A 55,947-nucleotide genomic window follows, 5' to 3' on the forward strand; every position below is an offset into this window, starting at 1 on the left:
GAGCTCGATATCTACTTCTGCGATCCGCACTCGCCATGGCAACGCGGCAGTAACGAGAACACCAACGGGCTGCTGCGCCAATACTTTGCTAAAGGCACCGACCTATCAGTGTTCCCGGCCGACTACCTCGACTACGTTGCCGCCCAACTCAACACCCGACCCCGCAAAACCCTCGGCTGGAAGAAACCCGCTGAAGTCCTCGACGAGCTACTCTCAAACCCGCCAAAACCACCCGCTGTTGCATCCACTGCCTGAAATCGCCTGGGACTTTGCGGGCACTAGCGTCTGTTCGCGGTCAAGCAGGTACCGCCCGCAGCGCGGCGGGCAGGCTGGGCAGGAAGTGCTTGGTGGCGAAGGCGCGGATTTCGTCGGGGGTCTCCAGCGGCTGTGGGCCGGGCAGCAGCAGCGCCATCGCCGCATAGCGCAGGATCGTGTCGGCCAGCTCGTAGACGGCCACCTCGCCGATCTTCTCGGCGAATCCCTCGGGGAAGATCACCCGCAACGCGTCGGCCATCCGCTCGATCGCCGCGCCGTAGTGACGCTGCGCGAGCTCGAGCACCAGGGCGGGTTCGTCGGTCATCATCCGGTTGAGCACGCGGTGCCTGCGGAACCGCAGAATCGACAGCGTGAAGGCCTCGACGTAGTAATTCGATTGCGGGCCAGCCTGTTTCAGCTCGGCAGCGATGTCGGCGAACAGCGCGACGTTCTCGCGTTCAATCACAGCGGCGACCAGGTCGTCCTTGTTCGCGAACCGCCGGTAGATCGTCGTGCGGCTGACGCCGGCGCGGCGGGCGACGTCTTCGAGCGCGACCCGGCGCAGGCCGTGGCGTTCGAACTCGACGACGGCGGCGTCGAGGATGGCTTCGGTGCTGGGATCAGGCCCGGGCATAGCCGGCTCGGGCGTACTTGTTGTAGCGCACCCGCATCGGCAGATGGTCCCACAGCCAGTTGACGGGGCGCGACCGCCACAGCGCCGCGAACCGCTGATAGCGCCGCTCCTGGCGGTCGGTCCACGGCAGGCCGAGCAGTTCGCGGGTGCGTGGCGGCATCCCGCCGGTGGTGAGAAATGCTGCCACCGGGTTGAACACCTTCGAGACGACCCGCCACAGCGCGGGCGGCACCCCCTTCGGGCACGGATAGCCCTTGGTGACATAGCCGACGCCGTACTTCGCGGTGGGGTGGGCGATGACGATCTCGTCGATCATCCGCTCCCAGTAGCGTTCGAACTCGGCGTAATCGGCCGGCATCACGCGGTCGCTGACCCCGTAGCGGCGGTACCACGTCTTCGATTCGAGGTAGATCTGCTCCTTCTCCGCGCCGGTGAGCCGCTTGACGAACGTGTCGGCGAAGTACAGCACCTGGTCGACGAACGTGGCGTGCGCCCAGAAGTAGGTCTCCGGCTCGAGCGCGTGATAGCGGGCGCCGTCCGGCATGGTGCCCTTGATCTGGGTGTGGAAGTCGCGGACCTGCTGGCCGGGGTGGTCGTCGTCGCTGCCGTACACCGTCATGAAGATCGGCGGCAGTGACCGCTTCACCCGCGCCCTGGTGTCGGAGAAGAACACCGAATGGTCCAGCACGCCCTGGCCCAATTCGGCGAGCATGTTCTGCAGTACGGCGGGCCGCGGCCCGATCAGGTACATCCGGTTGTCGCCGAAATACCGCCAGACCAGCGACTGCGGCCCGAGCGGCAGGGCGTCCGGCCGCTGCGCGGTGTCCTGCTGGGGGGTCTCGGCCACATCCGTCATGTGAAACAGTGTTACAAATTCTGAACTTTGTACCAACCCGGTGTGAGCGGCCTCACGGTACCAAGCGCAAGCTAAAGCGGCAGGTGCTCAGCGCCGACGCAGCCGCGCGACGCCGTCGATGGCCAGCACGCCCGCCACGGTCGCCAGCAACAACATCAGCACCAACAACGGCGGGTAGTAGGCCACCGACGTCGTCTGCGGTTCGCCTTCGAGTACCGGGGCCACCGTGACCACCGACTGCGCGGCGAACCACGACCACACCGCACCCGCGGCGGCGACGACGGCCAGCACCAGCTCGACGGCGACGCGGCGGCGCTGGCTCACTGCGTGCGCTCCGGCGGTATGCGCTCGTCGACCAGATGCACCAGCGCCTGGCGCAGCTGCTGATGCTTGCGGGCCCAGGCCTGTGCGGTGCGGTCGTTGGTCAGCTTGAGACCGATTCCGGTACGGCCCTTGGGCACACCGGTCAGCTCGCCCAGCGCGCGGGCCGACTGCCACTTCGGCGCCTCGGAACCCGTCGGCTCCGGGTAGACGCGGACGATGTCGTCGATGCTGATCCGCTCGGTGCCCTCGCGCAGCGTCGTCGGGGTCAGCTCCACCGACGTGTGAATGCGGGCCGCCTTCACCTGCAGCGCGACGAAGCTGCTCACCAGGACGAAGAAGATCGTCGGGATCAGCAGCTGGATCCCGTAGCCGGCCGACATCTGGATCAGCAACATTGAGATCGCCGACGCCGGACCCGTCAGCACCCACAGCCAACTGGCGCCCTGCTCATAGAACAGAACATCGCCCTGTTCGCTGCTTTGCGTCACAACGTCTCCTGGTAGAAGCCTGCGGCCGCGGGCCGGGTGATCAACGCGACGGCCGCGATCAACGGGATCACCGCGATCAGCGTCAGGATATGCACCACGCCGGCCACCGCCACGAGGGCCACCACAACGATGGTGGCCAGCGACAGCGCCAGCGCGGCGCGGCGGAATCGGCCATCACCCGTTCGGCTGCGACCGGCCAGGAGGGCGAGCCCAGCGCCCGCCAATGCGAAAAGCACGCCCACCCCGCGGAAAACGGCAGGCAGGTTCACCGAGGCCGTGATCAACCCGCCGACGATCAACAGCACGGCCGCCACCACCCAGCACCAGAACGCGGCGTCGACGACGCGCGGCCGGGGCGAGGGTGCAGACATGGTCGGTGAGCCTAACGAACGAAGAACGCGTGGGCGTCCTTGCGGTGCAGCAGGAACACTCCCCCGGCGATCAGCACGGAACCCACGATCGCGCTGACCGCGTAGAGCACCGCGGGCAGGGGCTCGCGGTCGACCGAAAACAGGCTGCTCGCCGTGTACACCACCGACGCGACACCGCCGCCGGTGAGCACCGTGCGGGTCCACCGGTAGCCCTGACGCATCAAGAACAGGAACGTGACGACGACCGCGGCGAAAACGAACACGAAAACGCCCGACAGCACGTCGACGACGACGGGCGGGCGCGGACCGTCGGCGTTGAGGAGATCGACCACGTATCCGGTGACCATGAAGGGAACCGCCACCAGCCAGAGCCAGAAGCCGGTGTCGACGTCGGCCGGGCGTTCCTCGCTTACGTTGTCGCCTTGCCGGCTCGGCTCCCGCGCGCTGTGCTGATCGTCTGCTCGCAAGCTTCCCTCACGCCAGCCAATCGGCGACATCGGCCGCCCAGTACGTCAACACGATGTCTGCGCCCGCGCGGCGAATGCTCGTCAACGCCTCCAGCGCGGCGGCCCGTCCGTCGATCCAGCCGTTCGCGGCGGCCGCGCTGATCATCGCGTACTCCCCCGAAATCTGGTATGCCGCAACGGGCACCGGCGAGACCTCGGCCGCGGCGGCCACCACGTCGAGATAGCTCATCGCGGGCTTCACCATGATGATGTCGGCGCCCTCGGCGATGTCCAACTCGACCTCGTGCAACGCCTCGCGCGCGTTGGCCGGATTCTGTTGGTAGGTGCGACGATCGCCGGTCAGGCTGGACGACACCGCCTCGCGGAACGGGCCGTAGAAGGCCGACGCGAACTTCGCCGCGTACGCCAGGATCACCACGTCGGTGTGCCCGGCCGCGTCCAGCCCGTCGCGGATCGCGGCGACCTGACCGTCCATCATGCCGCTCGGGCCCACCACATGCGCCCCGGAATTCGCCTGCGCTACAGACATTTCCACGTAGCGGGTGTTGGTAGCGTCGTTGTCGACGCGGCCGGATGCGTCCAGCACGCCGCAGTGGCCGTGATCGGTGAACTCGTCCAGGCAGGTGTCGGCCATCAGCACGGTGTCGTCGCCGAGGTCCTTGGACAGATCCCGCAAGGCGACGTTGAGGATGCCGTCCTCGGATGTCCCCGCGGTGCCGACCGCGTCCTTGTCCTCTTCGCGCGGCACACCGAACAGCATCAGGCCGCCGACGCCGGCCTCCACCGCCTGAGCCGCGGCACGGCGCAGCGAGTCCCGGGTGTGCTGCACCACGCCGGGCATGGACGCGATCGGCTTCGGCTCGTCGATGCCGTCGGCGACGAACATCGGCAGCACCAAATGCCGTGGCTCCAACGACGTCTCGGCGACCAGCCGGCGCATCGCTGGAGTTGACCGGAGTCGGCGCGGACGGTGACGCGGGTAGGCCACTGTCGTTTCCTCCTCGGCAGGTCTAGCGGCGGCGGCTCTTCTTACGCGGCGGCGGCAGGGCGCCCTCGGCCCGCAGCCGCGCGGCGTGCTCGGCGAGCGCCTCGACCAGCGGACCGATCGCGGCGACCTCCGGCTGCACATCCACGCGCAGCCCGAATTCCGCTGCGGTTTCTGCAGTTTTCGGGCCGATGCACGCGACGATCGTGCGGGCGTGCGGCTTGCCGGCGATGCCGACGAGGTTGCGCACCGTCGAACTCGACGTGAAGCACACCGCGTCGAAGCCGCCCGTCTTGATCATCTCGCGGGTCTCCGCGGGCGGCGGGGCCGCGCGCACGGTCCGGTACGCGGTGACGTCCTCGATCTCCCAGCCGCGTTCGCGCAGCCCTTCGGCCAGCGTCTCGGTGGCGATGTCGGCGCGCGGCAGCAGCACCCGGTTCACCGGATCGAAAACGTCATCGTAGGGCGGGAATTCGTCGAGCAGGCCCAGCGAGGACTGCTCACCCGACGGCACCAGCTCCGGCTCGATGCCGAATGCGCGCACCCTGTCGGCGGTGGACTGGCCCACGCACGCGATCTTTACACCGGAGAACGCGCGGGCGTCGAGGCCGAACTCCTTGAACTTCTCCCACACCGCGCGCACCGCGTTGGTCGAGGTGAACACCACCCACTGGTAGCGGCCGTCCACCAGGCCCTTGACCGCGCGCTCCATCTGGGCGGGGCTGCGCGGCGGCTCGACCGCGATGGTCGGCACCTCAATCGGCAACGCGCCGTGTGTGATCAACCGCTCGCTCATCTCGCCGGCCTGGTCCTTGGTGCGCGGCACCAGCACGGTCCAGCCGTACAGAGCGCGGCTCTCCCACCAGTTCAACTTCGCCCGGTTGGCGACGGTCTTGCCGATCGTCACGACCAGCGGCCCGGTCAGCGGGCCCGCGGGCTCGTTCGCGCCCACGGCCGCCTTGTCGTTCAGGCCGCCCAGCGTCGTCTCCACCGAGCGCTGCTGGCAGGTCGTGCCGTGCGCGGTGACCACACACGGCGTGGTGTCGGCCAGGCCGTATTCGATCAGCGTGCTCGCCGCGTCGGGCAGGTGCGACGCCGTCGCCTGCAGGATCAGCGGGCCCGGCGCCGCGGCCAGCGCGGCCCAGTCGACATCGCCGCGCACGTCGGCGACGGTGTGCGACGAGCCCAGCGGAAGGCCCGCATACGTGGGCACCGCCGTGGTCGGCGGCAGGCCCGGCACGATCTCGAACGGCAGGTGTGAACGCGTCAGCGCACTGATTTCGGTGATCACCGCGTCCACCGACAGCGGATCGCCCGCCACCAGGCGCACCACGTCGACGCCGGTGCGGGCCTCGTTGGCCAGTATCTTGGCGACCTCGGCGGCGTCGCCGAGCGCAGGCCGGACGTCCGGTCCGCCCGCGATGGTGGCGGCCTCGCCGTTGCCCTCTGCGTCGGCGGGCTCGGGGCCCGACGGCGGCGGCAGCTCGGACCCGGCCAGGGTCAGCACCGCTTCGGGCACGTCGGGGTCGGTGAAGATCAGTGCGGCGTTGGCGAGCACGGTCCGCGCCCGCGTCGTCAGCAGGCCCGGATCGCCGGGCCCAGAGCCGACGTACGTGATGCGGCCGGGCTTCTGCTTACGCCCTCGGGTCGTCATCTGTCTCTCCCAGCTTCTACCAACAGATCGCGCGCCCCCAGCTCGAACAACTCCGCGGCGACCGAGAGACCAAGCTCTCGTGCCCGCCCGGGAGTGCCGATGCCGGACGCACGGATCACGTCGGATCCGTCCAGCGTCGCCACGCAGCCGCGCAGCGACAGCTCTTCGAAGACGTGGCCGTCCTCATCGATCGACTCGACCACCTCGGCGATCGCGCCCACCGGTGCGGAGCAACCCGCCTCCAGTTCGGCGAGCAGGACCCGCTCTGCGGTGACTGCGGCGCGCGTGTCGGCGTCGTCCAACTCCGCCAGCAGCGCGACAAGCTCGGTGTCGCCCGCGCGACACTCCACCGCGAGCGCACCTTGAGCCGGCGCTGGCAACATCTGCACCGGCTCGAGAGTCTCGGTGACTTCGCTCAACCGCCCGATGCGGGCCAGTCCCGCCCTGGCGACGACGATGCCGTCGAGATCACCGTTGCTTACCCTGTTCAACCTGGTATCAAGGTTGCCTCTTAGGGGGCGGATTTCCAAACCGAGACCCAATGCTCTAAGCTGTGCGGCCCGCCGCGGGCTCGACGTGCCGATCACCGAGCCCACCGGCAACTCCCCCAGCACCATGCCGTCGCGGGCCACCAACGCGTCGCGAGGGTCCTCGCGCGGGGGTATCGCCGGGATCTCGAAGCGGGGATCGGGCGCCGTCGGCAAATCTTTGTAGGAGTGCACGGCAAGATCGACCCGGCCGTCGTCGATGGCTTCGCGCAGCGCCGCGGTGAAGACGCCGACCCCGATGTTGGCAATGGGTTCACTGGACCGGTCGCCCTCGGTGCTGACGATCACCAACTCGGCGGCGTGGCCCTTGGCCACCAGGGCGTCTTTGATGACACTCGCTTGCGTTGTCGCCAACAGGCTGCCGCGGGTACCTATCCGGATGAAATCAGCCAAGCGTTACTCGGATTTGTCGAGATCGGTTGTCAGAATGGGGATTTCAGGCCCCGCCACCGCTTCGACGGCCTGCGGGTCCAACTCGAACAGCTCGCGCAGAGCCTCGGCGTAGCTGTCGCCGCCTGGCGAGCTGGCCAATTGCTTGACCCGCACGGTGGGTGCGTGCAGCAGTTTGTCGACGACGCGGCGCACGGTGCGGGCGACCTCGTCGCGCTGGGACGGATCGAGCCCGGGCAGCCTGTTCTCCAGCCGCAGCAACTCGGCTTCGACGACGTCGGCGGCGCGCTGGCGCAGCGCGGTGACGGTGGGCGTGACCTCGGCCATCCGCTGGCCGGCCAGGTAGTTGGCCACTTCGGCGGCGACGATCGCGCGGGCCGCCTCGGTGTCGGATGCGGCGGCGCGCGCCGACGGCTCGCGCTGGATGCGGTCCATGTCGACGACGTACACGTCGGGCAGGCCCGCGACGGCGGGGTCGACGTTGCGCGGCATGCCGAGGTCGCAGATGACCAGCTGTTTGGGCTCCTGCCCGTGGGCCAGGCCGCGGTGCACGTCGGCGAGCGACACCACCGGGCTGATCGCGCCGGTGCAGCTGACGACGACATCGGCGTCGGTCAGCACGGGGGTCAGGTGGTCGAAGGGGAACGCGTCCGCGGTGACGCCGAGGTCGCGGATTTTGTGCGCAAGCCGCTTGGCACGCGGCAGCGTGCGGTTGACGACGTGAACGCGTTCGACGCCGGCACGCACCAGATGCTTGGCCGAAAGAGCGCCCATCGCGCCCGCGCCGATGACCACCGCGCTGCGGCCGGCCAAACCGCCGAGCCTGGTGTCGGCCATGCCGAGCGCCACCGACACCACCGACGCGCCCGCGGCGTCGATTCCGGTTTCGGTGTGCACCCGCTTGCCGACGGCCAGCGCCCGCTGCGCGAGTTCGTGCAGGGTGCGCCCGACCGTCTGGTTCGCCTCGGCGGTGGCGTAGGCCCGCCGCACCTGGCCCAGCACCTGCTGCTCGCCGACGACGGCCGAATCCAGGCCGCTGGCGACGGCGAACAGGTGCTCGACGGCGGCTTCGGCGTATCGGACGTAGGCGTATTTGGTGAGATCGCCCAGCCCCATGCCGGAGTGCTCGCTGAGCACCTGCCCGATCACCGACAGGCCGCCGTGGAAGGCTTCGACGACCGCGTACACCTCGACGCGGTTGCAGGTCGACAGCACCATCGCCTCGGTGACGAGGGAGGATTGCAGGACCTGCTCGACGATTTTGGCTTGATCGGCCTCGTCGGTGCTCAACTGCTCGAGCACGGACACGGGCGCGCTGCGGTGCGAAACCCCGAATAGCAGCACGCTCATGGCCTCATCACCACGTCGACCACGGTAGTCGTTTCCCAGCTGAGCTACCAAATTTGCTCACGCACCGCGAAACGGCATCCCCGCAGGTGGTCACTCGATCTTTCGCTGCTGGAATGCCGTCTCGCGTGCGGTGAAGATCACTGTGCGAGATCGGCGCGCAGCCGGGGCTCGTCGAGCTCCCAGTAGCTGTGCTCGCGGCCGTCGAGCAGCACCACCGGCAGCCGATCACCGTATTCGGCGCGCAGCGAACTGTCCCCGGCGGCGGCCGCAGCGTCGACGTCAGTGGTCGTCAGCTCGAAGCCCAGCTCGCCGGACAGTTCGGCCAGCCGTGCCCCGGTCCTCTCGCACAGTGAGCAACCCTGCCTGGTCAGCAACACCACCTGCGCAGTCACGCAACCAGTATCCGCGCGCGGGTGTCTTAGGGTTGAGATGTGTTCGAGCGCGATGCTGACGAAGCCGCTGTGCAGGCGTTGGCCGGCGACGCCAGCGCGGAAGCCGCCGTCGCGCACCTCGACGAAGAGGCCACTCCGCCGAAGCCGCCGCCGGATCTGACCGCCGCCGCGTTCTTCGACGTCGACAACACGTTGGTGCAGGGCTCCTCGCTGGTGCATTTCGCCCGCGGGTTGGCCGCCCGCAAGTACTTCACCTACGGCGACCTGGCCCGGTTCGCCTACGCGCAGGCCAAGTTTCAGCTGACCGGCCGGGAGAACAGCGACGACGTGGCCGCGGGCAGGCGCAAGGCGCTGGCGTTCATCGAGGGCCGCTCGACGGCCGAACTGATCGCAGTCGGCGAGGAGATCTTCGACGAGATCATCGCCGACAAGATCTGGCCGGGCACCAGGGCGTTGGCGCAGATGCACCTCGACGCGGGCCAGCAGGTGTGGCTGGTCACCGCGACGCCCTACGAGCTGGCCGCCACCATCGCCAGGAAGCTGGGGCTGACCGGCGCGCTGGGCACCGTCGTCGAGTCTGTCGATGGCATCTTCACCGGTCGACTGGTCGGCGACATTTTGCACGGCACCGGCAAGGCGCACGCGGTGCGGTCGCTGGCGATCCGCGAGGGCCTGAACCTGCGCCGCTGCACGGCCTACTCCGACAGCATCAACGACGTCCCGATGCTGTCGATCGTCGGAACGGCGGTGGCGATCAACCCCGACGCCGACCTGCGCGACCTGGCGCGTCAACGCGGCTGGGAGATCCGCGATTTCCGCACCGCGCGCAAGGCCGCGCGCATCGGGGTGCCTTCGGCGCTGGCGCTGGGCGTCGCGGGCGGGGCGTTGGCCGCCCTCGCGTCACGCCGCAGATGACCCGGATGACTGGCAGATAAGCATTGGTAAGGACCTGCCCGAGTCGCTGATAGGCTTCGGCCAGCCATGGCCATCGCTGAAGACATCATCGGGACGCACTACCGGTATCCGGACTATTTCCACGTCGACCGGGAGAAGGTCCGCGAGTTCGCGCGTGCGGTGAAGAACGAGCACCCCGCGCACTTCTACGAGGACGCGGCCAGGGAGTGCGGCTACGAAACGCTGGTGGCGCCGCTGACCTTCCTCGCTGTCGCGGGCCGCAAGGTGCAGCTGGAGATCTTCAAGCAGTTCTCGGTGCCGATCAACATGGAGCGGGTGCTGCACCGCGACCAGAAGATCAAGTTCCATCGCCCGATCCTGGCCGGCGACAAGCTGTGGTTCGACTCCTACCTCGACTCGGTCATCGAGGCACACGGCACCGTGGTCTGCGAGATCCGCGGCGAGGTCACCGACGACAACGGCGAGCCCGTGCTGACGAGCGTCGTCACCGTCATCGGCGAGGCCGAGCACGACGACGAGGCCGACGAGGTCACCGCCGCGATCAAGGAGCGTCGCGACGCGGCGATCGCGAAAATGATTGCAGGGCAAAGTTCTAAACGCTGACTCGAATTCGACCGAGCCGTTTCGTTAATTGACCGGTCGTCAGCCGAGGAACGTATTGCGCCGCTGCGTCAGCAACTGATAAAGGGTCTGCTGAATGGTTTCGCGGACCTGGTCGGTCAACTCGAATGTGACCATCGGATCGTCGGCGGCCGAGTCGTCGTAGCCGGCCGTCTCGATCGCCTCGCCGAACTGGATGTGCCACTTCGACGGCAGCGGCACCAGCCCGACCGGTCCGGCGAGCGGGAACAGCGGCGTGATCGGGAAGTACGGCAGGCCGAACAGCCGGGCCAGCAGCTTCACGTCGGCGATCATCGGGTAGATCTCTTCGGACCCGACGATCGAGCACGGCACGATCGGCGCCTTGGCACGCAGTGCCGCCGCGACGAAGCCCCCGCGACCGAATCGCTGCAGCTTGTAGCGGTCCTTGAAGTGTTTGCCCAGCCCCTTGTAGCCCTCGGGGAACACCGCTGTCAGCTCGCCCGCGGCCAGCAGCCGGTGTGCGTCGGCGGTGCAGGCCATGGTGTGGCCTGCCTTGCGCGCGGCCTGGCCCATCGCCGGCATGGTGAACACCAGGTCGGCGGCCAGCAGCCGCAGATCGCGGTGCGCGGGATGGTGGTCGTGCACGGCGACCGACGCCATCAGCCCGTCGAACGGCAACACCCCGGCGTGGTTGGCCACCACGAGCGCCGCGCCGGTCTCCGGCAGGTTCTCGATGCCGCTGACCTCAACGCGGAACCACGAGTTGAAAAGCACTCGCAGCAAAGGCAGAAAAACCGCTTCGTTGAGGTGCGGGTCGAAGCCGAATTCGTCGACGGTGTAATCGCCCGTCATGCGCTTGCGAATGAACTCAGCAACCGCGGCGATTTTCTTCGCGAGTTCGTTCGGCGCTTCCTCAGCGGCCGTCGCGCCCGACGCTGCGAAACGTCGGTCGTCGATCTCGCGTACGACGGCAGCGATCTGCTCGGCCGAGGCGCGCCCAGCCGGATCGCTCAACAGGGAAGGATGTCTACGGGCGCTGTCCCCTCGAGCGGCGGAGCGCCGCTGGGCGGCTTGCCGGCCCGTATTGGCATGCAGCGGAATCACTTTCGCTTTGGATTCGCCCGCCACGTTGATACCTTCTCCCCACCCGATTTCGAGTCTTGACTAACGTCCGTAACGCTGCGCCGCCGCTACGGCGCGACTCTCCATTGAGCGTACCCACCGCGGGTCAATGATCGGAGTCAAACCACGACCACGTACGTAATCGTCAAAAGCCTCCGCTGTCGTCCACTTTGGGCTATAGCCTAATTCATCACGCATTCGCGTGGTGTCCATGACGCGGCCATAGCTCAGGTAGTCCAACTGCTCGCGATCCCACTCAGTGTAGCGAGTTGCGCGCCACAGCGAATCCACTGCACGCAGGGCAAACCGCGGCACCGGCATCGGAATCCGGCCCGCGCGCCGAATCGCTTGCGACATCATGATGATTCCCGAGGCGCCGATGTTGAAGGTGCCCGCTTTGCCCGCCATCGTCGCGTGCTCCAATGCGCCCAGCGCGTCCTGCTCGTGCAGCAGCTGCAGCCGCGCGTCGTGGCCGATGATCGTCGGCACCACCGGACCGGCCAGGTAACGCGACAGCGCGGTGTCCATCGCCGGGCCGATCATGTTGGCCAGCCGCAGGATCGTCACCGTGATGTCGGGCCGGCGGCGGGCCAGTCCGCGCGCGTAGCCCTCGATGTCGATGCTGTCGCGGGCGAAGCCCTCGCGCGGGGGACGCCTACTGCTGGAGTCCTCGGTGAACAGCACCGGGTCCAGCGCGCTCGACCCGTACACCTCAGACGTCGACTTGACGACGACGTGGCGCACCGACGGCGCCTTTTGGCAGGCCGCGAAAAGCTGGATCGCGCCCATCACATTGAGTTCCTTCAACGTCGCCTTGCCGCCGGAGCGCGGCACGTAGGACGCGGCCGCGGCGTGCACGACCGTGTCGACGTCGTTGTTGCGGATGACCTTCGCGATGAACGGGTTGCGGATGTCGGCGCGAACGAACTCGGCGCGACCCATGCGGCGCAGCAGATCCTTGCTGGGCGCGATCGCGTCGACGGCGATGACGTGTTCGATCGACGAGTTCTGCGCCAGCCGAGCGGTCAGATATCCACCCAGAAAACGGCACGCACCGGTCACCAGCACGACCTTGGGGTGCGCCAGGCACTCCGATGCGCCCTTGTCGTGCCCCTGGCGGCCTCCGGGACGGTCCTTCGAATCCATCCGGTTCAGCCTATCGACGGAGCCGAGACGCTACTTGCCGAGTTTCCTGCGCTGCACCCGGGTGCGACGAAGCAGCTTGCGGTGCTTCTTCTTCGACATGCGCTTACGCCGCTTCTTGATGACTGAACCCATAAACTCCGCTACCTAGATTTCCACGGCGCGCTCCCGCGCCAGTTGGCTCGACCCGCACACTTTACCCGGGCCGAGGTCGCGGAGCGAAAACGGCGCTGCCACGCCTGCGCAGCCCCATCCCTGGGCCCAGCGCGCAACCTTGTACAGTTTTGCGGCTCGCAACCGTACAAGAGTGAGCGCTCGCGGGAGGCCGGGCCGCTGGGCCCGGCTCAATCCTCAGTCCTCAGTCCGTCAGCCCGCGTCGAAATACGACGTTTCCAGCAAGTCGTGCACCGCTTTGGCGTGCACGCGGAACGACCGGCCGACCCGCACCGCAGGCAGTTCGCCGTTGTGCACCAAGCGGTAGACGGTCATCTTGCTGACCCGCATCAAGTTGGCCACTTCGGCGACGGTGAGAAATTGAGCCCGCGGCGGCTGGTCGGGAGCCGCGTCACCTCGTGCATGCTTCCCGCTTGCCGACTCCCGCCCCGATGGCCCGTTCATAGACGTCATCGCAACCCAATCCTTCAGGCACGAGCAGTCCCAGCGGCTTCCCCTCCGCTGGCACCAACAAGTGCATACACGAAGGAGAATAGCGTGGTTATTGGGGTTATTGCGACGGGTGTGGGCTATTCAATCGAAATCCATCGAATTACCCAGATGTAATTCCTAGCTGGGCAGATCGCTGTTTTGCGGCATCCACGGCATCCGCCAGAGCGGCCCGCACCGCGTGCTTTTCGAGTTCCCGCAGACCAGCGGCGGTTGTGCCGCCCGGCGACGTGACCGTGGCGCGCAGCTGCGCCGCAGTGGTGTCGATTGCCGAACCCAGGCCGGTGTCCTCGGCGGCCCGAACGGCGTCGATGCGCTCCAGCAACATCGCCGCCGACCCCGCCATCGTCTGCGCCACCAGATCGGTGGCCACCGACCGCGACAGGCCGGCCGCGACCCCGGCGTCGATGAGTGCCTCGACGACGTAGAAGAAGTACGCGGGCCCCGACCCCGACAGCGCCGTCACCGCGTCCAGCTGTGATTCCGCGACGGTCAGCACCCCACCGACCGCGTCGAAGATCGACGCGACCTCCTTGAGCTGCTCGGCGGTGGCGAACCGGCCAGGCGCCAGCGCGCTCACGCCGCCGCCGACGACCACCGGCGCATTGGGCATCACACGCACCACCGGGGCGCCCGCGGGCAGTTTGGCCTCGAAGTAGTCGGTGGTGACACCGGCGGCCACCGTCACGAAAACCTGTTCGGCGCTGTCACTTTCGGCATGCGCGGCGGCATCGGCGATCTCGTCGATGACGGGGCCGACATCACTGGGTTTGACGGCGACGATGACGAACGAGGCGTTCTCGGCGGCGTCGGCCACCGACGTCACCAACACGGAGTACTTCTCGGACAGGTACTTCGCGCGTTCCTGGTCCTTCTCCGAGACCACCAGGTCCTTGACCTGCCTGCCCGCGCGCAGCAACCCAGCCAGCAGCGCCTCGCCGATGCTGCCGCCGCCGATGATCGCGATCCTAGCCACGGTCAAAGCATTGCAGACGCCGTCTGCCTACTGCGGGGGCACCATCGCGAGTTGGCGACTCTGCACCACGATGTGGCCTTCGCAGTCGACGACGATGTGGTCCTCGTCGAACCAGTCCTGGCCGATCTGCACCGTCGTGCACATGACGCGCAGCCACCCGTCGGCGGGCAGGGTCCGCAGGAACGCCGTCAACTGCACCGTCGGCGCCCACCCGAACCGGTTGACGCCGAAGGTCACCGGCGCCGACACGTCGCCGCACAGCAGCGCGAACAGCGGATCGGGCGCCACGCCCTTGGGCCGGACCCAGTACTCGATGATCGGCGGACCGCCGTCGGTGCGGGGCTGCATCGTGGTCAGCGACGGCCGGATGTCGCAGCCGTGCGCCAGATGCACGATGTCGGCCATCGGATGACCGGGCCCGATCGGCTCCAGTCCGGGCGGCGGCTCCGGCGTCATCAGCGGCACCACCGGGTTGACCGAAAGCAGCGGCGGCACATGGTGTTCGGGCTCGCCCATCGTCACCGCGGCGCGCACAGCCGTGCGGTCGCCCTGCTTGAGTTCGACGTCGATCAAACCGACCCGACGGCCCCGCTTGCGCACCGTGGTCAGCGCATACATCGGACCGGGATCCGGCGCCCACAGGAAGTTCCCAGAAATCGCTATGGGCCAAGCGTTCTCGTCATCGAAGTTCAGGTATTCCAGGCGGGCCGCCTTCGCGCACAGCGCCAGCATCGCCCCGCCGTGCACCTTCGGGCCGATCGTCCAGTGCTCGTTGAGCTCACCGTCGTAGCGGCCGTCGCCGGCCGGGGTGAGCGCCATGGCGTCGGTGAACAGGGTGGAGCCGGGCATACCGTCCTCTGGAGTCCTTGCTCGCTCGGTCACCGCAGCAGGTGCTTGCGGGCGAACTGCAGCGATTCGGTGAGCAGTGCTTCGCGTTCGGCGGCGGTGCGCGCGCCGGAGGTCGTCACTTCCAGGATCACATGACCGGAAAAGTCGCTGGCGGCAAGGGATTCGCAGATCTCCACCGTCGGCTGGGTGCCGCGACCGGGCACCAGGTGCTCGTCGGTCGAGGCGCCGCTGCCGTCGCACAGATGCAGGTGCACCAGCCCGTCGCCCATCCGGCGCGCCATCTCGATCGCATCGGTTCCGGCCGTCGCCGTGTGCGACAGGTCGAGGGTGTAGTGCGCATGCCCGCCGTCGAGCGGGTCATAGGACGGCGCGAACGCCGAGATGCCCGGCCCCGGCTTGCCGCCGCGTTTGCGCATCCGCTCGATCGACGTCTGGCCCGCGCCGAAGAAGCGGTCGGCGCGGAAGGGGAACATGTTCTCCACCGCCACCATCACATCGCTCTTGTCTTCGAGTTCGGCGACCTGCTCGGAGAACCCCTCGGCATAGCGGCGCTGCCACCGAAACGGCGGATGCACCACGACGGTCTGTGCGCCGAGTTGCTCGGCGGCGCGCACGCTGCGTTCCAGTTTCGGGATCGGGTTGGCGCCCCAAACCCGCTGCGAGATGAGCAGACAGGGGGCGTGCACGGACAGCACCGGCACGTCGTAGCGCTTCGACATCTTCTCGATGGCGTCGACGTCCTGGCTGACGGCTTCGGCCCACACCATCAGCTCCACGCCGTCGTAGCCCAGTTTGGCCGCATACTCGAACGCGGCCTCGGTCCTCAACGGGTAGACCGAGGCCGTCGAAAGACCGACCTTGATGGCGGGGCGCACGAGCCGCTTGAGCGCTTATCCCGATTGCAGCAGCGCCAGCGGTCCCAACGTGACCAAGGCGCCCACCGCAACCGCGATCAGGGTGCTGCCGATGTCCTCGGTCTTGCGAACCACGCGTACACCGACCACCAAGCCGAGGATCACCAGAACCGACAGCACCAGTGCGACGATGTTGTTCCACTTCCACAGCTGGTCGAACGCGATGAACAGGCCCGCGCCGAACAGCACCGCGATGATGCACTGCCCGACGACCAGAGCGCCGCGCGCGAACGACGACATCGTCGACTCTTCGACGTACTCCTCGTCCTCCTCGGCCTCTTCTTCGTCGACGTGGGTGTCCGACGCGCCGAATTCGAGGTCGTCGAGGCGCGTGCTGCCGCGCCGAGCCAGATCGTCGGCGACGCTGTCCCCGCCGAACAGCGTTCCGCCCGACGAGCGCAGATACGACGGCAGCTCCTGGTCGTCGTCGGTGTCGGTGTCGGGCTTGGTCGCGGCCATCGCGGGCCTGGTCAGGCCGAGGTCGGCGGCGACGGCGTCGACCGCGTCTTCGTCATCGATGTCGACAGGATCGGGACTCATCTCCTCGGCATCGACGGCGGAGGAGAAACGCCGCTGCCCGAACTGCGGCCGGCGCCGCGGCGGCTCGAAGTACATCGGCTCGGCGTCGCGCTTCTCGAGGTGCTCGGCGTAGTCGGCTTCCTCGTCGGTGACCGCGGGCGCGTCGACGTCGGTCGTCTCGGTCGCGTTCTCCGTGTCCGCGTGGGCGATGTCCTCGTCCACGTGGGTAGTCCCATTGCGCGACGCGCCACAGTCCGCGCCATAGTCATTGCGCTCGTCGTGGTCATCGCGGTCGTCGCGGACCTCTTCGAGCGTGTCGGTGGACGCCTCGGCCGAATCGGTGTGATCTTCGTTACCCGAAACGACGGGGATTTCGCCGGTCAATTCGGCGACGGTGACGGCGTCGGAGTTGCCGCGCCTGCGCCGACGGCGCCCGCCAACCGGCGGCGCTCCGATCGTTCCGTTCCGTGCCAGCAACTCCGCGACCGAGATCGGCCTGGTACTGCTGTAGCCCTCTTCTGAAGATGTCATCGTGTGTTGCCTCTTGGCTTGGCGGGTTATCGGCCTGCGTCCCGTACAGACGTCTCGACCAGCGCGGTTCCGTCGGCCTCGCTATCGAGTCTCCGCAGAATAAGACCCTCTCGCAACGCCCACGGGCAAATGTCGACGGTGTCGATCGACAGAGCTCGCATGCTCGCCTCCGCAACCAACGCTCCGGCGACGATCTGTGGCGCGCGTTCGGCACTCACCCCTTCCAACTCTGCTCGGTCAGCCGCGGTCATCCTAGAGATGAAAGCTATGAGCTGCCTAAGGCCCGCAGCGGTGAGTGTCCGTTTCACCCGCGGTCCCGCGCCCGACGGCGCGGCCCCGGTCAGCCGGGCCAGCGAGCGGAACGTCTTCGAGGTCGCGACCGCGAGATCCGGAGGGCCGGGCTTGAGCATCTCGGCGCTCGCGTCGGCCAGCTCGGTGGCCAACCAGTCGCGCAGCATCGCCACGCGACGGCGGCCGGGCGGGTCGTCGGGCAGCCACTCGCGAGTCAGCCGACCCGCGCCGAGCGGCAGCGACAGCGCCACCTCGGGCTCCTCATCGACCCCGTTGGACATCTCCAGCGAGCCGCCGCCGATGTCGATGTTGATGATGCGGCCCGCGCTCCAGCCGTACCAGCGGCGCACCGCAAGGAAGGTGAGGCGGGATTCGTCGACGCCGCTGAGCACCTGAAGCGCCACCCCGGTCTCGGCCAGCACCCGGGCCAACACGTCTTCGGAGTTCTTCGCGTCGCGCACTGCAGATGTGGCGAACGCCATCAGATCAGCACAGCCCGAACTCGCGGCGATTTTGGCGAACTCGTCGATGGTGCTGATCAGTTTGTCGGCGCCCTTGCGGGTCAACTTGCCCGAAGAATCGATGGCCTCGGCCAGTCGCAGCGCCGCCTTCGTCGAACTCATCGGCGTCGGATGGCCGCCGCGACGCGCGTCCACCACCAACAGGTGGACGGTGTTGCTGCCGACGTCGAGCACACCTAGTCGCACGTAATCAACCTAACGGGTCTTGCCGTGATCATCGCGTGCGCACCGCCCAGAGATGTTTTGCCCTTTCCGTCGGCCGGGGTCCGTCGGCGGGTCGGCGGGTCGGCCGGTCGGCTAGTTGAGCTAGTCGGCGACGCGGAAATTGAAGATCGATTCGTCGAACCGGTTGTAGTCCTCGTAACCGACGAGGTCGTAGAGGTCGCGGCGGTGCTGCATCTCCTCCAGGTGCGACACCAGCGTGCCTTCGGTGCGCAGCGTTCTGAGTGCGCGCTCGGCGGCGCTCATCGCCATCCGCAGCAGTGACACCGGCCAGATCACGACATTCACCCCGACGTCGCGCAGCTGGTCGGTGGTGAACAGCTCGCTCTTCCCGAACTCGGTCATGTTGGCCAGCATCGGCACGTCGACGGCGGCGCGGACGGCTTCGAACTCGGCGAGCGATTCCAGCGCCTCGGGGAAAACCGCATCGGCGCCGGCATCGACCAGCCGCTTGGCGCGCGCAATGGTCACCTCAAGGCCTTCGACAGCGCGGATATCGGTGCGGGCGACGACGACGAGGTTCGGGTCACGCCGGGCGTCGACGGCGGCGCGGATGCGCTTGGTCGCCGTCGCGTCGTCGACCACCTGCTTGCCGTCGAGATGTCCGCAGCGCTTCGGGTTCACCTGGTCTTCGATGTGCAGCGCCGCGACGCCTGCTTCTTCCAACTCCTGCACCGTGCGGGCGACGTTGATCGGTTCACCGAAACCGGTGTCGGCGTCGGCCAATACGGGTAACTCGGTGACCCGTGCGATCTGGCGGTTGCGGGTGGCGACCTCGCTGAGCGTGGTCAGCCCGATGTCGGGAAGGCCGAGGTCGGCGCTGAGCACCGCACCGGATACGTAAACCCCGTCGAAGCCGCATTGCTCAATCAGCTTGGCGGACAGCGGATTGAACGCCCCGGGGAGTTGCACCAACTCGCCGGAGGCCAGCCGTTGCCGCAGCCGCTGGCGTTTCTCGGCCGCGGTCGTCGTCGCGTAGAGCACGTCTACTCCTCGTCAGAAGATTCCGGGCGGCCCAGGTGGTGGCAGCACGCCCGCGGGTGCGGCGAACGTCAACTCCCGCACCTCTTTCGGTCCCAATTCCGGCAGCCGCAGCGCCAAGGCGAGGAATCGCTCGGCTTCCTCTTCGCCCAGCACCGGCACCGCCAGGCTGCGGTATTTGTGCACGTACTCGTCGCGACCGAACGGCCGCGCACCGTTGGGATGCGCGTCGGCGACGCTGATTTCGTCCGCGACGGTGCGGCCGTCGGTCAGCGTGATCACCACGCGTCCGCCGTAGGACGCATCACCGCCCGTGCTGTGGTAACGCTGTGTCCATTCCGGGTCTTCGACGGTGGTGATCTTGTTCCACAGCGCGACGGTGTCGGGACGCGACGCGCGCTCGGGGGTGTAGGACGCCTCGTGGTGCCATGCCCTGTCCTGCAGCGCGACCGCGAAGATGTACGGCAGCGAGTGATCGAGGGTCTCCCGCGACGCGTGCGGGTCGTACTTCTGCGGGTCGCCCGCTCCCGATCCGATGACGTAGTGCGTGTGATGCGACGTATGGATGACGATGCTGTCCACCCGCTCCGGGTCGGCGACGTCCGGGTTGTCCCCGGACAGCTTGCGCGCCAGGTCGATCCACGCTTGCGCCTGGTACTCGGCGGAGTGCTCCTTCGTGTAGCTGGCGAGGATGGCGCGCTTGGGCTCACCCGGCTCCGGAAGCGGCACCTCGTAACTCGCGTCCGGCCCGTCGAGCAGCCAGGCGATGACACCGTCCTCACCCTCGTAGATCGGCGACGGGCTGGTCTGTCCCCGCATGGCCCGGTCAACGGCTTCGATCGCGATCTTGCCCGCGAAGGCCGGCGCATACGCCTTCCACGAGGAGATCTCCCCCTTGCGGGACTGGCGCGTGGTCGTCGTCGTGTGCAGCGCCTGCCCGATCGCCTGGTAGATCACTTCGGTGGGCAGTCCGAGCAGCGTCCCCACAGCCGCGGCCGCCGACGGCCCGAGGTGGGCGATGTGGTCAATCTTGTGCTTGTGCAGGCTGATTGCCCGCACCAGATCGATCTGCAGCTCGTAGCCGGTGGCAATCCCGCGCACGACCGAGGCGCCGTCGCTTCCGACATGCTGAGCCACCGCGACGACCGGCGGGATGTTGTCACCGGGATGCGAGTAGTCGGCGGCCAGGAAGGTGTCGTGAAAGTCCAACTCCCGCACCGCAACTCCATTCGCCCAGGCTGCCCACTCGGGGCTGGTGCGCACACTGGAATCGAGGCCGAAAACGGTGGCGCCGTCGCCTCCGCTGCTGGCCACGTGCGCGGTGGCCTGTTCTCGCGCCGCCGACGGCGCCGAGCGGGCGAGCGACGCCGCCGCAACCCCCGCGTTGTCGATGACGCGGTTGACGATCATCGCGACGACGTCGTCGTCCAGGTCGACGGGATCGGTCGCGACTTGAGCCATCGCCCAGGCCAATTGGTCCTCGCGGGCGAGGTTTTCCTCGCTGCGGTGGACTCGAACGCGGTGGTTGCGCATCAGCGATGCCCTTTCTGGTCGTTCGTTCCGAGACCGGTGTAGTCATGCCGGAAATGCTCAAGGCTGTTGTGCAAGTGGACGTGTGTCGCGTGTGCGGCGAGATCGGCGTCGTGGTTGGCGATGGCCGAAGCGATCAGCGCGTGTTCGAGCGCCGAGATGGCCAACCGCGTGGGTGAGGCGCCGGCCTTCCTGCGCACCCTGGCGAGATGGATGCGCAATGCATCAAGGGCGTCAACGAGATACACGTTGCTGGCCGCCGCGTCGACGGCCTCGTCGAATCGACGGATCAAGCTGTAGTACTCGTTGATCTGGCGCTCGGTCACCGCCGGGTCGGACAGCGGCCCGTGCCATTGCTGGAAGTCGCGGGCGAATTCGGCGAAGACCTCTCCGTCCGCGCGCCGGGCAGCGAGCCGGGCGGCCTGGGCTTCCAGGCAAATGCGCATCTCGAAGAGCGCGTCGATGTCGCGGTCGGAGACGTCGGTGACGACCAGTCCACGCCCTCGCCGGTCGTCGAGCAGACCCTCGGCCACCAGTCGCCCGAACGCCTCCCGGATAGGTGTGCGCGACACCCCGAGCCGTTCGGATTGCTCCACCTCGAACAGCGTCGTTCCGGGTTCGAGCAGGCCCTCGAGAATGTCGGACCGCAGCTGCTCATAGGCACGCGCGGCCGCACTCGTGGGCTTCGATGGCATCCGCCTAGTGTATACACGTGAGACCAAGCCGAGGATAGTCACCAGGCGTTCTTGGATCGCCCATTGCGATTGCTCGGCGTTATGTATACGTTCGGGTGATCGACATCGTCGTCACGCCGAAAGAGGCCTTCATGCGAATCTCACGAATCCTCACGGCGGTCACCGCCGCACTGCTCCTCGCCGCCTGCGGCAACAACACGCAATCAGCCGACAGCGGTAACGGCGGCGACTTCAAGGCATTGAACAGGGTCGAAATCATCGCGCCGGCGGCGCCGGGCAGCGGCTGGGACCAGACCGCCCGCGCCGTACAGGCCGCGCTCACGGCCGACGACCTGGCGCGCAGCGTCGACGTCAAGAACGTGCCCGGCGCGTCGGGCACGGTGGCGTTGGCTCAGGTGGCTCCGCAGAAGGGCAAGAGCGATCTGCTCATCGCGTCCGGGCTGGCCATGATGAGCGGCATCATCACCAACGGCACGGACGTCACCCTCGACGACCTCACCCCGATCGCCCGCCTGATCGGCGAGTACGAGGTGATCGTCGTGCCCAAGGACGTGCCATTCAACAACACCGACGAGCTTTTCGCCGCGATCAAGGCCGACCCGAAATCCGTTGCCATCGCGGGAGGTTCGGCCGGAAGCGCCGACCACATCTTCATCGGACTGCTCGCTCAGCACTACGGAGTCAAGCCGGCCGACGTCAACTACATCCCCTACAGCGGCGGCGGTGAGGCGACGACGGCGCTGCTGGGCGGCAAGGTGCAGGCGGGCGTCGCGGGCCTCAACGAGTTCGTCGAGCAGATGAAGAACGGCAACCTGAAGGGGCTGCTCGTCTCGTCGACCGAACCCATCGAAGGCGTGACGACAGCCCAGACGGCCGGCGATATCGACCCGAATCTGGAGTTCCAGAACTGGCGGTCGATCATGGCGCCCGGCGGCATCGACGACAGCCTGAAGTCGCAATACATCGACGCGATGACCCGCATGCACGAATCGTCGGCGTGGATGGACGCGATCGAGAAGAACGACTGGACCGACTACTTCCTGGCGGGTGACGAATTCGCCACCTGGCTCAAGGAAGAGAACGCACGCGTGCAGACCGTGTTGAACGACCTCGGCTTGGCCAAGCAGGCGGGTTGATGACGGCCGAGTCCTCGTCAGTCGGCGTGCCGCAACGCAAGTCGATCCCCTGGGGGGAGTACGCGATCTCGGCCGCCCTTCTGGGCATCGGAATCGTCGTGCTGCTCGACGGGCTGCGCCAGAGCGAGTCGAGGTCCGCCTCCGGGGTGGGCGCGGGCTTCATGCCGACGGTCGTCGGCGTGTTGCTCATCGCGCTGTCGGCGGCGCTGACGGTGCAGATCGTGCGGGGCCGCCTCGGCGAGGCCGACGAGGCCGAAGGCGAAGTCGACGTGCGGCGGACGCGTTGGGTGCCGATGGCGATCTGCGTCGGAGCCGTGCTGGTGTTCATCGTCGGTGTCGAACCACTGGGCTACGTCATCGTCAGCTCAATTGTGTTCTGGCTGACGGCCTGGGCCGTCGGCGCGCGACACATCGTGCGCAGCGCGATCATCGCCATCGCTCTGTCGTTGATCGTGTATCTGGCCTTCACGCGGCTGCTGGACATCTACCTTCCCCCTGGCGTGCTGGGCTTCTGATGACGGGCATCGAAGGACTGCTGGACGGTCTTGCGGTGGCGATCACGCCGCAGGCGCTGCTGTTCGCACTGCTGGGCACGATCGTCGGAACGTTGATCGGGGTGCTGCCGGGGATCGGTCCGGCGCTGACCATCGCGCTGTTGCTGCCGATGACGTACGGCCTGGCGCCCGAGTCGGCGTTCATCATGTTCGCCGGCATCTATTACGGCGCAATGTATGGCGGCTCGACCACCTCCATCCTGCTCAAAACGCCAGGCGAATCCGGTTCGGTGGTCACCGCCATCGACGGCAACAAGATGGCCCGCCAGGGCCGGGGCGCGGCCGCGTTGGCCACCGCGGCGATCGGCTCGTTCATCGCAGGGACCATCGCGACGGTGCTGCTGGCGTTGTTCGCGCCGTGGATGGTCAACGTCGCGGTGAAGCTGGGAGCACCTGACTACTTCGCCCTGATGGTGGTCGCGTTCCTCACGGTCAGCGCGCTGGTCGGGTCGTCGCCGTTGCGCGGGCTCATCTCGATGTGCCTCGGCCTGGTCGTCGGCCTGATCGGCATCGACTTCCAAAGCGGCCAGCAGCGCCTGGTGTTCGGACAGGTCGCGCTGATGGACGGCATCGACACCGTGGTGCTGATCGTGGCGCTGTTCGCGGTCGGCGAGGTGCTCTACGTTTCGGCACACCAGGTTTCGAGCCGCTTCGATCTGCTGCGGCTGGGCAAGGGTGCAAAGTGGATGACGCGCGAAGACTGGGCGCGCTCGTGGCGACCGTGGCTGCGCGGCACCGGCGTGGGCTTCCCGCTCGGCGTCATACCGGCGGGTGGTTCGGAGATTCCGACGTTCTTGTCCTACGCGTTGGAACGGCGGCTGTCCAAGCACAAGGAGGAGTTCGGCAAGGGCGCGATCGAAGGCGTGGCGGGTCCCGAGGCCGCCAACAACGCCAACGCCGCAGGCACGCTGGTTCCGCTGCTGGCGCTGGGCATTCCCACCTCGGCCACCGCGGCCGTCATCCTGGTCGCGTTTCAGCAGTACGGGATTCAGCCGGGTCCGCAGCTGTTGGAGACGCAGTCGGCGCTGGTGTGGGGCCTGATCGCCAGCCTGCTGGTGGCCAACCTCATCCTGTTGGCGCTCAACCTGCCGCTGGTGGGCATCTGGGTGAAGATTTTGGAGATCCCCAAGCCGTACCTGTTCGCCGGGATCATGGTTTTCGCGCTGCTCGGCACCTACGCGGTCAACGGGTCGACGTTCGATGTGGCCGTCCTGCTGGTGATCGGGATCATCGGCTATCTGATGCGCCGATTCGGCTTTCCGATCACGCCGATGGTCGTCGGCGCGATTCTCGGCCCCCTCGCCGAAGTCCAACTCCGACGCGCCCTCGACATCGCAGGCGGCGACGTGCTCGCGCTGGTCAGCACGCCGTTCACCATCGTGGTCTACCTCGCCCTCGCGGTAGTCCTGGTGATGGGATACGTGCTGCGCAGGCGCGCCACTCGGACGGTGCCCGCGGACTCGGGCGTCGACGAGCAGTCGACCTCGGGCGCGGAATCGCAGTGAGGTAGACGGCCTCAAGATCGAATTGGCCTGCGCCCCATTGGCCTGCGCTCGTTCCAAGCGCGCCATTCCAAGCGCGCCATTCCAAGCGCGCCTCGTTATCGAAAGCCGCCCGATGAGGGTAGCGTTGGATGCGTGACGAGTGAGTACCCCGGTGAAGTTGAACTGGATTTCGCCCGCGAATGGGTGGAGTTCTACGACCCGGACAACCCCGAACACCTGATCGCCGCCGACATGACGTGGCTGCTGTCGCGATGGACGTGTGTGTTCGGCACCCCGTCGTGCAAGGGCACCGTCAAGGGCAGGCCGGACGACGGATGCTGCTCGCACGGCGCGTTCCTCTCCGACAAGGCCGACCGCAAACGTCTGGACAAAGCGGTCAAGCAGCTGACCGACGAGGATTGGCAGTTCCGCAGCAAGGGCCTCGGTCCCAAGGGCTATCTGGAGATGGACGAGTACGAGGACAAGCCCAACCTGCGGACCCGAAAGTACAAGGGCGCCTGCATATTTCTCAATCGGCCGGGCTTCGAGGGCGGTATCGGCTGCGCGTTGCACATCAAGGCGATGAAGCTGGGCGTCGAGCCGTTGACGATGAAGCCCGACGTGTGCTGGCAGCTGCCGATCCGGCGCACCCAGGAATGGGTGACGCGTCCTGACGGGTCGGAGATCCTCAAGACCTGGATCACCGAGTACGACCGCCGCGGCTGGGGCGAGGGCGGCCTCGACCTGAACTGGTACTGCACCGGTGACCCGAACGCCCACGTCGGCACCCGTCAGGTGTGGGAGTCCTACGCCCCGGAGTTGACCGAACTGCTCGGCGAGAAGGCCTACGCCGAGTTGGCGGCAATGTGCAAGCGGCGCAGCGCTTTAGGGCTGATCGCCGTGCACCCGGCGACGCGCGCGGCCGAGTAGGCATCAGCGCGCCAGTCTTAGCGCGCGACTCTTGGCCCTGAGCTTTAGCCCTCGAGCTTGTAGCCGAGGCCGCGCACCGTCACCAGATGCACCGGGTTGGCCGGGTCGGCCTCGATCTTCGACCGCAGCCGCTTGACGTGCACGTCGAGGGTCTTGGTGTCGCCGACGTAGTCGGCACCCCACACCCGGTCGATCAGCTGCCCGCGGGTGAGCACCCGGCCGCTGTTGCGCATCAGATACTCGAGCAGGTCGAATTCCTTGAGCGGCAACGTGATCGGCTCGCCGTTGACCGAGACGACATGGCGTTCGACGTCCATCCGCACCGGGCCGGCCTCCAGCACGCCGTCGCTGATACCGACGTCGTCGGCGTCGGCGCCGCGGCGCAGCACCGCCCTGATCCGGGCAATCAGTTCACGCGCCGAGTACGGCTTGGTGACATAATCGTCGGCGCCCAATTCGAGGCCGACGACCTTGTCGATCTCGCTGTCGCGCGCGGTCACCATGATGACCGGGACGCTGGAGCGCGCCCGCAACTGCCTGCACACGTCGGTGCCGCTCATGCCGGGCAGCATCAAGTCGAGCAACACGATGTCCGCGCCCGCGCGCTCGAACTCGGCAAGGGCCGAAGGCCCGTCGGCGACAACGGTGGCTTCGAAGCCCTCTTTGCGCAGCAGGAACGCCAAGGGATCGGCCAGGGACTCCTCGTCCTCGACGATCAACACATTGGTCATGGACGTCGTCATTCCTCTCATTGATCCGAGCGTTTGTCGGACTCGTTCGCGTGATCGGGATAGGCCGGGATGGACAGCGTGAAGGTCGACCCTGTGCCGGGTTGGCTCCACAACCGGATCGAGCCATTGTGGTTGGCCGCAACGTGTTTGACGATCGCAAGCCCGAGGCCGGTGCCACCGGTGGCGCGTGATCGGGCCTTGTCGACGCGGAAGAATCGCTCGAACACCCGCTCCTGGTCGGCGGGGGCGATACCGATTCCCCGGTCCGTGACAGCGATTTCGATGTAGTCACCTTTACGCCGTCGACTGATCGACACCGGAGATCCGTTGGGCGAGTAAGCGATTGCGTTGGACACCAGGTTGGCCAACGCGGTGACGAGAAGGGGTTGGTCGCCGAGCACCTTGAATCCGGTCGGCTGGTCGGTGGTGATCTCGATGTTGGCGGTCTCGGCGGCAACCTTGTACCGCGACAACGCTTCTGCGACGACGGTGTCGACGTCGACGGCCTCGAGGTCGGGTAGCGGTTCGGCGCCTTGCAGGCGCGACAGTTCGATCAGTTCGCCGACCATGTTGGCCAGCCGGTTGGATTCGGCGACCATCTTTCCGGCGAAGCGACGCACGGTGTCCGGGTCGTCGGCCGAGGCGAGCAGTGCTTCGGCCAGCACACCCATGGCGCCGACCGGGGTTTTGAGTTCGTGGCTGACGTTGGCGACGAAATCGCGTCGGGTGGCCTCCATCCGCGCGTGTTCGGATTGGTCGTCGACGTAGACGACGGCGAAGCGGCGGTCCTCCTCGGTCAGCAGGCGAACGTGGCCGCGCACCGAAAGTCCGGACCGGCCGCGATGCATGCGGTCGCGCGGCGACAGGTCGACCTCGCTGTCTTCGCCGGTTTTGAGTGTGCGCTGGGCGGCCTCCCAGGCACGGTCGTCGAGCAGACGGTCGCGCACCAGCCCCAGCTCGCGGGCACGGTCGTTGCTGTAGACGACGTCACGGTAGGTGTCGACCACGACGATGCCGACGGGAGAGAGCGAGACGATGTGGTCGAGCATCTGCGAGACGGTGATACCCGACTGCTGGGCCGATCGCCGCTGCCTGCGTTCGATGACCCTCGGTGCTACACCCGCCCCGACGCCGATCCCGATCAGCAACGCGAGCAGTGCCACGCCTGCCGTCAGCAGCAGTGCGGTTTCCACACCCACGAGCAGATCGTACGTAACGGGTGAACGTCATCCCAGCAGCGAGCGGCCAAATCGGGAGAAGTCACACAGTCAAATGCAGGTGTTTTACCGGTGTTCACCTGCTGTTAGCCCCGAGGGAGCGGTGTTTACTTCGCGCCCTGGGCCGCGACGGCGGCCGCACCCGCGGCGGCAGCCTCGGGATCGAGATAGGTGCCGCCGATGACCTTCGGGCGCAGGTCGCCGTCGAGGTCGTACCGCAGCGGGATGCCGGTCGGAATGTTGAGGCCGACGACATCCTCGTCGGACATCTGATCGAGGTATTTGACCAGCGCCCGCAGCGAGTTGCCGTGCGCCGCGATCAACACCGTCTTGCCGGCCCGCAGGTCGGGCACGATCGCCTCGGTGAAATACGGCACGAACCGGGCGACCACGTCCTTGAGGCATTCGGTCTTCGGCGGGCCGCCGGGGATATCGGCGTAGCGCGGGTCGTCGTCCTGGCTGTATTCGCTGGTCGGGTCGAGCGGCGGTGGCGGGGTGTCATAGCTGCGGCGCCACGCCATGAACTGCTCTTCGCCGTACTTTTCTTTCGTCTCGGCCTTGTTGAGGCCCTGCAGCGCGCCGTAGTGGCGCTCGTTGAGCCGCCAGTCGCGGTGCACGGGAATCCAATGCCGATCGGCCTTGTCCAGCGCGATGTTCGCGGTCGTGATCGCGCGGCGCAGCAGCGACGTGTACACCACGTCGGGCAGGCGGTCCAGCTCCTTGATCAACTCGCCCGCGCGGAGCGCCTCCTGCCTGCCCTTCTCGGTGAGGTCGACGTCGACCCATCCGGTGAACAGGTTCAGCGCGTTCCATTCGCTTTCGCCGTGACGCAAGAGGATCAGCGTGGAATCTCCCATGCCGAAGAGACTATCCCGGCGCCCGGATGCCGCGCTGCCCGCGGTCTGCGGCGAGATCGACGAAATGGCGCGACCTACTCGCACAAATGCGCCCAAACGTTGGTTTGGGCGTAAGGAGGCGTGAGGGGAGGGACGGTCAGTCGGTGTCGTCGTCGATGAGGTGCTCGAAGGCGCGCAGGTTCTTCAGCGACTCGCCGCGCGACACCCGCCACTCCCACTCTTTCTGGATCGAGGTGCGAAAACCCAACTCCAGCAAGGTGTTGAAGTCCGAATCGACAGCCTCGAGCACCTGGCCGAGCACGCGGTCGATCTCCTCGGGAGTGACGGAGCCAAGCGACATCCGGCCGACCAGGTAGATGTCGCCGACGTTGTCGAGGGTGTAGGCCACCCCGTAGAGCTTGCGGTTGCGCTTGAGCAGGAATCGGTAGACGCCCTCGTGGTTTTCGTCGGGCTGGCGGCACACGAACGCCTCGATGCGCACCGAATGCTCACCGATGGTCAGGATCGTGTTGGTCTTCAGGCGGCGCTCGCCTGGCAGCTCGACAATGATGCCGGGCGGGCCGCCGTGTGCACCCTCGTGCCAGGTGCAGACCAGGCCGTTCTCCTTGCAGGTGTCCTCGATGATCTGGCGGATCTCGGAGCTCACGCGCGGACACCTCGCCGCATCGAGAAGCGCCGCCCATTGCGGCGGGATGTGTCGCGGTGGTGCCGGGCGCGGTAGTCGCCGATGGCGCGCCCGTAGCTGTCGAGCAGGCCGTCGACGGTGTGGGCCCAGGAGAACGTGGCGGCGTGTTCGACGGCCGCGGCGCGCAGGGTGTCGGGCCCGCGATCGACCAGATCGGCGATCGCGTCGGCCCAATCGCCGACGTCGTGTCCGGGCACCAGCGCGCCGGTGACGCCGTCGCGCACGGCCACGGGCAGGCCGCCGACCTCGGCGGCCACCACGGGGGTGCCGCAGGCCTGGGCCTCGACGGCGACCAGGCCGAACGACTCGGAGTAGCTGGGCACCGCGACGAGGTCGGCGGCGCGGTAGACATTGACCAACTGGTCGCGCGACTGCGGCGGCATGAATGTCACGCGGTCGGAGATACCCAATTCGTCGGCCAACCGGATCAGGGTGTCGGGTGCGGCCAGGCCGCTGCCGGACGGGCCACCGGCCACCACGACCCGCAGGTTGGGGAACCGACCGTCGAGTTTGGCCGCGGCGCGCAGCAGCACATCGGGCGCCTTCAGCGGCTGGATGCGTCCGACGAACGTGAGGATGAGGTCGTCGGGTGAGAGCCCGAGTGCGGCCCGCGCTGCCCGCTTGTCGCCGGGTGTGAAGGTGTCCAGGTCGACACCGGGATGCACGACGTCGATGCGCGCCGGGTCCGCGTGGTGATGCGAAACCAGTTGCTGCGCTTCATGTTCGGTGTTGACGATGAGCCGGTCGGCTTCGTCGACGACCTGCTGTTCGCCGACGGCGCGCAGGGGTGGTTCGGGTGCGTCGCCGTCGGCGAGCGAGGCGTTCTTCACCGCCGCGAGAGTGTGGGCGGTGTGCACCAGCGGCACGGCCCAGCGGTCGCGGGCCAGCCAGCCGACCTGACCGGACAGCCAGTAGTGCGAGTGCACGATGTCGTAGTAGCCCGGCTCGTGGGTGGCCTCGGCGCGCAGCACGCCTGCGGCGAACGCGCACAGCTGAGTGGGAAGGTCGTACTTGTCGAGCCCCTCGAACGGGCCGGCGACGACGTTGCGGACGAGCACGCCGGGGGCGACCCGAACGATCGGCTGATCGGCCGACGAGGTGGCCCTGGTGAAGATCTCCACCTCGACGCCGCGGCGGGCCATGTGCAGGGCGCTCTGCAGGACGTAGACGTTCATTCCGCCGGCATCGCCGGTACCCGGCTGGGCCAGTGGGGAGGTGTGCACCGACAACACGGCCACGCGATTGGGCGGATCGGTCGCTAAGCGCACACAGACATGTCTACACCTCGACCGGTGCTGCAACGGGCGAGGGCCTGTCCATCCGCGAGATTGCAGCTACGCAGCAAAACTGCGAGTGGCGGCCCGCGTGGTTACAGTTTCGCGGCTCACGCGATCGCCGCGCGCCGCCAGCCCGGGTGCGCGGCTAGGCGGTGGCCTCCGGCCTGCGCGTCAGCGCCCGTCGCATCGCGCCGATCGGATCGGCGTAGATGCCGCCCAGCGACACCACACCGGCCCCGGCCTCCTGCACGCGGTTGCCGAACGAGGTCACCCGGATGTCGCGCGGCGGCAGCATCGACCGCTTCCGGTAGGCCGCCTCGACGAGCTCCATGCCCTCCGGATACTCGGTGAACGCCTGCCCGCCGACGACCAGATCGTCCGGGTTGAGCATGTAGCGCAGCAGAGCGACGGCCTCCCCCAGCACCCGCGCCCGCTCGGCCAGCAGCGCGCGCGCATCCTCATTGCCCTGCCTGGCCGCGCGCAGCACCGCCGCCATCGTCGACCCGGGCCCCTCGGCCGGGATGATCCGCTTCTTGCGCGCCGCGATCAGCACCGCCTCGTCGCTGACGGTCGACTCCAGCTGCCCTGTCCCGCCGAGCAATTCCGAGTTGACCGGCAGGCCGGCGATCGTGCCCGGGCCGCTGGCCGGGGAATGCACCTTGCCGCCGATCGACAACGCATAGCCCGCGGTTTCGCGGGCGTACACATACAAACTCGTCGACGACTGCGGCCCGCGCCGCCCACCCAGCAGCAGCTCCGCACCGGCCATCGCGTCCACGTGCGACGCCACCGACACGGGCAGCCCAAGCGACTCTGCGATCACCGGGCCGACGGGCGCATCCGACCACCCCAGCCGCGAGTGGTTCAGATATCCGGTCGCGCTGTCGACGACACCGCCCGTGGCCACCCCGACCCACAGCGGGCGACGGCGATGCCAGCGGCTCAGATACCGACGCGCGCTGTGCGCCAACGACGCCAGCGCCGCCTCCTGCGGGCCGCGCGGCGTCGGTGTCTCCACGACATCAAGCGTGCGGCCGAACAGGTCGGTCGCCACGATGCTGGTCGTCCGCGCACCGATGTGGATGCCCAGCGTCAGAAACGGCTCGTGATTGACCTCGACGGGCACCCGCGGCCGCCCGATCGCGCCCGACACGGCCAGATCCGCGCGCTCACGCAGCACCCCGGCATCCAGCAGCGCCGTCACCTGACGGTTCACCGTCGCGATGGACAACTGCGTGACCTTCGCGATGACGTCGCGCGCGATCGGCCCGCGCGCCCGAGCGGCGTTGAACACCGAAGCCGCCGCCGCGTCGGCCACGCACAGCGACGGCGCAACGATGTGGTGCCGCGACAGCAGAGCGCGCTTGGCGTGGGCCGGGGTCTTCGCCGGGCGGAGAGTTGTGGTGGTGGTTCGCACGTGGATGTCCTTCGTCGAAGTCGTCGGGTGGGGGTCGTGGCCACACCTGGCGACTCAGCGGGACAGCGTGCTTATCCGGGGTCGGTCAGGCGCGGCAGATCGCGCGACAACAACAACACCGGAACATGTGCGCCAACTTAGCACAGCCAACTAACCGCTCGCCCAGTGACGTCACCGACTACCGCGGGAAGTGCAGCCGCTGGGTGGCGAACAACTTATGCGGGTGGCCCAGGTGATTAGCCGCCGCGACGACGTCCATCCACGTGGGAATCAGCTCGCTGTCGCCGTAGACCAGACGGCATGCCGACTCCAGCGTGTGCCCCGCCACGGTCAGTCGGAAGTTCAGGCCCGGGCGGATCAACACGGTGCGCGGCGTCGGCTCGGTGTCGGGATCCATCTGGTTGGCGAACGCGATCACGACCGCAAGACGGTCGTCGCCGTACCACCGCGCGGCCAGCGTCGGAAAGCTCTCCCCGTCCACCACGGTGTGGTGCCCGACGTCGCCGAGTTCCGGAATCAGCAGCCACGCACCGCGTTCGATCGGCTGCTGGGCCACGCCGCTGGCCACCTCCCAGATCAGCTGCATCTTGGAGTCCTGTGTCCCGTAGTACTGCTGGGTGATCTGGGCACGGGCGGCGGTGGTGTCGTCGGTGGTCCACAGGTGCCGGTACGTGACATAGGGCACCAGCAGTTCCTGACCGGCGAAGATCAGGTCGGGGTTGGCGAGGTTGTTCATGTGGGCGATCACCGGGTACAGCTCGCCGTCGCCGTATTCGCGTGCAGCGATGCCGAACAGTGTGTCGCCCGGTTGCACCGTGTAGTTCTTCATTGGTGGTTCCTTTCCGTGTGCAGCAACGCACACCGAAAAGTCAACGCAGCCCGCGGCGGGCGCACACGAGTAGCGCACTACTCCATCTCGTCTCGTACAGTTGGTCGCATGACAGCACCCGATGCCGAACGCCGCGTCGCCGTAGTCACCGGCGCCAGCGGGGGGATCGGCGCAGCTACCGCGAGAACCCTTGCCGCGCAGGGCTTCCACGTGGTGTGCGTGGCGCGCCGTGAAGACCTCGTCAACGAGGTGGCCGCCGAAATCGGCGGCAGCGCGATCACCGCGGACATCACCGACGCCGATGCGGTGTCGGTGATGGCGGAGCGCCTGGATCGGGTCGACGTCCTGATCAACAACGCCGGCGGCGCGCGCGGCTTGGCCCCGGTGGCGCAAGCCGACGTCGAGCAATGGCGATGGATGTGGGAAGCCAATGTGCTTGGCACGCTGCTGATGACGCGCGCCCTGCTGCCCAAACTCATCGCATCCGGTGACGGCCTGATCGTCACCGTGACATCAAACGCCGCAATCGAGATCTACGAGAACGGATCCGGCTACACGTCAGCCAAGCATGCCCAGAGCGTGCTGCATCGCACGCTTCGCTATGAACTGCTGGGAAAGCCGGTGCGGCTCACCGAAATTGCACCGGGAATGGTGAAAACCGATTTCTCGCTTCACCGTTTCGAAGGCGACAAGGAACGCGCCGACGCCGTCTATCGCGGGCTGACGCCACTGGTGGCCGACGACGTCGCCGAGGTGATCGGCTTCGTGGCGTCGCGGCCGTCGCACGTCAACCTGGACCAGATCATCATCCGGCCGCGCGACCAGGCGGGCGCGTCGCGGTTCAATCGCAAACGGACCTAACGGCCGGGTTGTTCGTTGACCGGCTGCGGCGCACCCGTCGGCGTGGCCGGCGCGGTGCTGGGCAGCTCGGGCGGCGGCTCCTGCGACGAGAGCGCCGACATCGCCACCCATTCCTCCCACGGCACGGCCCAGTCCCAGATGTCGCCGTCGGCGTAGGACAGCTGGATCGACGTTCCGGTCACCTCGACCGGGTCGCCGTACATGGCGCTGCTGAAGTACTGCTGAGCGTTCTCCAGGTTGAGGTTGATGCAGCCGTTGGTGACGTTCGTATTACCCTGCGCACCAATACTGTTCGGGTTGCAGTGGATGAACTCGCCGTTGTTGGAGATGCGGACGGCGAAGCGTTCGTGCACGTTGCTGTAGCCCGCCGCCGGGTTGGTCATGTAGAAGTCTTCGTACTTCTCGGTCACGACGTGGATGCCGCTGCGGGTGATGTTGCGGGGCAGGTCGCCTTCGCCGTAACTGCACGGGAAGTCCATGATGACGCCCTCGTCGGTGATCACCTGCATGCGGTGCGACTCCGCGGGCGCCTTGACGATCTGGCGCCGCCCGATCGAAAAGTTCAACGAAATGTCTTGCGCGCCATAGGCGTCGTCACCGAATTTGACGCCGTAGAGCTTCGCGTCGACGTTCACCTTGGTGCCGGGCGGGTAGTACTCCTTGGTGCGGTAGTGCACCCGCGATCCGCCCACCTCGTCGGGCAGCCACGCCCAGCTGCCCTCGACCGGCGGGTCGGTGGTCACCTCGAGCGCCTTCTCGACGGTGGCGCGCGCCTCGTCGGGGATGGCGGCGTCGAACTGGATGATGATCGGCGCCGCGATGCCGACGACCTGGCCATCGGCCAGCTGAAACTGCCCGTTGACCTGAGTGGACGGATTGACCGTGGAGAACGTTCCCTCGACCGGGACGGCCTTCCCGTCGCGGCCGACCACCGAACCCGACCAGCTGTAGTCGACGCCGTAACCCAGCGGCTCGGTGATGCTGAATACGGTGCGGTCGCGGTTGAGAGCGCCTGCGACCACCTTGCCGTCCGGATTGGTCAGCGCAACCCGCTGGAACCAGACGTCGCGCACCTCGACGCGGATCGGCTCATTCGGCAGCACGCCGGTGGTGTCCTTTGCCGGGGTGAATGTCAGCGACGGCGCAGGCGGCGCCTCGTCGGCCTCGGACGGCGAGTTCGACCTGCCCGCGCAGGCCGCCAGTGCGCCGGGGGCCACCACCCCGACCGCGAGCGCGGCAAGGGCGCGCCGCCTGTTCATACGGGGCGGCTGCGGTTGCGAGGGCGGGCCGGAGGTCACGTATTCCAAAGATACCTAGAGCGCGGCCCCAACCAGGCATGGCTCGGGTGTGAGTTCGATCCCGAACGCCGATTTCACGCCGTCGCGGACCTCCCTGGCCAGGGCGAATATGTCCGCGGCGGTGGCCGCTCCCCGGTTGGTCAGGGCCAAGGCGTGCTTGGTGGAGAGCCGGGCGGGCGCCGCATCGCCCGGATAGCCCTTGTGAAACCCCGCCTGCTCGACCAGCCAGCCCGCCGCCAGCTTCACCCCGCCCGGCGCCGGATAGTTGGGCACAGGCGCCTCGGAGAGCCGCTGAATCCGGTCGAACTCCGCAGGTGAGACGACCGGATTGGTGAAGAACGAGCCGACGCTCCAGGTGTCGTGATCGGCGTCGTCGAGCACCATGCCCTTGCGCCTGCGCAGCGCCAGCACCGCGTCCCGCACGGCCGCGGGCTCGGCGCGATCGCCCGGCTTTGCGCCCAGCGCCGCGGTCAGCTCGCCGTAGCGCAGCGGCGCGCTGCGCCCGTCGGCGGCCAGCGCGAACTCCACCTCCAGCACGATCTCGGCATCGGAGTGCTTGAGAATACTTGTCCGGTAACCGAATTTGAGTTCGCTGCCATCGACCCAGCGGTCTGAGCCGGTGGCGCGGTCGAGCAGCCGCACCCGGCGAATCGTGTCGGAAACCTCGGCTCCGTAAGCGCCGACGTTCTGCACAGGCGTCGCGCCCGCCGAACCGGGGATACCGGAGAGGCACTCAAGGCCGCCGAGGCGGTGCTGCAGCGCGGTGAGCACCACGTCGTCCCAAGTCGCGCCCGCCTCGGCGCGCAGGATGTTGCCGTCGACCGAGATGGCGCTGTTGGCCAGCCGCACCACGGTCAGGTCGGGCAGGTCGTCGGCCAGCACCACGTTGGAGCCGCCGGCCAGCACCAGCGGACGCGGGCCTGGCTCGTCGCGCAGCGCGCCGATGACCGACACGATCTGCTCGGTGGTCTCGCAGGTGATCAGCCTGCGGGCCACCGGCCCGACCCGCAGCGTGGTCAGCGGCGCCAGCGGCACCTGTTCGGCGACCGCGACACCCCCTACCAGCGAACTGACCACGGCCCGTAACGGTAGCCTGGCCAACTGTGCCCCGCTCATTCGACATGGCCGCCGAGTACGACGGCACCGTCGAACAGGTGCACCGCGCATTCAGCGACCGCGGGTACTGGCTCGAGCGGTTGGCCGATTCCGGCGCCGACTCGGCGGCGCTGGACACGATGGAAATCAGCGCCGACGGCGGCGTCGACGTGGTTACCACGCAGGTGCTTCGCCGCGACCGGCTGCCGGGCCTGGTGACCCAGTTCCATCCCGGTGACCTCTCGATCGTGCGCGAGGAGACCTGGAGCCCGGTCCGCGACGGCACGGCCACCGCGACAGTGACCGGTTCGATTTCCGGTGCGCCCGTTTCGGTGACAGGCACGGCGGTGCTGGCCGACGGTGAGAACGGCGGCTCGCGGCTGACGTTCAACGCCTCCGTCGAGGTACGAATCCCACTCGTGGGCGGCAAGATCGAGAACTTCATCGGCAAGCTGCTCGTCGAATTGCTGATCGCCGAACAGCGTTTCACCTCGGCGTGGATCAATCAGAACCGGTAACCGCCCGCTAACCTGGTGGTATGGCTCGGAGGATGGATTACCAGCTGTCCTTCGAGGCACCGGCCGGAAAGATCTATCAGGACTTCACCAGCCGCGAATACTGGGAAACCCTGATGGACGCCTACCGCTTCCTCACTCCCCAGTCGGAGATCACGCAGTTCACGTCCGACGCGTCGGGCACCGACATCGTGTTCAAGCAGAACCTGCCGCGCATGTATCTGCCCCCGATCGCGCGCAGCGTGATGCCCGTCGACATGATCATCACGCGCGAACAGCATTTCGATCCGTTCGACCATGCGGGCGGGCGTGCCCAGGGCAGCTATCGGGCCAGCGTTCCGCATGGGCCGGGCCACTTCGGCGGCAGATACCTGTTGACCGAGACCGACGGCGGCAGCCAATTGCGGCTGGCCAGCGTGTGCAAGGTGTTCATCCCACTCATCGGTGGCGTCCTCGAGGACCTGATCCTGCACCACATCCGACAACTCTTCGACGCCGAGGAGGCGTTCACCGCTGACTGGATTGCCAAGCACCACTAGGCCGTTGGGCCAGCCTACCCGGGGCACCACGGGGCACAATCGGCTGCGGCGCTGCGACCGTTGGCTGGTGCATTCGCCGCGGGTCCGCACCGCGCTGCAGTCGGCGGCCGACCCGCTGGTCGTCGACCTCGGCTACGGCGCGCTGCCGGTGACCACCCTGGAGTTGGCCAGCCGGCTGCGCACGGTCCGGTTCGACGTCCGGGTGATCGGGTTGGAGATCGACCCCGAGCGTGTGCGGACCGCGCAGGCCACCAAGCGCGACAACATCGAATTCGCTTTGGGCGGCTTCGAATTGGCCGGTCACAGGCCGGTGCTGGTGCGGGCGTTCAACGTGCTGCGGCAGTATCCGGAAGACGCCGTCGCCGCCGCGTGGACGCTGATGCGGTCCCGGCTGGCGCCGGGCGGCCTCGTCGTCGACGGTACCTGCGACGAACTCGGCAGGCGGTGCTGCTGGGTCCTGCTCGACAGCCAGGGGCCGATCAGCCTGACCCTGGCGTGCGACCCGTTCGCGATCGAACGCCCATCCAATCTCGCCGAACGGCTTCCGAAAGTCTTGATTCACCACAATGTTTCGGGCCGACCAATCAACACGCTGCTGAACGCCGCCGACCGCGCGTGGGCCAGCGTCGCCGGCCACGGTGTGTTCGGTCCACGCGAACGATGGCGGGCGATGCTGAACCTGCTGCGCGACAGCGGTGTTCCTGTCGAGCCTCCGCGTCGGCGGATGCGCGACGGCGTGCTTACGGTGCCGTGGGCAACGGTTGCCCCGCAGCCGCTTTGACCGGCTCCGGCTCGGCCTGTTCGGCCGCGGCCAGCGCGTCGTCGACGTCGTCGGCCAGCCGGATGTCCAACCCGCGGATCGGAGCGGGCGGTGTCACGAGCGCAACGACCACGTACGTGGCCAACGACGCGGCGAACGCGATGAACGTCGGCCAGCCGTCGAACGACGCGTCGATGACCCCGTTGGGGATGTAGAAGATCGTGTTGTCGAGGCCGTACATCGTCGGCGTCATCGCGAACAGCACGAGGCGGACCGTCAGGCCAACGACAATTGACGCCAAAGCCGCTGTGGCCGAGCCCTTTCGCCACACCAGCCCGAGCAGGAACGGCACCACGAGGCAGGCCAGCAGCAGGTCGAACGCGAGCGTCAGCAGGATGCCGGTCTGCTTGACGTAGATAGCGATGAAGATCGCCAGCACGGTGACCGGCACCATCGCGATGCGCGTCGACCACAGCAGCGGGTCGCGCTGGCCCGGAACGTGCACCCGTCGCACGCCGCCGAGGTTGCGCACCGACACGTTGGAGATCGCCAGGATCGCGCCATTGGCGGTGCTCATCGACGCGCCGACCAGGCCGCACAACACCATGATGGTCAGAAACAGCGGTGCGTAGCGGTCCAGCAACACGAAAAGGATTGGGCCGTCCAGCTCTTCGGGCATGAACGCCTTCGCGGCCAGGATCACAAGGCCGAACGGCACACAGATCGCGACCACGCCGGTCGCGGCGCTGAAGCAGGCGCGGCGCGCGGTTTCGGGGCGACTTGGCCGCGAAGATCCGCTGCATGAAGTCGATCGCCACGATGTCGCCGATGCCCAGCGCGATCAGCGTCGCCCAGTTGATGGTGGCGCCCTGCGCGGAATCGGTCATCTGGCCGAAGTCCAGCGGGCCCATGCCGTCGGCGATCGAAATGCCGTGTGCGGCAGCCATCCAGATCAGCAGGCCGATGGCGCCGAGGAACACCATCGACATCTGGATGATCGCGGTGTACGCGTCGGCGATCAGCCCGCCGGTGCCGGTGTAGGCGACCGCAAGGACGGCGATGATGACGGTGCCCAGCCAGTACGGGATGCCCACGAAGTAGTTGAACAGAAAGCCGCCCGCGACCAGGTTGCCCGCCACCAGAAGACAGAAGCCGACGATGAGCATCAGCGATGCGACGGCCTCGACGGGACGGCCGAAGCGCAGCCGGTAGTAGTCCGGGAACGACGTCAGGCCCATCCGGTTCATCGGCTTGGCGACGAACAGACCGGTCAGAAACAGGCACAGCGCCAGGCCCAGCGGAAGGCAGGCGCCGGCCCAGAAGCCGAATTCCGATGCCAGGTCGGTGTTGCCGAGGGTGGCGTTGGTGTCCACCGCCGAACCCATCAGCGCGCCGCCGACCAGGATCAGCGGCAACAAGCGCCCACCCACAAGGAAGTTCGCGCTGTCGCCGGCTATTCGCTTCGACACCAGGAAGCCGACGAGTACGACTAGCGCGATGCTGATGCCGACGCCGACGAGAACCATGAGGAGCCTCCTTGCGAGCCGTGGAGTCTCCCGGGCTTTTATCCCGCCGTGGAACGGCGCGGCGTCATCGCCGAACCGCCTGCGTCTCTCGGACCAAACCCGACGAATCGGCGGAACCCTAGACGCGCCTCACCCGTGTGAGTCTCGATCAGAAAAACTCCGCGCCGTTACGCCGATGAACGCGCCGTGTTAACGGCTCGTTGCATTTCGAGTGGCGCGGCCACGGATCGCTGCCAAGATAAGGAGCCAGGAGCCGCTCAACCGGCTCCCCGGACGAGGTGCGTCGTACCCGGCCTGCGACAAGACGGCGCTCGAGGAGTCACCATGGCCGATGGCAATTCCGCAAATTCCGAACCACCCAACCGCGAAGGCGCATGGGCGCAACAGGCCGAAGCCGAACTGCCCGATCGCCGCGAACGCGAAGAGATCGAACGCTGCCTGACCTTCGGTTTGGAAGCGGCGCCGACGATCAACGACCGGCGCATCTCCACGTTCGTGCGCGGCGAGCTGCCGCATTTCGCAGGCGAGCGCGGAACGTTCTTGAAGTGCCCGTTCGTCGAGGACGTCAGCAAGGTCGACGACGCCGAGGTGGCGATCTTCGGTGTTCCGCTCGACGCTGGGGCCACCTACCGGCCGGGCACCCGGTTCGGCCCGCAGGGAATTCGCCGCTCCACCAACCTGTTTGGCACCTACAACTACGAGCTCGGTGTCGATCTGCGCGAGCAGTTGAACATGGTCGACATCGGCGACGTGTTCACCATCCCCGGCAACCTGGAGAAGTCCTTCGACCAGATCAGTCAGGCGATGGCGCACGTCGTGCAGAAGGGCGTGATGCCTGTCGTGCTCGGCGGCGACCATTCGATCGGCTTCCCGACGATCCGCGGGATGGCGCCGTATCTGGACGGCAACATCGGCATCATCCACTTCGACCGCCACGTCGACACCCAGGAGTCCGATCTCGACGAGCGGATGCACACCACGCCCTGGTTTCACGCCACCAACATCAAGAATGCGCCCGCGACCAACCTGGTGCAGATCGGCATCGGCGGCTGGCAGGCACCGCGGGCGGGCGTCAAGGTGGGCCGCGAACGCCAGTCGACGGTCATCACCGTCGGCGACGTCGAACGCGTCGGCGTCGAGAAGATCGCTGAAATGGCGCTCGAGGTCGCGTGGAAGGACGCCAAGGCCGTGTACCTGTCGTTCGACATCGACGTGATCGATGCGGGTTTCGTGCCGGGCACCGGTTGGCCGGAGCCGGGCGGGCTGCTGCCGCGCGAGGCGCTCAACCTGGTCCGCATGGTGTCCGAGCCGGGATTGGCAGGCATCGAGGTGGTGGAGTGCTCCCCGCCGTATGACTGGGCCGAGCAGACCGCGTTGCTGAGCTCGCGGGTGATCCTCGACAGCCTGGCCACCCAGGTGCGGTCGGGCAAGCTGGGCAACAAGAAGGCCAGCGCGGACCGGCACGCCTGGGGGCCGTGACCCCTAGGCTGGGGTCATGCGAATCGCGTTGGCGCAGATCCAGGCAGGCACCGAACCCGCAGCCAACCTGAAACTGGTCGAGGAGTACACGCGCCGCGCCGCCGACGCGGGTGCCCGGCTGGTGCTGTTCCCAGAGGCGACGATGTGCCGCTTCGGGGTGCCGCTGGCCGCCGTCGCCGAACCGCTGGACGGGCCGTGGGCCGACGGGGTGCGCCGCATCGCGGACGACGCGGGCGTGACCGTCGTCGCCGGGATGTTCGTGCCGAGCGACGACGGCCGCGTCACCAACACGCTGGTCGCGGCCGGACCGGGAGTCGATGCGCACTACGACAAGATCTACCTCTACGACGCGTTCGGGTTCGCCGAGTCGCGCACCGTCGCCCCGGGCCACGAGCCGGTGGTGATCACCGTCGACGGCGTCGGCGTGGGGCTGTCCCTGTGCTACGACATCCGCTTCCCCGAGCTGTACGTTGAGTTGGCGCGCCGCGGCGCCGATCTGCTCACCGTGCATGCGTCGTGGGGCACCGGGCCGGGCAAGCTCGAGCAGTGGACGCTGCTGGCGCGCGCCCGCGCCCTGGACACCGGCAGCTTCGTCGCGGCCGTCGGGCAGGCCTATCCCGGCGACGAGATCGCCAAGGTCGGGCCGACGGGTGTGGGCGGCAGCATCGTGGCGTCGCCGTTCGGCGAAGTGGTCACGCAGGCGGGCGCGGACCCGGATCTGATCGTCACCGACGTCGACACCGACGAGGTGCAGCGGGTCAGAGACACGATCGCGGTGCTGCGTAACCGGCCCGCGCTCGTCGACGCGGATAGGGCAGAATCGCGGGGGTGACCGATCCCTGGGCTCGCCCGGCCGACCAGCCCGCACCGGGCTCGGCTCCGCCGCCACCGCCTCCGCCACCGCAGTTTCCGCAGGGTCCGCCTCCCCAATCGGCTCCCCCGCCGCAGGCCGGGCCCGCGCAGAAGGACTCCTCGCCGCTTGTGAAGATCAAGAACCTCTTCCGCGATCCGCTGACGATCGTCCTGGTGGTCGTCATCATCGTCGCGCTGGTCGCGGCCGGGCTGCTGGGCGCAGAGCTGTATGCGCGTAGCCGCGCCGATGACGTGGTGGCCGCGGCGACCGAGTGCGTGGTGCAGGACGACGTCACGGTGTCGTTCGGGCCGTCGCCGTTTCTGCTGCAGCACATGACCGGCCACTACGGCAACATCTCGATCGAGACTGCGGGCAACCAGATCCGCGACGCCAAGGGCATGAAGGCCCAGATCGAGATCGACGACGTCCGGCTGCACAGCACCGGCGATTCGAAGGGCACGATCGGCGCCCTCGACGCGACGATTACGTGGACCTCCGAAGGCATCAAGCAGACCGTGCAGAACGCGATCCCGGTGCTGGGCAGTCTCGTCACCGACGTGAAGACGAACCCGTCGGACGGCACCATCGAACTCGAGGCTGCGCTGGGCAGCAGCGTGACCACCAAACCCGTGGTCCAGGACGACGGAATCGCCTTGCAGATGGTCAATTTGGAGGGGCTGGGCTTCACGCTTCCGCGGGAGATGGTGCAGCCGGCGCTGGACGCGTTCTCCGCGCAGCTGACCAAGGGCTATCCGCTCGGCATCAAGGCCGACGACGTGCAGGTCAGCGATACCGGTGTGAGCGCGCGCTTCTCCACCCGCAACGCCTCGATCCCCGCCGGCGAAACCGACCCCTGCTTCGCCAACCTCTAACCGGGCGCTCCTCTACGCCCAAACCGACATTTGGGCGGGAAAGTGCGAGTGGTTCTCGCCATTTCGTCGATCTCGGCGCGGGAGCTCGGTGCGGGAGCTCGGCGCGGGAGCTCGGCGGGGGCTGGGAGCTGTGGGGTGGTATTCGTGGGCGTCAGCCGAGCCCGTCGAGCACCGCGCGCGTGCCGGACAGGCCGAGCCGCGCAGCGCCCGCACCGAGCATGGCGAGCGCATCGGCGGCGGTGCGGATGCCGCCGCTGGCCTTGACCGCGACGTCGGGGCCGACAGCGCCGACCATCAGCTCGACGGCCCGCGCCGAGGCCCCACCGCTGGGATGAAAACCGGTGGAGGTCTTGACGAAATCGGCACCCGCGGCGGCGGCCACCCGGCACACGTCGACCAGGAGCGGCCAGCCGCCAAACTCGAGCAGCGCAGCCGATTCCACGATCACCTTGAGCACCGAATCACCAACCGCGGCCCGCACCGCTTCGACATCGGCTTGCACAGCGTCCCATTCACCGGCGAGCGCTGCGCCGACGTCGATGACCATGTCGATCTCGTCGGCGCCCGCGGCCACCGCCCGCTCAGCCTCGGCGGCCTTGATCTCCGAAAGATGTTTTCCTGACGGGAATCCCGCCACGGAGGCGATGTGTAAACCCGATGGCGCCGCCGACGCCGCGACGGGCACCATCGACGGAGACACGCACACCGCGTACACCCGAAGTTCGGCGGCCTCGGCCACCAACTTCACGACATCGTCTTGTGTCGCTTCAGGTTTGAGCAGCGTGTGGTCGACGACAGCGGCCACGTCGCGTCTGTTCGCCTTTCGACCGGAAGCCACTAGAACGGTTCTTCCGTGCCGCCGGGATTGCAATGCGACGCCAGCATCTCGTCCCAGGAGACCTCGGGTCGCCACGGTTCGAGGTTCCAGCTCTCCTTGCCGGGATAGGCCAGTTCGGCGTAATGCCAATGGCACATGAATTGCTCACGCATTCCGGCGATGTCGGCGTCGGGTGAAACGGTCAGCACTTCGGCCCACATCTGATCGGCCTGCGCGGTGGTGCCCGGCTGCGTCGACGCGGCGCGTGCGGAGTCGGTCGGGTAAACCCGCAGGCTCGACAGGTCGCCCCACTTCGCCCACTCGGCGTGCGCCACATACGGAGGGCCGGGCACCGTGGTGTCGGCCGCCGCGACGACCGGCGTCGCGAGGGCAGCGATCATGGCCGCCGCGGTGGCGGCGAGAACGCGGCGCATGCGGCTAGCGGGACTTTCCCTGAATGTCGAGGAGCTTGGGACGGACATCGACCAGGTAGATGCCCGAGGCGACGGCCGCGATGGCCGCGCCGAACGGGTCGCGGAACACCAGCAACAGCAGCAGGCTGCCGCCGATGATCAGCAGCCACACCGGCTTGGTGAGCTTGCCTGCTGCGGTGTAGGCATCGGGGCGCTGCATTGCTGCATGAACGAAGGCGTAAACGGCCACGGCGAATGCAGCAACGACGAGGACCAAAACAATGACGCCCGCTAGGTCGGCAAGTATCACCTCACCAGCCTAAACGGGCGCCACCGTGTGCGTCGAATTTACTTCTGAGTGACCTTCTTGGCCGGGGCCTTCTTCGCAGGCGCCTTCTTGGCCGGAGCCTTCTTGGCGGGCGCCTTCTTAGCGGTCTCCTTCACCGGGGCCGCGGACTTCTGCGCCTTCTTGGGCAGCTCAACGCCGACCAGCTTGGCGGCACGCTCGCCGACGGCGCGGGTCTGCGAAGCGACGTTGCCCAGCGCCTCCTGGGTGAGCTCGACGGCCTGGTCGGTGTAGGTCTCGACACGGCCGGCGGCCTCTTCGAGGGCAGGCTGGGTGCGCAGCCGCTCCAAAGCGGCCTCGCCACGCTCGACGAGCTTGTTGTAGGTGCTCTGCGCGGCCTCGGCGTAGCTCTCAGCGAACTTGCGAAGCTCTTCGGAGCTCAGCCGATCGCGGAGGTCACCGAACTGGGTGGGCAGATCCTCCTGCAGCTTGTTCAGGCGCGCGCGGCTCTCCTCGACGCGGGTGTTGGCGTCGGTGCGAGCCTCGCCGGCACGCTCGCGCAGAGTCGCGACGATCTCGTTGACTCGCTCGAGGGCCAGGTCGGCGGCGCCGACGGCGGCCAGCAGCGGAGCCTTCAGATCGTCAACGGTCGGTTGGGTGGTGGCCTTGGCAGTCTTTTTCGCCATGTCAGAAAATCCTTCCTAATTCGGTTGGTCGTCGGTGTTGTGCTGAATATTGGTTCGTCTTGCTTTTATTCAGTCGCCGTCTCCTCGTCCATCGGCTTGCCTTCCTGGGCAAGGGCGGCTTCGTTCTGTTCGCAAAACGATGTGTAGATGTCGAGCAGCACCTGCTTCTGCCGCTCGGTGATCGCCGAGTCGGTGATGATGGCGTCGCGGACCTGGTTGGTCTCGCTGGGCTCGAGGATCCCGGCCCTGATGTAGAGGACTTCCGCTGAGACCCGCAGCGCCTTGGCGATCTGGTTCAGCACATCGGCGGATGGTTTACGCAATCCCCTCTCGATCTGGCTGAGGTACGGATTGCTCACCCCGGCCTTCTCGGCCAGCTGCCGCACCGATACCTGAGCAGCTTCACGTTGCGATCGGATGAAGCTCCCGATGTCCTGCGCAGCGTTGGAGACCACATCGACGAGCTTCTCGTCCTGCGACATGGGGTACCCCCTCCAATGCGTTGGGTATGCGGCTACGACACCGCCAACGGTACGACGGGGTGCTAACTTTTGCAAGCACTAGTTAGCGCAGGTCAGAAGAGTAGCTGGGCTATCGAATAGATGGTCAGGCCCGCCAGGGCGCCGACGACGGTGCCGTTGATCCGGATGAATTGCAGGTCACGGCCGACGTGGAGTTCGATGCGCCGACTGGCCTCGTCGGCGTCCCACCGCTCGATGGTGTCGGTGATGATCGTTGTGATTTCCGCCCCATACTGGCCGACCAGATGCTGCGCGCCCCGGATGATCCAGTTGTCGACCTTGTCGCGCAGGTCAACGTCGTCGCGCAGGGATTCGCCGATGTGCACGACGGAATCCGCAATCCGGGTGCGCAGGGCCGACGACGGGTCGTCGACCGACTCCAGGATGAGGCGCTTGAGCGTGTTCCACGCGGTCTCGGCGGCGCGGGTCACCTCGTCGCGGCCCATCAGCTGTTCCTTGACCCGCTCGGCCCGTTCGATGGTCGCCTCGTCGTGCTGCAGGTCGTCGGCGAAGTCGAACAGGAACTTGGTCGCCGACCGTCGCAGCTCGTGGTCGGGGTTGCGGCGCACCTTGTCGGTGAAGTCCATCAACTCGCGGTGGATGCGGTCGCCGACGAGGTGGTCCACCCAGCGCGGCGACCAGGTCGGCGAGTCCCGTTCGACCACCCGCTCGATGATGTCGCCCGCGTTCAGCGACCACTGGAAGGCCCGATCGGCCAGCAGCTGGATCAGCGCTTCCTGCCGGTTCTCGGCCAGCAGTGTGGCCAGCACCCGGCCCACCGGCGGACCCCACAGCGGCTCGGCCAGTCGTTTGACGATCATGCGGTCCAGCACGTGCTGGACGTCCTCGTCGCGCAGCAACTCGACGCCGACGCGCAACACCGTCGACGCTTCCGCCGCCACACGCGCGGCGTGCGCGGGCTCCGACATCCACTTGCCGAGCCGACCCGCGACCTCGGCGTCGCGCAGTTTGGTCTCGATGACCTCCGGCGACATGAAGTTCTCGCGGACGAACGTGCCCAGACCCTCGCCGAGCTGGTCCTTCTTACGTTTGATGATCGCGGTGTGGGGGATCGGGATGCGCAGCGGGTGCTTGAACAGGGCGGTGACCGCGAACCAGTCGGCCAGCGCGCCGACCATCCCGGCCTCCGAGGCGGCGGCGACGTAGCCGGCCCATGCGCCCGCGCCGTTGGCCTCGGCCCACCGGCAGAACAGAAACAGGACCGTGGCCCCAATCAGGAACCCGAGCGCGACGAGCTTCATTCGGCGCAGGCCGCGGCGGCGCTCGGCGTCGGCGGCGGTGTCGGCGCCGGCTAGCGACTCCGCGAAGCTTGGCCGCGGCGCCGGTGACGCCGGAAGTGCCCGCATCGGGCGGCCGCCGGCGTCGAGTCTGTGTGCCACCCCTCCATCATCCGCTACCCGACGGAGTGTCAACCGGACCGAGGAGGCTACCGATGATCATTCGCCGTAGTATCGAGTAGATCTAGACGAACGGACTAGCGCGATAGTGGCACAGCAGACTCCGCCGGGGGCGATCAAGACCGATGGACGGAAGCGGCGCTGGCACCAACACAAGGTGGAGCGCCGGAACGAGCTGGTAGACGGCACCCTGGTCGCAATTCGTCGGCGCGGCAGCAACGTCAGCATGGACGAGATCGCCGCCGAGATCGGCGTGTCCAAGACGGTGCTGTACCGCTACTTCGTGGACAAGAACGACCTCACCACCGCGGTCATGATGCGGTTCGCGCAGACCACGCTGATCCCCAACATGGCCGCTGCGCTGTCGGCGAACCTGCAGGGCTACGACCTGACCCGCGAGATCATCCGGGTCTACGTCGAGACGGTCGCAGCCGAGCCCGAGCCGTACCGGTTCGTGATGGCCAACAACTCGGCCAGCAAGAACAAAGTCATCGCCAACAGCGAGGAGATCATCGCCCGCATGTTGGCGGTCATGCTGCGCCGACGCATGGCCGAGGCAGGCATGGACACCCGGGGCGTCGAACCGTGGGCGTTCCACACCGTCGGCGGGGTGCAGCTGGCCACCCACTCGTGGATGTCGAATCCGCGGATGAGCGCCGACGACCTGATCGACTACCTGACGATGCTGTCGTGGAACGCGCTCTGCGGCATCGTCGAGGTGGGCGGCTCGCTGGAGAAGTTCCGCGAGATGGCGCACCCGTCGCCGATCCTGCCGCCGCAGCTGCTCAACCGATGAGCATCGCCGCAGCGCTGCGCTTCAACCCCGGCGACAAGGTCGCCGACATCGACACCAATGCCACACCGGGTTTCGACGGGTCAAAGTCCGATGCTGCGCCGGTGCAGGCCGAGCGCAGTGAACGGCTCGCACATCTGCAGGAGCTGCTGTTTGCGAACAACAAGGCCGCAGACGACCAGCGCTCGGTGCTGCTGGTACTGCAGGGCATGGACGCCGCGGGCAAGGGCGGCATCGTCAAACACGTTGTCGGCGCGGTCAACCCGATGGGTGTGCGCTACACAAGCTTCGGCAAGCCCACCGAAGAGGAGTTGGCGCACCACTACCTGTGGCGGATCCGGCGCGCGCTGCCGCCGGCCGGACACATCGGAGTGTTCGACCGTTCGCACTACGAGGACGTGCTGATCGTTCGCGTGCACAACCTGGTGCCGCCCGATGTCTGGGGCGCCCGCTACGACGAGATCAACGCGTTCGAGCGCGAACTCGTCGACGGCGGCATGACGCTGGTGAAGGTCGCGATGTTCATCTCACTCGACGAGCAGAAGAAGCAGCTGGCCGAGCGGCTCGACGATCCGACCAAGCACTGGAAGTACAACCCCGGCGACATCGACGAGCGGCTGCAATGGCCGAAATACCAGGAGGCCTACCAGGCCATGCTGGACCGCACGTCGACCGACTACGCGCCATGGCATGTGGTGCCATCGGACCGGCGGTGGTACAGCAGGCTGGCGGTGACGGAGCTGCTCATCACGGCGCTGGAGGCCATGGATTTGTCCTGGCCGCCAGCGGATTTCGATATCAAAGCGGAGAAAAAGCGGCTCGCCAAGGCGTAGGGCAGTCGCGGCGCTGGGCGCCGCAGTGCAACGAAGAGCGGCGCCGTCCGCCGCAGTGCGCCGAGACCACGGAAGTTGACGAGATTCGGCCGATTTTCCTCATTTTGCGTCGCATCGATGCGCTGATGAATGCGACGAAGATGTCTGTCGCGCAGATTCATGCGCTCGCCGAGCGCTATCCCGGCCAACGTGGAGTGCGAGTATCGATATGGGCTATCCCGAGTGAAGGCGGCGTCGAGTACGACGGCAAGCAGCATTTCACCAACCCGGATGACTACGCCGCCGACATCGAGCGGCTCGAGTTTCTCGCGAGCAAAGGCTGGGTCATCGTGCGGGTCAGCTCACGCCAATTGCGGTATGAGCGCCCGCAGATCGTGCTTCGCGTCGAAACGGCGCTCAACGGCGCGGGTGCTACTTGATGAGCGTGAACTGCCCGACGTTGGTGATGCCGCGGCGGAAGAAGTCCGCGCAACCGGTCAGGTACTTCATGTAGCGGTCGTAGACCTCTTCGGAGGTGATGCCGATGGCGTCCTCGCGACGGGCCTGCAGGTTGTCTGCCCACATGTCCAGCGTGCGGGCATAGTGCGGTCGCAGTAGATGCGTACGCGCCAGCGTGAAACCCGAACCCGCCGCGAGTTTTTCGATGTCCTCGACCGCGGGCAACTGTCCGCCGGGGAAAATCTCGGTGCCGATGAAGCGCATGAACTTCAAGTCGTTGATGGTCAACTTGATGCCGTTGTCGCGGAAGTACGTCTGCGGGTGCGCCAAGATGGTGTGCAGCAACATCGTGCCGTCGGCTGGCAGAATGCTGAATGCCCGCTCGAAGAACAGTGGATAGCGTTCGGCCTTGAACGCCTCGAAGGCGCCGATGGACACGATGCGATCGACGGGCTCGTCAAATTCCTCCCACCCCTGCAGCCGCACTTCGGCGCTGCGCTGCGTCGGGACCGACTCCATCAACCGCTTGCTGTACTCGAACTGGTTGCGGCTCAACGTGATTCCGATGACGTTGACGTCATATTTCTCGACGGCGCGGCGCAGGCCCGCGCCCCAGCCGCAGCCCACGTCGAGCAGCGTCATCCCAGGTGCGAGATTCAGTTTCTCGAGCGCCAGGTCGAATTTGGCGAGTTGCGCCTCTTCGAGCGTCATATCGTCCCGCTCAAAGTACGCGCACGTATACCCCATCGTCGGCCCGAGGAACAGTGCGAAAAAGTCGTCGGACACGTCGTAAATGGACTGGGATTCTTCGTAATACGGTTCCAGGCCTACAGCTTCCGACATACGATCGTACTCCCGCTTCGCTCATTACGGACAGACCAGCGGCGGGAGTGCACGCAATCGCAATCCCACGCACTCTCCGGCTCCGGGCTGAACCGGTTTCAATTCAGGTACAAGCGAATGTATCTAAGATGTGATCTAGACCCAAGTCTGCTGATCAGTGCGTCGCGTTGCGATTTCAATACGTGTAGAAGCCCTTGCCTGACTTCTTACCCAGCTGGCCCGCCTCGACCATGCGCAGCAGCAGCGGCGGCGGTGCGTAGTTGGGGTCTTTGTACTCGTCGTACATCGAATCCGCGATGAGTTTCATGGTGTCCAGCCCGATCAGGTCGGACAGCCGCAACGGTCCCATCGGGTGGGACAGCCCCGCCACGACGGCCGTGTCGATGTCTTCGACGGTGGCCACACCCGCCTCGGCCATCCGAATCGCCGACAGCAGATAGGGCACCAGGAGCGCGTTGACGATGAAGCCGGACCGGTCGCCGCAACGCACCACCTTCTTGCCCAGCGTGCTGCTGGCGAACTCCTCGACACGCGCGACGGCCTCGTCGGCGGTGACGAGTGTGCTGATCAGCTCGACCAGCGGCAGCACCGGCACCGGGTTGAAGAAGTGCAGCCCGAGCACGCGGCTCGGATTCTTCGTCGCCGCAGCGATTTTCATGATCGGGATGCTGGAGGTGTTCGACGCGAGCACCGCGTCAGGATCGGTGATCAGCTCGTCGAGCTCGGCGAAGATCTTGGCCTTGACGGTCTCGTCTTCGACGACCGCCTCGATGACGAGCTGACGGTCTGACAGATCGGCGAGGTTGGTGGTGAATTTCAGCCTGCCCAGCGCGGCGTCGCGATCGCTTTCGGTGAGCTTGCCCTTGCTGACGGCGCGTTCCAGCGAGCCGGTGATCCGCGTGCGGCCGGCCGCGACCAATTCGTCAGTCGGCTCGTAGACCACCACGTCGGCGCCTGCCTTCGCCGACACCTCGGCGATGCCGGAGCCCATCTGCCCCGCGCCGACCACTCCTACCCGTTCATTGCTCACTGGTTCTCCTCACACCCCATCAGGCCCCGCCCAATATAAGGACGGGGCCTGATGGGACTGCCCTCGGGTTCTCTCGCGGGTACTCCCGCAGGTTCTCCCCCACTTCTCTCCGCGCTTAAGGGGTGACCTGCGCAGAGATCAGTGGAACTGGCCCTCTTCGGTCGAGCCCTTCAGCGCCGTCGTCGAGCTGTTCGGGTCGACGGTCGTGGCGATCCGGTCGAAGTAGCCGGCGCCGACCTCGCGCTGGTGCTTGGTCGCGGTGTACCCGCGCTCCTCGGCGGCGAATTCGCGCTCCTGCAGCTCGACGTAGGCGCTCATCTGGTTGCGGGCGTAGCCGTAGGCCAGATCGAACATCGAGTAGTTCAGGGCGTGGAAGCCGGCCAGCGTGATGAACTGGAACTTGAAGCCCATCGCGGCCAGCTCCTTCTGGAACCGGGCGATCGTCGCGTCGTCGAGATGCTTCTTCCAGTTGAACGACGGCGAGCAGTTGTAGGCCAGCATCTGGTCGGGGAACTCGCTCTTGACGCCCTCAGCGAACTTCTTGGCGACGTCCAGATCCGGCGTACCGGTCTCCATCCAGATCATGTCGGCGTACGGCGCATAGGCCTTGGCGCGCGCGATGCACGGCTCGATGCCGTTCTTCACCCGGTAGAAGCCTTCCTTGGTGCGCTCACCGGTGATGAAGGGCTGGTCGCGCTCGTCGACGTCGGTGGTGATCAGCGTCGCGGCCTCGGCGTCGGTGCGCGCGATGACGACGGTCGGCACGTCTTCGACGTCAGCGGCAAGCCGGGCGGAGGTCAGCGTGCGGATGTGCTGCTGGGTCGGGATCAGCACCTTGCCGCCGAGGTGGCCGCACTTCTTCTCCGACGCCAGCTGGTCTTCCCAGTGCGATCCCGCCACACCCGCGGCGATCATGGCCTTCTGCAGCTCGTAGACGTTCAGTGCACCGCCGAAGCCGGCCTCGCCGTCGGCGACGATCGGCACCAGCCAGTTGTCCACCGACTTGTCGCCCTCGACCTTGGCGATCTGGTCGGCCCGCAGCAGCGCATTGTTGATGCGACGCACGACCTGAGGCACGGAGTTGGCCGGATACAGGCTCTGGTCGGGATAGGTGTGGCCGGAGAGGTTCGCGTCACCGGCGACCTGCCAACCGGACAGGTAGATCGCCTTGAGGCCGGCGCGCACCTGCTGAACCGCCATGTTGCCGGTCAACGCACCGAGCGCGTTGACGAACTCCATCTCGTGCAGCTGCTTCCACAGGATCTCGGCGCCGCGGCGGGCGAGCGTGTGCTCCTCGGTGACGGTGCCCTGCAGGGCGACGACGTCCTCGGCGGTGTAGTCGCGCTTGACGTCCTTCCACCGCGGGTTGGTATCCCAATCGTGCTGAATCTGCTCGGCTGATCTCGGCGTGCCAACGGTCGACATCGACTACTCCTTCAATTCCCAGTTGTTTCGAACGGCGCGACGGCGTTGCCAGTGTTTCCAGCTTGCTAACGCCGAAACAACTTCGCTGTTGTGCTAATCCGATAATGCACTGGGCCATATGTGCTGGTCCACCAGCACTGTTTGCCAACTTTCGTTAAGGCGAAGGCTTAACTTGCGAAGTTTGCGAAGAAGCAACTGACTGTACCGGTTCAGTAGCTACTGGCCGGTAACCAGTTTCCGCAGGTCAGTACGCTCGTACTGTTAGACGCCCGCGAATCAGAGCGAAAACAGCGACGCGACGGCTTTGGTCTCCTCGCCGACCGCATATGTGAGGGTTGTAACAGTGCGATCCGTCAATTCCGGGCCGAACTGATCTGTCGATCCGGGCGGGTGCACGTGCACGATGATCTCCAGCTTGTCGCCCAACGCCACGGCCGCGTCGTGCTCGATCGTGACCCGCAGCGGGGACTCCAGCAGCTCGGGCGCGGTGTAGAGGTAGTCCTCGATCACGCTCCAGTACACCGCGTTGTTCATGTGGTCGAACAAATCGATGTCGCTGACGCGGACGGGGAATTCGCGGATCTGGGTGGCGTCCTCGCGGCTGCCTGCCTTCAGATAGGGCTTCCACCGCAGCCGGTCGACGTCGGTGGTGCGCTGCAGGCCCTCGATGAAGTCGTCGGCGATGCGCGCCGGCCCCTGGGTCTCCCGGTTGATGTTGATCCAGAACGCCTCGGACTCCATCAGTCCGCCGCGGCGCCCGTCGATGCGAACCCGCATCTCGCACCAGCGATTCGAGGTGCCCGAACACCAGCGTCGGCAGCGCAGCATGTCCTGAAACTCGATGGGCTTGATCAGATCGATCATCGTGCGCCGGACGATCCACAGCGGGTGTGTCTCCTCGAAGCCGAGTTCGCGGAGATGGTCCTGGCCGATGTCCTGGATATGGCGGGTGGCGGCGTCGAACCGCAGCCGCCCGGTGCGGTCGATGTCGCCGACGCGCAACGGCCATTCCTTGTCGAAGACGTCTGGATGCGGATCGGGCACAGGCATCATCGTCTTCGCCAACCCCGTGTTCGCGGTGGTGTTTGTGCTGCCCGTTGGGTTGCCCGTCATGCTCTCGTCTTCCCTGGTTCCTTCGCCGGCCCGCGACCGCCGGGCAGGCGTTCCCATACTGCCAGACCAGGGCGCCGGATCGATCAGAGCGATCTGGCCAGTTCGTCGCTGCGGGGCGGCGTGCCGGTGCCGTAGATCACCTCCGCATGGAGCGCGTAGCGTCGACGGCGTCGATCACGTCCTGCACCGCAGAATCCACCGAGCGGTGCTGACGTTCGACGTCGTGAACATGGTTGGCCTGCGGAGCAGCACGCTCGAGCAACAGAGCCCAGATGTGGTCGTCCTCGCCGGCGTGGTGATGATGCAGCAGTGCGGCGATGAAGCGCAGATGGTCGGCGACAACGCCCGCGCGGGCGACCTCACCCACCGCAACCTTCCGCACGACCTCGGCCGCGAGCCCGAACTCCCGCCGGAACATCCGGTGCGCCATCACCATCTCGCGGGTCAGTTCACCGGTCTGCGCGTCAGCGTTGGTCATGCTCCACGTCTCCTCACGTTTGCCAATGTTGTGAAGGCCGCTTAACAACGGGCCCTACGATGTAGAACGTGGCGAAGACGTTCGTCGGTTCGCGGGTGCGGCAGCTGCGCAACGAGCGCGGATTCAGCCAGGCCGCGCTGGCGCAGATGCTCGAGATCTCGCCGAGTTACCTGAACCAGATCGAGCACGACGTGCGTCCGCTGACCGTCGCGGTGCTGCTGCGCATCACCGAGGTGTTCGGCGTCGACGCGACGTTCTTCGCATCCCAGGACGACACCCGCCTTGTCGCCGAGTTGCGCGAGGTCACGATGGACCGCGACCTCGACATCGACGTCGACCCCACGGAGATCGCCGACATCGTGCACTCCCACCCCACGCTGGCCCGCGCGATGGTCAACCTGCACCGGCGCTATCAGCTCACCACCACGCAGCTGGCGGCGGCCACCGAGGACCGGTTCAGCGACGGCAGCGGCAGCGGCTCCATCACGATGCCGCACGAGGAAGTGCGCGACTACTTCTACCAACGGCAGAACTACCTGCACGAACTCGACACTGCCGCAGAGGATTTCACCATCCGGCTGGGCATGCACCGCGGTGATCTGGCCCGCGACCTATCCGACCGGCTGAAGGCTGTGCACGGCGTGCACATCGTGCGGCGCACCGACATGGGCGAGACGGTGCTGCACCGCTACGACCCCGCCACCCGCAGGCTGGAGATGAGCCACCACTTGTCACCGGGTCAGCAGGTGTTCAAGATGGCCGCCGAACTGGCCTATCTCGAATTCGGCGATCTGATCGACAAACTGGTCGAGGAGGGCAAGTTCACCAGCGAGGAGTCTGTCAGGCTGGCCCGGCTGGGTCTGGCCAACTACTTCGCCGCCGCCACGGTGTTGCCGTATTCGCGATTCCACGAAGTGGCCGAGAAGTTCCGCTACGACGTCGAACGGCTCTCGGCGTTCTACTCGGTGAGCTACGAGACCATCGCCCATCGGCTGTCGACGCTGCAGCGCCCGTCGATGCGCGGGGTGCCGTTCTCGTTCGTCCGCGTCGACAAGGCCGGCAACATGTCAAAACGTCAGTCCGCCACGGGTTTTCACTTCTCGTCCAGTGGCGGCACCTGCCCGCTGTGGAACGTCTACGAGACGTTCGCCTATCCGGGCAAGATCCTCGTGCAGATCGCCCAGATGCCCGACGGCCGCAACTACCTGTGGGTGGCGCGTACTGTCGAACGGCGGGCATCGCGATATGGTCAGCCCGGCAAGACTTTTGCCATCGGGCTCGGCTGCGAGCTCCGGCACGCGCATCGACTCGTCTATTCGGAGGGACTGGATTTGTCCGGCGAAGTCGCCACACCGATCGGGGCGGGCTGCCGGGTCTGCGAACGCGACAACTGTCCCCAGCGCGCATTCCCCGCACTGGGCCGCGCCTTGGACATCGACGAGCACCGCAGCACGGTGTCGCCATACCTGGTGAAGCAGTCATGAGCTCGCCGGCCCGAATACCGCCGGGCGGTCTGCGGGAGCTGGGCCCCATCAACTGGGTGATCGCCAAGCTGGGCGCACGGGCGATCCGGGCGCCGCGGTTCAGCCTTGTCAACGTGCTGGGCCAGCACAAGCTGCTGTTCCTCGCATGGCTGCCCTACAGCGGGATCCTGCTGGGCCTGTTCAGCAAGCTGCCCGTCCAGGACGCCGAAACCGTCATCCTGCGCATCGGGCACCTCCGCGACTGTGAATACGAACTGCAGCAGCACCGCAGGCTGGCCAAGACCCGCGGCATCGGACCGGACCTGCAGGCGAAGATCTTCGAAGGGCCCGACGCCGAAGGGCTCACCGACCGCCAGCGCACGCTGATCACCGCCACCGACGAGTTCGTCGTCACCCGCGGTGTGTCGGCGGAGACGTGGGCGGCGTTGGCGGGCCATCTGACCAAGGCCCAGCTCATCGAATTCTGCATGCTGGCTTCGCAATACGACGGTCTGGCGGCCACCATCGCCACGCTCAAGGTCCCGCTGGACTTCCCCGACTAAGCGCCTCCCCCGACTAATCCCGCTGGTTTGTGTACTTGGCGACGGTTTGCGGCCGTTTCGCGTCGCCAGATGCACGAACGGCGACCGAACGGCGGCCGAAGTAGGCCCTTAAATCGCCATGCCTGATGTGTTACTGTGTAACGGACATTGAGTCCACTCAACAGGAATTTGGGGCCGCACGGATGGGCACTCCGGCACTCACCGATGAAGAGGTCGCTCGCCTGAACGAGCGCGCGCAGTTCGTCCGGCTGGAGGTCGTGCGCCTCATCGACATCGCCAAGACCGGTCATTACACGTCGGCGTTCTCCTGCGCGGAGATCTTCGCGGTGCTCTATTACGACGTGATGCGGCTGCGGCGCGGCGAACCCGACTGGCCCGACCGCGACCGTCTGCTGCTCGGCAAGGGCCATGCCGCCGTCGGCCAGTATCCGATCCTGGCGGACCTGGGTTTTCTGGACCACGAAACGCTCGACGCCTACACGCGCTTGGGCAATCCACTCGGCGACCATCCCGACATGACTCGCGTTCCCGGCGTTGACTTCTCGTCGGGATCGCTTGGACACAACCTCTCTGTCGGCCTCGGCATCGCGCTCGGCGGTCGGCTCAACCGCCAGGACTTCCACACCTACGTGATCCTCGGCGACGGCGAACTGGAAGAGGGTCAGAACTGGGAAGCCGCAATGCTGGCTTCGCATTCCGGAGTGGAGCGACTCGTCGCGATCGTCGACCGCAACCAGTACTCGC

The 55,947-nt window shown here is 66.9% G+C and carries 63 protein-coding genes, 1 pseudogene and 2 riboswitches (1 of these 66 only partly in view); of the genes and pseudogenes, 20 read left to right on the top strand and 44 right to left on the bottom strand.

Features of this window, described 5'->3' with window-relative positions:
* Positions 1-255 (top strand): IS30 family transposase (locus tag CQY20_RS01095; protein WP_109789712.1); only part of this gene is annotated, 255 nt, incomplete at its 5' end.
* Between the two features lie 40 nt (positions 256-295).
* Here CQY20_RS01095 and CQY20_RS01100 read toward each other — a convergent pair.
* From CQY20_RS01100 to CQY20_RS01150, 11 genes are all read right to left on the bottom strand, one after another.
* Entirely contained in the window at positions 296-889 is a 594-nt protein-coding gene (locus CQY20_RS01100; protein WP_097937813.1) for a TetR/AcrR family transcriptional regulator, read from the bottom strand.
* Positions 876-1,745 (bottom strand): oxygenase MpaB family protein, encoded by an 870-nt coding sequence (locus CQY20_RS01105; RefSeq protein WP_097937814.1) that lies wholly within the window; start codon positions 1,743-1,745, stop codon positions 876-878. Before CQY20_RS01105 ends, CQY20_RS01100 begins: the two co-directional genes overlap by 14 nt.
* 87 nt (positions 1,746-1,832) lie before the next feature.
* Positions 1,833-2,069: a hypothetical protein gene (locus tag CQY20_RS01110; RefSeq protein WP_097937815.1), complete on the bottom strand. Its 237-nt coding sequence runs from the start codon at positions 2,067-2,069 to the stop codon at positions 1,833-1,835.
* The gene (locus tag CQY20_RS01115) at positions 2,066-2,557 is read right to left on the bottom strand and encodes a transport-regulating membrane protein Mce1N (RefSeq protein WP_097937816.1); all 492 of its coding nucleotides are present in this window, start codon (positions 2,555-2,557) and stop codon (positions 2,066-2,068) included. The genes CQY20_RS01110 and CQY20_RS01115 overlap by 4 nt, the downstream gene beginning before the upstream one ends.
* Entirely contained in the window at positions 2,554-2,928 is a 375-nt protein-coding gene (locus CQY20_RS01120; protein ID WP_097937817.1) for a hypothetical protein, read from the bottom strand. Before CQY20_RS01120 ends, CQY20_RS01115 begins: the two co-directional genes overlap by 4 nt.
* An 11-nt stretch (positions 2,929-2,939) precedes the next feature.
* Complete coding sequence (locus CQY20_RS01125) at positions 2,940-3,293, bottom strand: hypothetical protein (RefSeq protein WP_371871106.1); 354 nt, start codon at positions 3,291-3,293, stop codon at positions 2,940-2,942.
* A 109-nt stretch (positions 3,294-3,402) separates the two neighbouring features.
* Positions 3,403-4,383: a porphobilinogen synthase gene (gene hemB / locus CQY20_RS01130; protein ID WP_097937818.1), complete on the bottom strand. Its 981-nt coding sequence runs from the start codon at positions 4,381-4,383 to the stop codon at positions 3,403-3,405.
* Between the two features lie 22 nt (positions 4,384-4,405).
* On the bottom strand, positions 4,406-6,034 hold the full coding sequence (locus tag CQY20_RS01135; RefSeq protein WP_097937819.1) for a bifunctional uroporphyrinogen-III C-methyltransferase/uroporphyrinogen-III synthase: 1,629 nt from the start codon (positions 6,032-6,034) through the stop codon (positions 4,406-4,408).
* A complete protein-coding gene (gene hemC, locus CQY20_RS01140) occupies positions 6,031-6,975 on the bottom strand; it encodes a hydroxymethylbilane synthase (protein ID WP_097937820.1) in 945 nt (314 codons plus the stop codon). The genes CQY20_RS01135 and hemC overlap by 4 nt, the downstream gene beginning before the upstream one ends.
* Positions 6,976-6,978: 3 nt before the next feature.
* Positions 6,979-8,322 (bottom strand): glutamyl-tRNA reductase, encoded by a 1,344-nt coding sequence (locus CQY20_RS01145; RefSeq protein WP_097937821.1) that lies wholly within the window; start codon positions 8,320-8,322, stop codon positions 6,979-6,981.
* Positions 8,323-8,459: 137 nt separating this feature from the next.
* On the bottom strand, positions 8,460-8,714 hold the full coding sequence (locus CQY20_RS01150) for a glutaredoxin family protein (RefSeq protein WP_097937822.1): 255 nt from the start codon (positions 8,712-8,714) through the stop codon (positions 8,460-8,462).
* A gap of 39 nt (positions 8,715-8,753) precedes the next feature.
* Between CQY20_RS01150 and CQY20_RS01155 the strand changes: the two genes are divergently transcribed.
* Positions 8,754-9,629 (top strand): HAD family hydrolase, encoded by an 876-nt coding sequence (locus CQY20_RS01155; RefSeq protein WP_097937823.1) that lies wholly within the window; start codon positions 8,754-8,756, stop codon positions 9,627-9,629.
* 66 nt (positions 9,630-9,695) lie between these two features.
* Positions 9,696-10,232 (top strand): FAS1-like dehydratase domain-containing protein, encoded by a 537-nt coding sequence (locus CQY20_RS01160; RefSeq protein WP_097937824.1) that lies wholly within the window; start codon positions 9,696-9,698, stop codon positions 10,230-10,232.
* 39 nt (positions 10,233-10,271) lie between these two features.
* Here the strand turns inward: CQY20_RS01160 and CQY20_RS01165 are convergent, their stop codons facing one another.
* The 12 genes from CQY20_RS01165 to CQY20_RS01220 all read right to left on the bottom strand — a co-directional run bounded on the left by CQY20_RS01165 (position 10,272) and on the right by CQY20_RS01220 (position 21,168).
* Positions 10,272-11,339, bottom strand: coding sequence for a lysophospholipid acyltransferase family protein (locus CQY20_RS01165; RefSeq protein ID WP_097937825.1), 1,068 nt, complete (start codon positions 11,337-11,339; stop codon positions 10,272-10,274).
* A gap of 36 nt (positions 11,340-11,375) precedes the next feature.
* Entirely contained in the window at positions 11,376-12,479 is a 1,104-nt protein-coding gene (locus CQY20_RS01170; protein ID WP_163700913.1) for an SDR family oxidoreductase, read from the bottom strand.
* A 30-nt stretch (positions 12,480-12,509) separates the two neighbouring features.
* Positions 12,510-12,611 carry a 30S ribosomal protein bS22 gene (locus CQY20_RS01175; protein ID WP_003402602.1) on the bottom strand — a complete coding sequence of 34 codons (102 nt, stop codon included), beginning with the start codon at positions 12,609-12,611 and terminating at the stop codon, positions 12,510-12,512.
* Positions 12,612-12,842: 231 nt separating this feature from the next.
* Entirely contained in the window at positions 12,843-13,103 is a 261-nt protein-coding gene (locus tag CQY20_RS01180) for a helix-turn-helix domain-containing protein (RefSeq protein WP_097937826.1), read from the bottom strand.
* 139 nt (positions 13,104-13,242) lie between these two features.
* Complete coding sequence (gene proC / locus CQY20_RS01185; protein WP_097937827.1) at positions 13,243-14,115, bottom strand: pyrroline-5-carboxylate reductase; 873 nt, start codon at positions 14,113-14,115, stop codon at positions 13,243-13,245.
* A 27-nt stretch (positions 14,116-14,142) separates the two neighbouring features.
* Positions 14,143-14,964: a thioesterase family protein gene (locus CQY20_RS01190; protein WP_097937828.1), complete on the bottom strand. Its 822-nt coding sequence runs from the start codon at positions 14,962-14,964 to the stop codon at positions 14,143-14,145.
* A 29-nt stretch (positions 14,965-14,993) separates the two neighbouring features.
* Positions 14,994-15,839, bottom strand: coding sequence for a sugar phosphate isomerase/epimerase family protein (locus CQY20_RS01195; protein WP_097937829.1), 846 nt, complete (start codon positions 15,837-15,839; stop codon positions 14,994-14,996).
* A gap of 15 nt (positions 15,840-15,854) precedes the next feature.
* Complete coding sequence (locus CQY20_RS01200) at positions 15,855-16,928, bottom strand: Rv0497 family membrane protein (protein WP_097937830.1); 1,074 nt, start codon at positions 16,926-16,928, stop codon at positions 15,855-15,857.
* Positions 16,929-16,954: 26 nt separating this feature from the next.
* A complete protein-coding gene (locus CQY20_RS01205) occupies positions 16,955-17,926 on the bottom strand; it encodes a Ppx/GppA family phosphatase (RefSeq protein ID WP_163700915.1) in 972 nt (323 codons plus the stop codon).
* A 120-nt stretch (positions 17,927-18,046) separates the two neighbouring features.
* Positions 18,047-18,946, bottom strand: coding sequence for a methylisocitrate lyase (gene prpB / locus CQY20_RS01210; protein ID WP_097937832.1), 900 nt, complete (start codon positions 18,944-18,946; stop codon positions 18,047-18,049).
* A gap of 12 nt (positions 18,947-18,958) precedes the next feature.
* The gene (locus CQY20_RS01215) at positions 18,959-20,476 is read right to left on the bottom strand and encodes an MmgE/PrpD family protein (RefSeq protein WP_097937833.1); all 1,518 of its coding nucleotides are present in this window, start codon (positions 20,474-20,476) and stop codon (positions 18,959-18,961) included.
* Positions 20,476-21,168, bottom strand: a complete 693-nt coding sequence (locus tag CQY20_RS01220) for a GntR family transcriptional regulator (protein ID WP_097937834.1) — start codon at positions 21,166-21,168, stop codon at positions 20,476-20,478. Before CQY20_RS01220 ends, CQY20_RS01215 begins: the two co-directional genes overlap by 1 nt.
* 131 nt (positions 21,169-21,299) lie before the next feature.
* On the opposite strand from CQY20_RS01220, the gene CQY20_RS01225 reads away from it, so the two are divergent.
* The 4 genes from CQY20_RS01225 to CQY20_RS01240 all read left to right on the top strand — a co-directional run bounded on the left by CQY20_RS01225 (position 21,300) and on the right by CQY20_RS01240 (position 25,272).
* Positions 21,300-22,304, top strand: a complete 1,005-nt coding sequence (locus CQY20_RS01225; protein ID WP_133119009.1) for a Bug family tripartite tricarboxylate transporter substrate binding protein — start codon at positions 21,300-21,302, stop codon at positions 22,302-22,304.
* Positions 22,304-22,819 (top strand): tripartite tricarboxylate transporter TctB family protein, encoded by a 516-nt coding sequence (locus CQY20_RS01230; protein ID WP_097937836.1) that lies wholly within the window; start codon positions 22,304-22,306, stop codon positions 22,817-22,819. Before CQY20_RS01225 ends, CQY20_RS01230 begins: the two co-directional genes overlap by 1 nt.
* A complete protein-coding gene (locus CQY20_RS01235; RefSeq protein WP_097937837.1) occupies positions 22,819-24,363 on the top strand; it encodes a tripartite tricarboxylate transporter permease in 1,545 nt (514 codons plus the stop codon). The genes CQY20_RS01230 and CQY20_RS01235 overlap by 1 nt, the downstream gene beginning before the upstream one ends.
* A 132-nt stretch (positions 24,364-24,495) precedes the next feature.
* Positions 24,496-25,272, top strand: coding sequence for a DUF3109 family protein (locus CQY20_RS01240; protein WP_097937838.1), 777 nt, complete (start codon positions 24,496-24,498; stop codon positions 25,270-25,272).
* A gap of 44 nt (positions 25,273-25,316) precedes the next feature.
* Here CQY20_RS01240 and regX read toward each other — a convergent pair whose 3' ends face one another.
* The 7 genes from regX to CQY20_RS01275 all read right to left on the bottom strand — a co-directional run bounded on the left by regX (position 25,317) and on the right by CQY20_RS01275 (position 32,285).
* On the bottom strand, positions 25,317-26,003 hold the full coding sequence (gene regX / locus CQY20_RS01245; protein WP_097937839.1) for a two-component sensory transduction protein RegX: 687 nt from the start codon (positions 26,001-26,003) through the stop codon (positions 25,317-25,319).
* A 17-nt stretch (positions 26,004-26,020) separates the two neighbouring features.
* The gene (locus CQY20_RS01250; protein ID WP_097937840.1) at positions 26,021-27,202 is read right to left on the bottom strand and encodes a sensor histidine kinase; all 1,182 of its coding nucleotides are present in this window, start codon (positions 27,200-27,202) and stop codon (positions 26,021-26,023) included.
* Positions 27,203-27,327: 125 nt separating this feature from the next.
* Entirely contained in the window at positions 27,328-28,077 is a 750-nt protein-coding gene (locus CQY20_RS01255; protein ID WP_097937841.1) for a phosphoglyceromutase, read from the bottom strand.
* A gap of 136 nt (positions 28,078-28,213) precedes the next feature.
* The gene (locus CQY20_RS01260) at positions 28,214-28,723 is read right to left on the bottom strand and encodes a type III secretion system chaperone family protein (RefSeq protein ID WP_097937842.1); all 510 of its coding nucleotides are present in this window, start codon (positions 28,721-28,723) and stop codon (positions 28,214-28,216) included.
* Positions 28,720-30,030: a D-inositol-3-phosphate glycosyltransferase gene (mshA, locus tag CQY20_RS01265; protein WP_097937843.1), complete on the bottom strand. Its 1,311-nt coding sequence runs from the start codon at positions 30,028-30,030 to the stop codon at positions 28,720-28,722. Before mshA ends, CQY20_RS01260 begins: the two co-directional genes overlap by 4 nt.
* Positions 30,031-30,184: 154 nt before the next feature.
* Entirely contained in the window at positions 30,185-31,456 is a 1,272-nt protein-coding gene (locus CQY20_RS01270; protein WP_165789234.1) for an ROK family protein, read from the bottom strand.
* Between the two features lie 178 nt (positions 31,457-31,634).
* Positions 31,635-32,285 carry a LysM peptidoglycan-binding domain-containing protein gene (locus tag CQY20_RS01275; protein ID WP_097937845.1) on the bottom strand — a complete coding sequence of 217 codons (651 nt, stop codon included), beginning with the start codon at positions 32,283-32,285 and terminating at the stop codon, positions 31,635-31,637.
* Positions 32,286-32,393: 108 nt separating this feature from the next.
* Here CQY20_RS01275 and CQY20_RS01280 point away from each other — a divergent pair, with 108 nt between their 5' ends.
* A complete protein-coding gene (locus CQY20_RS01280) occupies positions 32,394-33,146 on the top strand; it encodes an SDR family oxidoreductase (protein WP_097937846.1) in 753 nt (250 codons plus the stop codon).
* Here the strand turns inward: CQY20_RS01280 and CQY20_RS01285 are convergent.
* Together CQY20_RS01285 and CQY20_RS01290 are read right to left on the bottom strand one after the other, a co-directional pair.
* Positions 33,143-34,405: a L,D-transpeptidase gene (locus CQY20_RS01285; RefSeq protein WP_097937847.1), complete on the bottom strand. Its 1,263-nt coding sequence runs from the start codon at positions 34,403-34,405 to the stop codon at positions 33,143-33,145. The genes CQY20_RS01280 and CQY20_RS01285 overlap by 4 nt on opposite strands.
* Before the next feature lie 54 nt (positions 34,406-34,459).
* Complete coding sequence (locus tag CQY20_RS01290; protein ID WP_097937848.1) at positions 34,460-35,521, bottom strand: UDP-N-acetylmuramate dehydrogenase; 1,062 nt, start codon at positions 35,519-35,521, stop codon at positions 34,460-34,462.
* Positions 35,522-35,547: 26 nt separating this feature from the next.
* Here CQY20_RS01290 and CQY20_RS01295 point away from each other — a divergent pair, with 26 nt between their 5' ends.
* The 3 genes from CQY20_RS01295 to CQY20_RS01305 are packed head-to-tail and all read left to right on the top strand — an operon-like array spanning position 35,548 to position 37,374.
* A complete protein-coding gene (locus tag CQY20_RS01295; protein WP_097937849.1) occupies positions 35,548-36,057 on the top strand; it encodes a DUF2505 domain-containing protein in 510 nt (169 codons plus the stop codon).
* Between the two features lie 20 nt (positions 36,058-36,077).
* Positions 36,078-36,593: a DUF2505 domain-containing protein gene (locus tag CQY20_RS01300; RefSeq protein ID WP_163700918.1), complete on the top strand. Its 516-nt coding sequence runs from the start codon at positions 36,078-36,080 to the stop codon at positions 36,591-36,593.
* Between the two features lie 4 nt (positions 36,594-36,597).
* A complete protein-coding gene (locus CQY20_RS01305) occupies positions 36,598-37,374 on the top strand; it encodes a class I SAM-dependent methyltransferase (RefSeq protein WP_097937851.1) in 777 nt (258 codons plus the stop codon).
* On the opposite strand, the pseudogene CQY20_RS36065 reads toward CQY20_RS01305, so the two are convergent.
* Positions 37,334-38,879: pseudogene (locus tag CQY20_RS36065) on the bottom strand (high affinity choline transporter 1). The gene CQY20_RS01305 and the pseudogene CQY20_RS36065 sit on opposite strands and share 41 nt — an antisense overlap.
* A gap of 25 nt (positions 38,880-38,904) precedes the next feature.
* Positions 38,905-39,012, bottom strand: a riboswitch (guanidine-I (ykkC/yxkD leader).
* A gap of 113 nt (positions 39,013-39,125) precedes the next feature.
* Positions 39,126-39,193: riboswitch (guanidine-III (ykkC-III) riboswitch) on the top strand.
* 10 nt (positions 39,194-39,203) lie between these two features.
* On the opposite strand from CQY20_RS36065, the gene speB reads away from it, so the two are divergent.
* The 3 genes from speB to CQY20_RS01325 are packed head-to-tail and all read left to right on the top strand — an operon-like array spanning position 39,204 to position 42,083.
* Positions 39,204-40,358 carry an agmatinase gene (gene speB / locus CQY20_RS01315; protein WP_097937852.1) on the top strand — a complete coding sequence of 385 codons (1,155 nt, stop codon included), beginning with the start codon at positions 39,204-39,206 and terminating at the stop codon, positions 40,356-40,358.
* A 16-nt stretch (positions 40,359-40,374) separates the two neighbouring features.
* On the top strand, positions 40,375-41,190 hold the full coding sequence (locus tag CQY20_RS01320) for a carbon-nitrogen hydrolase family protein (protein ID WP_097937853.1): 816 nt from the start codon (positions 40,375-40,377) through the stop codon (positions 41,188-41,190).
* On the top strand, positions 41,187-42,083 hold the full coding sequence (locus CQY20_RS01325; RefSeq protein ID WP_097937854.1) for an LmeA family phospholipid-binding protein: 897 nt from the start codon (positions 41,187-41,189) through the stop codon (positions 42,081-42,083). Before CQY20_RS01320 ends, CQY20_RS01325 begins: the two co-directional genes overlap by 4 nt.
* A gap of 151 nt (positions 42,084-42,234) precedes the next feature.
* Here the strand turns inward: CQY20_RS01325 and deoC are convergent, their stop codons facing one another.
* The 6 genes from deoC to CQY20_RS01355 all read right to left on the bottom strand — a co-directional run bounded on the left by deoC (position 42,235) and on the right by CQY20_RS01355 (position 46,173).
* On the bottom strand, positions 42,235-42,921 hold the full coding sequence (deoC, locus tag CQY20_RS01330) for a deoxyribose-phosphate aldolase (protein WP_097937855.1): 687 nt from the start codon (positions 42,919-42,921) through the stop codon (positions 42,235-42,237).
* Positions 42,921-43,334 (bottom strand): DUF2599 domain-containing protein, encoded by a 414-nt coding sequence (locus CQY20_RS01335; RefSeq protein ID WP_097937856.1) that lies wholly within the window; start codon positions 43,332-43,334, stop codon positions 42,921-42,923. The genes deoC and CQY20_RS01335 overlap by 1 nt, the downstream gene beginning before the upstream one ends.
* Positions 43,335-43,338: 4 nt before the next feature.
* Positions 43,339-43,623, bottom strand: a complete 285-nt coding sequence (locus tag CQY20_RS01340; protein WP_097937857.1) for a DUF2516 family protein — start codon at positions 43,621-43,623, stop codon at positions 43,339-43,341.
* A gap of 38 nt (positions 43,624-43,661) precedes the next feature.
* A complete protein-coding gene (locus CQY20_RS01345) occupies positions 43,662-44,285 on the bottom strand; it encodes a heparin-binding hemagglutinin (RefSeq protein ID WP_097937858.1) in 624 nt (207 codons plus the stop codon).
* A gap of 65 nt (positions 44,286-44,350) precedes the next feature.
* Positions 44,351-44,767: a helix-turn-helix domain-containing protein gene (locus CQY20_RS01350; RefSeq protein ID WP_097937859.1), complete on the bottom strand. Its 417-nt coding sequence runs from the start codon at positions 44,765-44,767 to the stop codon at positions 44,351-44,353.
* 92 nt (positions 44,768-44,859) lie between these two features.
* Positions 44,860-46,173 (bottom strand): DUF445 domain-containing protein, encoded by a 1,314-nt coding sequence (locus CQY20_RS01355; protein ID WP_097938012.1) that lies wholly within the window; start codon positions 46,171-46,173, stop codon positions 44,860-44,862.
* A 139-nt stretch (positions 46,174-46,312) separates the two neighbouring features.
* Here CQY20_RS01355 and CQY20_RS01360 point away from each other — a divergent pair, with 139 nt between their 5' ends.
* The 3 genes from CQY20_RS01360 (at position 46,313) to CQY20_RS01370 (ending at position 48,269) form a co-directional block, all read left to right on the top strand.
* Positions 46,313-47,020, top strand: a complete 708-nt coding sequence (locus CQY20_RS01360) for a TetR/AcrR family transcriptional regulator (protein ID WP_097937860.1) — start codon at positions 46,313-46,315, stop codon at positions 47,018-47,020.
* Entirely contained in the window at positions 47,017-47,850 is an 834-nt protein-coding gene (locus tag CQY20_RS01365; RefSeq protein WP_097937861.1) for a polyphosphate kinase 2 family protein, read from the top strand. Before CQY20_RS01360 ends, CQY20_RS01365 begins: the two co-directional genes overlap by 4 nt.
* Before the next feature lie 125 nt (positions 47,851-47,975).
* Positions 47,976-48,269 carry a DUF559 domain-containing protein gene (locus CQY20_RS01370; RefSeq protein ID WP_097937862.1) on the top strand — a complete coding sequence of 98 codons (294 nt, stop codon included), beginning with the start codon at positions 47,976-47,978 and terminating at the stop codon, positions 48,267-48,269.
* Here the strand turns inward: CQY20_RS01370 and CQY20_RS01375 are convergent.
* The 5 genes from CQY20_RS01375 to CQY20_RS01395 all read right to left on the bottom strand — a co-directional run bounded on the left by CQY20_RS01375 (position 48,262) and on the right by CQY20_RS01395 (position 53,177).
* Positions 48,262-49,131: a cyclopropane mycolic acid synthase family methyltransferase gene (locus CQY20_RS01375; protein ID WP_097937863.1), complete on the bottom strand. Its 870-nt coding sequence runs from the start codon at positions 49,129-49,131 to the stop codon at positions 48,262-48,264. The two genes, CQY20_RS01370 and CQY20_RS01375, sit on opposite strands and share 8 nt — an antisense overlap.
* A 175-nt stretch (positions 49,132-49,306) precedes the next feature.
* Positions 49,307-50,161: a 3-hydroxybutyryl-CoA dehydrogenase gene (locus CQY20_RS01380; RefSeq protein ID WP_097937864.1), complete on the bottom strand. Its 855-nt coding sequence runs from the start codon at positions 50,159-50,161 to the stop codon at positions 49,307-49,309.
* 138 nt (positions 50,162-50,299) lie between these two features.
* Positions 50,300-51,586, bottom strand: coding sequence for an isocitrate lyase (gene aceA / locus CQY20_RS01385; protein ID WP_097937865.1), 1,287 nt, complete (start codon positions 51,584-51,586; stop codon positions 50,300-50,302).
* A gap of 276 nt (positions 51,587-51,862) precedes the next feature.
* Entirely contained in the window at positions 51,863-52,699 is an 837-nt protein-coding gene (locus CQY20_RS01390; RefSeq protein WP_097938013.1) for an acyl-[acyl-carrier-protein] thioesterase, read from the bottom strand.
* A 136-nt stretch (positions 52,700-52,835) separates the two neighbouring features.
* Positions 52,836-53,177 carry a hemerythrin domain-containing protein gene (locus CQY20_RS01395; protein WP_097937866.1) on the bottom strand — a complete coding sequence of 114 codons (342 nt, stop codon included), beginning with the start codon at positions 53,175-53,177 and terminating at the stop codon, positions 52,836-52,838.
* A 68-nt stretch (positions 53,178-53,245) separates the two neighbouring features.
* Between CQY20_RS01395 and ramB the strand changes: the two genes are divergently transcribed.
* The 3 genes from ramB to CQY20_RS01410 form a co-directional block, all read left to right on the top strand.
* A complete protein-coding gene (gene ramB, locus CQY20_RS01400; RefSeq protein ID WP_097937867.1) occupies positions 53,246-54,661 on the top strand; it encodes an acetate metabolism transcriptional regulator RamB in 1,416 nt (471 codons plus the stop codon).
* Entirely contained in the window at positions 54,658-55,203 is a 546-nt protein-coding gene (locus CQY20_RS01405; RefSeq protein ID WP_097937868.1) for a carboxymuconolactone decarboxylase family protein, read from the top strand. The genes ramB and CQY20_RS01405 overlap by 4 nt, the downstream gene beginning before the upstream one ends.
* A gap of 182 nt (positions 55,204-55,385) precedes the next feature.
* Positions 55,386-55,947, top strand: partial view of a transketolase gene (locus tag CQY20_RS01410; protein ID WP_097937869.1) — the 5' portion only. The gene runs 284 nt beyond the window's last position; only the first 562 of its 846 coding nucleotides appear in the window; the start codon lies at positions 55,386-55,388; its stop codon lies off the right edge, out of view.

This window comes from Mycolicibacterium agri (genome assembly GCF_002553505.1).
Classification (GTDB): Bacteria; Actinomycetota; Actinomycetes; order Mycobacteriales; family Mycobacteriaceae; genus Mycobacterium; species Mycobacterium agri.

Bases quoted from the DNA above. Each gene is read 5' to 3' on its own strand.
- speB (WP_097937852.1), top strand. From the start codon at position 39,204: ATGGCCGATGGCAATTCCGCAAATTCCGAACCACCCAACCGCGAAGGC.
- CQY20_RS01220 (WP_097937834.1), bottom strand. From the start codon at position 21,168: ATGCCATCGAAGCCCACGAGTGCGGCCGCGCGTGCCTATGAGCAGCTG.
- CQY20_RS01300 (WP_163700918.1), top strand. From the start codon at position 36,078: ATGGCTCGGAGGATGGATTACCAGCTGTCCTTCGAGGCACCGGCCGGA.
- CQY20_RS01160 (WP_097937824.1), top strand. From the start codon at position 9,696: ATGGCCATCGCTGAAGACATCATCGGGACGCACTACCGGTATCCGGAC.
- aceA (WP_097937865.1), bottom strand. From the start codon at position 51,586: ATGTCGACCGTTGGCACGCCGAGATCAGCCGAGCAGATTCAGCACGAT.
- CQY20_RS01275 (WP_097937845.1), bottom strand. From the start codon at position 32,285: ATGAAGAACTACACGGTGCAACCGGGCGACACACTGTTCGGCATCGCT.
- CQY20_RS01190 (WP_097937828.1), bottom strand. From the start codon at position 14,964: ATGCCCGGCTCCACCCTGTTCACCGACGCCATGGCGCTCACCCCGGCC.
- CQY20_RS01285 (WP_097937847.1), bottom strand. From the start codon at position 34,405: ATGAACAGGCGGCGCGCCCTTGCCGCGCTCGCGGTCGGGGTGGTGGCC.
- CQY20_RS01175 (WP_003402602.1), bottom strand. From the start codon at position 12,611: ATGGGTTCAGTCATCAAGAAGCGGCGTAAGCGCATGTCGAAGAAGAAG.
- CQY20_RS01170 (WP_163700913.1), bottom strand. From the start codon at position 12,479: ATGGATTCGAAGGACCGTCCCGGAGGCCGCCAGGGGCACGACAAGGGC.
- CQY20_RS01405 (WP_097937868.1), top strand. From the start codon at position 54,658: ATGAGCTCGCCGGCCCGAATACCGCCGGGCGGTCTGCGGGAGCTGGGC.
- regX (WP_097937839.1), bottom strand. From the start codon at position 26,003: ATGACCAATGTGTTGATCGTCGAGGACGAGGAGTCCCTGGCCGATCCC.
- CQY20_RS01355 (WP_097938012.1), bottom strand. From the start codon at position 46,173: ATGCGGGCACTTCCGGCGTCACCGGCGCCGCGGCCAAGCTTCGCGGAG.
- CQY20_RS01370 (WP_097937862.1), top strand. From the start codon at position 47,976: ATGAATGCGACGAAGATGTCTGTCGCGCAGATTCATGCGCTCGCCGAG.
- CQY20_RS01235 (WP_097937837.1), top strand. From the start codon at position 22,819: ATGACGGGCATCGAAGGACTGCTGGACGGTCTTGCGGTGGCGATCACG.
- CQY20_RS01100 (WP_097937813.1), bottom strand. From the start codon at position 889: ATGCCCGGGCCTGATCCCAGCACCGAAGCCATCCTCGACGCCGCCGTC.
- CQY20_RS01320 (WP_097937853.1), top strand. From the start codon at position 40,375: ATGCGAATCGCGTTGGCGCAGATCCAGGCAGGCACCGAACCCGCAGCC.
- CQY20_RS01375 (WP_097937863.1), bottom strand. From the start codon at position 49,131: ATGTCGGAAGCTGTAGGCCTGGAACCGTATTACGAAGAATCCCAGTCC.
- CQY20_RS01120 (WP_097937817.1), bottom strand. From the start codon at position 2,928: ATGTCTGCACCCTCGCCCCGGCCGCGCGTCGTCGACGCCGCGTTCTGG.
- CQY20_RS01395 (WP_097937866.1), bottom strand. From the start codon at position 53,177: ATGACCAACGCTGACGCGCAGACCGGTGAACTGACCCGCGAGATGGTG.
- CQY20_RS01225 (WP_133119009.1), top strand. From the start codon at position 21,300: ATGCGAATCTCACGAATCCTCACGGCGGTCACCGCCGCACTGCTCCTC.
- CQY20_RS01365 (WP_097937861.1), top strand. From the start codon at position 47,017: ATGAGCATCGCCGCAGCGCTGCGCTTCAACCCCGGCGACAAGGTCGCC.
- CQY20_RS01180 (WP_097937826.1), bottom strand. From the start codon at position 13,103: ATGACGTCTATGAACGGGCCATCGGGGCGGGAGTCGGCAAGCGGGAAG.
- CQY20_RS01345 (WP_097937858.1), bottom strand. From the start codon at position 44,285: ATGGCGAAAAAGACTGCCAAGGCCACCACCCAACCGACCGTTGACGAT.
- CQY20_RS01255 (WP_097937841.1), bottom strand. From the start codon at position 28,077: ATGGGAGATTCCACGCTGATCCTCTTGCGTCACGGCGAAAGCGAATGG.
- CQY20_RS01200 (WP_097937830.1), bottom strand. From the start codon at position 16,928: ATGACATCTTCAGAAGAGGGCTACAGCAGTACCAGGCCGATCTCGGTC.
- CQY20_RS01390 (WP_097938013.1), bottom strand. From the start codon at position 52,699: ATGACGGGCAACCCAACGGGCAGCACAAACACCACCGCGAACACGGGG.
- CQY20_RS01280 (WP_097937846.1), top strand. From the start codon at position 32,394: ATGACAGCACCCGATGCCGAACGCCGCGTCGCCGTAGTCACCGGCGCC.
- CQY20_RS01135 (WP_097937819.1), bottom strand. From the start codon at position 6,034: ATGACGACCCGAGGGCGTAAGCAGAAGCCCGGCCGCATCACGTACGTC.
- CQY20_RS01350 (WP_097937859.1), bottom strand. From the start codon at position 44,767: ATGTCGCAGGACGAGAAGCTCGTCGATGTGGTCTCCAACGCTGCGCAG.
- CQY20_RS01215 (WP_097937833.1), bottom strand. From the start codon at position 20,476: ATGCGCAACCACCGCGTTCGAGTCCACCGCAGCGAGGAAAACCTCGCC.
- CQY20_RS01335 (WP_097937856.1), bottom strand. From the start codon at position 43,334: ATGCGCCGCGTTCTCGCCGCCACCGCGGCGGCCATGATCGCTGCCCTC.
- CQY20_RS01145 (WP_097937821.1), bottom strand. From the start codon at position 8,322: ATGAGCGTGCTGCTATTCGGGGTTTCGCACCGCAGCGCGCCCGTGTCC.
- CQY20_RS01105 (WP_097937814.1), bottom strand. From the start codon at position 1,745: ATGACGGATGTGGCCGAGACCCCCCAGCAGGACACCGCGCAGCGGCCG.
- CQY20_RS01230 (WP_097937836.1), top strand. From the start codon at position 22,304: ATGACGGCCGAGTCCTCGTCAGTCGGCGTGCCGCAACGCAAGTCGATC.